This is a genomic window from Mesorhizobium sp. IMUNJ 23232 (assembly GCF_044326205.1).
Lineage (GTDB): Bacteria > Pseudomonadota > Alphaproteobacteria > Rhizobiales > Rhizobiaceae > Kumtagia.
Map to the genome: position 1 here is coordinate 1 of NZ_JBIRCY010000041.1, position 54,424 is coordinate 54,424.

The following is a 54,424-nucleotide window of genomic DNA, read 5'->3' on the forward strand; positions in this document are numbered from 1 at the left end:
CGCTCAGGCTGGATGCGCTGGCCTCAGCGCTCGACGATCTTCCCGGCCAGGCAAAACGTTTCGCCCGCTGGAAGGCGCGCAACGACGCAGGCCTTGCGCGAGACAAAGCGGCCCGCGACGCGGCGGCGGCAGGCGGCAAGCAGGGTCCGGTCCGGTTCAGGCGTTTTTCGCCGCTCCGGCGCGGGCGGCCGCCCGGCGGAAGATTGCCGCGTTTCGACCCGGATGCTCCGAAACGCAAAAACATCCGCGAGGTCGACGAGATTCTCGCCCACGCCAATGCGATGGCGTACTACGCGCTGGAGCCGCCGAGGCGGGATACGTCATGACGGCGGCCTTGCTGGATTGAAGAGCGAAGGAATTGCAGGCCGGCGCGGATTTTTTTCGCGGTCCGGCGGGGTCTGTGCTGTCAGGAAGTGGGGGCCGACCGAACGTAGTCATGATCTGCGACCTTGCTGGCCGGCAAGACCGCAATTTTCCCCAAGCGCCGGCCGTCTCGTCCTTGCAAGTCGTGTCAGCAACTGCGGATTCTGGAGACGACAAATGACACCGGTCACTGCCTATCTTGCCTCGCCGAAGGCGATGGACGACCTGCGCGACCTGAATGCCCGTTTCATCGAGAATTTCTTGACCAACGACGTGGCCTCGCACGACGCGCTGCTGCATGCCGAATTCATCGGCGTGCGAAGCGACGGCACCCGCATCGGCCGCGCTTCCTATCTGGAGCAATGGGCGACGGGTTTCGACCCGGACATCATCGTCTACTGGGACGTGCGCGATGAATTCATCACCCTCATCGGCAACGTCGCGCTCGTGCGCTCCACCAACAAGCATGTGTTCCGTCACGACGGTCGCGACGAGACCGGCATGACCACCTATACCGACACCTATCTCTACGAGGCCGGCGCCTGGAAGTGCATCCAGGCGCAGATCACGCCGATCGCCCCCGGCAAGGAGCCAGCCGACGAGACGATCGCCAGCGTCTACATCAAGGGCGTGCGCCAGTAGCGGCAGGCCCGGCGAAGGCCCGCCCGCGCCGTTCCTCGGAGATTTAGAACAACCCCTCGATCTGCCCCATCTCGTTGAGGAAAATCTTCTCCGAGGACGGCGCCTTGGGCAGGCCCGGCATGGTCATGATCTCGCCGCAGATCGCCACCACGAAGCCGGCGCCGGCCGCCAGCCGCACCTCGCGCACCGGCACGACATGGCCGGTCGGCGCGCCGCGCAGGTTCGGGTCGGTCGAGAACGAATATTGCGTCTTGGCCATGCAGACCGGCAGATTGCCGTAGCCGGCTTGCTCCCACTGGTGCAACTGGTCGCGCACCGACTTGTCGGCAATCGCCTCCGAGCCGCGATAGATACGCTTGACGATGGTGTCGATCTTGTCGAACAGCTTCATGTCGTCGCGATAGAGCGGCGCGAATTGCGAGGCGCCGCTTTCGGCAAGCTGCACCACCTTGTGCGCCAGTTCCTCGATGCCGGCCGATCCGTGCGCCCAGTGCTTGCACAGGATCGCCTCCTCGCCCATGGCCTCGACATATTCCCGCATCGCGGCGATCTCGGCTTCGGTGTCGGAATAGAAATGGTTGATGGCGACGACCGCCGGCACGCCGAACTGTTTTACGTTCTCGATGTGGCGGCCGAGATTGGCGCAGCCCTTCTTCACCGCCTCGATATTCTCCTTGCCGAGGTCTTCCTTCTTGACGCCGCCATTCATCTTCATGGCCCTCACGGTCGCCACGATGACCGCCGCGGCGGGCTTTAGCCCGGCCTTGCGGCATTTGATGTCGAAGAATTTTTCCGCGCCGAGATCGGCGCCGAAACCGGCCTCGGTGACCACGTAATCGGCAAGCTTCAGCGCCGTCGTGGTGGCGACCACCGAGTTGCAGCCATGCGCGATGTTGGCGAAGGGGCCGCCATGCACGAAGGCCGGGTTGTTCTCCAGCGTCTGCACGAGGTTCGGCTGGATGGCGTCCTTCAACAGCACAGCCATCGCGCCGTCGGCCTTGAGGTCGCGGGCATAGACCGGCGTCTTGTCGCGGCGGTAGGCGACGATGATGTCGCCAAGGCGCTTTTCCAGGTCTTTCAAATCGTTGGCGAGGCAGAGGATCGCCATGACTTCCGAGGCCACGGTGATGTCGAAACCCGCCTCGCGCGGAAATCCGTTGGCGACGCCGCCCAGCGAGCAGATGATCTCGCGCAGCGCGCGGTCGTTCATGTCCATGACGCGGCGCCACACGACGCGGCGGATGTCGATGCCCTGCTCGTTGCCCCAGTAGATGTGGTTGTCGATGAGCGCCGAGAGAAGATTATGCGCTGTGGTAATGGCATGGAAGTCGCCGGTGAAGTGGAGGTTCATGTCCTCCATCGGCACGACCTGCGCGTAGCCGCCGCCGGCAGCACCGCCCTTGACGCCAAAATTCGGGCCGAGCGATGCCTCGCGGATACAGGTGATGGCGCGTTTGCCGATGCGGTTCAGGCCGTCGCCGAGGCCGACGGTCGTGGTCGTCTTGCCCTCGCCGGCGGGCGTCGGGTTGATGGCGGTGACCAGGATCAGCTTGCCGTCCTTGCCGCCGCGCTTGGAGGCGATGAACTCGGCCGAAATCTTCGCCTTGTCGTGGCCGTAGGGCAGGAGGTGCTCGGTCGGAATGCCGATCTTGGCGCCGATTTCCATGATCGGCTTTTTCCTGGCGGCGCGCGCGATCTCAATGTCGGATTTGAACTCGGCCATAAGACTCCCCGGAATTCGGTTCAGATGATTTTCGCGGCGGACAGTCCGCGTCTCTCCGGCGCGCATAGAAGCCCGACCGCAGGATTTCGCGCCGTCTCAAAACAGCCGCCCGATGCACGGATTGCGACAGGACGAGCAGAGCGAAGCAAGAGCTTGCTTATCTCTTCAGCAGTTTGTCGTATTCGCCATGGCTGCCGATCCAGAACCAGATCACATCCTCTCCATCGGCAACGCCAAGCGCACGGTAGTGAAGGCCAACACGCACGGCCCAGTAAGGACCAACTCGCTTGAAATGCAGCGACGGGTGTCGAGGATCGCGTTTCAGCAGTTTGAAATTACGATCGGCAAGCGATCTGACATGAGATGGCAGTAGGTCATACGCGGTCCAGAATTCTGGTTCCGCGTAATGGATCAAAGCAGTCGCGTCCGTTTTGAGCGATGAGCCGCCAATGCCTTTTCACCCAGCACATCGAGCCGCCCGGAAAGGGCATCGGCCTCGATCTGTGCATCCCAATTCGCGGCATCGAATTCGGCAAACCACTCCCGGAACCGCGCCAGTTCGTCGGCGTCGAGACCTTCCACATCCTTCTCGATCTTCTCAAGTTTTGTCATGGGGCGGGTTCCCAATCGCGACCTTCACTGCGCCAGCACATTGCTGATCTCCACCATGTTGGAACGCACGCGCAGCACATAAAATCCCATCGTCGTCAGGTGCGTGGCGAAAATGCCGGTCTCGCTGCTGTTGGCGACCAGCCAGGGCTGGATTTTCAGCGCGGCGACGAACTGTGCGTCCATGGTCTGCCAGAGATTCGTCAGGTTGCGCTGCTTGATGACGTCCTCGAAGTCGGCTTCGGCAGCCTTCATCAGCCCGTAATAGGCATAGAGCTGGCCGTAGGCGAACCAGAAGCGGTCGTCGGCGCGCGGATCGAAGAAGCCGTAATTGTAATTCTCGGCCCGGTCCTTCAACAGGGCGGAGGTCGAGCCGATGTCGCTGGCGATGCGGTCGAGATAGATCTTCAGATTGTCGGCGCGTGCGTCGAACACCGTCTGGCACTTCTCCAGTCTGTCGTTGAAGGAACGCAGCTTGGCGATGGCATCGCGATAGTAGCTCGGCGTTGGCGTCTTCGGGCCGAAGGGCTGCAGGCCGAAATACCAGGTCTCCTCGTCGAACTGCATGTTGCCGCGGGCGTCCTGCAGGTCGGCGTCGATCTGCGATGTCGTGCGCACCCGGCCCAGATTGTCGGCGAGTTCGGTGGTGGTGCGGCGGACGGCCTGGTTGATGCCACGCTGGAACGACGCCTTGTTGTCCATGAACGGCGTATGGTCCCAGTCGATGCCGAACAGGCCGAGCTTGTAGAGGATCATCGACGAGATCCAGGCATTGTCGTTGACGTTGAACTGGATCAGGTCGGCGCTGACGTCGGCAATGGCCGAGCGCCCGCAGGTCCGTGCGGTATCGGTGCCGGAAGCCGCGTTCACTTGTTCGCCGGCCGAGATGTTGCGCTTTTCGAACGTATAGGCGTCGACATAGTTCGGGTTGAAGCCGTTCCACACCTGCGTGACGTAGATGAAGCGGCCGTAGAGCGCGATCAGCACGACGATCGCCGCGCCGAAGACCAGCTTCAGGATCCAGCCGCTGCGCATATACCAGCGGCCGAACCACATGAACGGCCACAGGATGATGCCGATGACGAAGCCGATGGCCTTGCCGATCATCTGGAAGATCCAGGTGAAGAAATTCACGATCGGATCGAGCATCCCGTCTTCACTCCCTCAAGGACTGCCGGGTTCGCCTGTTGCCGAGCCACTCCGGGATCAGTCCGTCAGTCCGTAGAGGCGCGTGCGCAACCCCACCTTGTCTTTCAGATATGAGGTTTTCAGCGTGTTCACAACATAGGCGCGGAAGCTTTCGCCCCAGCCCTCGTAGTCGCGATAAAAACCCTGCTTGTTGAAGACGTATCGGGCGACGAAGTCCCAAGGCACGAAATCCGAGATCAGCCGGTTGGTGAGCCAGGCATCCGGATGATCGGGCTTTGCCCGCACCACGAGGAAGCGGTGTTTCGGGAACACGTCATCGATTCTCAACTGCCCGAGCTGGGCGATTTCACGCTTGGCGGCATTGAGGAAAGGGAAAGTGCCTTCGCGGCCGATCAGCTCGGCATGGCCGTGGATCCAGGCCTGCAGCCAGACCTTGTCGGCCTTCGAGAAATCCGTGTCGGGATCCGTCTGGTGGATCAGCGAGGCGATCAACATCTCGGCGCGGTGTTCGAGATAGCCGGAGGTTTCTATCCACGAAGCACGCGGCAATTCAATGCGGCCGGTCGATGCGAGGAACGAAAAAACCTTGTCGGCGTCGCCGGTGGAGAGATAGCTCACCTGCCATGGCCGCGAGCGGCGGAAACCGGGGGCCGACGGGTCGCTGATCACCGTCGTCATGTCGGGATCGACGAAGATGTAGATGCCGCCGAAATGGCTGGTCCAGAAGGCGTTGTGTCGGAAGATCACCTGGTCGGGGACCAGTGCGTTCTCGCGGATGTCGCCGCAGACCTTCGCCAGCTCGACCATGCGGTTCAGCATCGAATCGTCGCGCCAGGCGTCGGGCTCCTGCTTCAGCCGGTCCACCAGTTTTCCGAGCTCGGCCGCCTTGCCGAGCACGTCCTCGGCCGACAAGACACGGAATTCCACCTGGTTGATGGAGAGCAGGTCCTCGATGTCCTCGACCTTGGCGACCGAATCCTCGATCTCGCCGTAGATCACGTCCTTGATGGTCAGCGCGTTGATGGCGCGCTGGTTTTTGGTCATGAATTCGTAGATGAGTTGCGAGGTGTTGGAGAAGGCCGTGTGCACCACCGGCAGGTCGACCTGCGCCGGGGTCAGGATGATGAAGCGGCGGTTGACCTCGTTGGGGTCGAGGTAGAGCGGGTCGCCGAGTTCATCGGCCACCTGGGGTGAAAAACCGGTGCGGTCGATCTCGAAGGAGGTGCGTTTAGTGGCCGGCAGGCCAAAAGCCTTCAGCGCCTTGTTGTAGCGCTCGACTAGATGCGGCTCTTCGACCGGCAGCAGGCGGCCGTAGATCAGTTCGTTGTCGCGGAGCAGGTCCATGGTGATCAACTAAGGGACACGGCCAAGGCCACACCAGCCCGCTGCGTTGCGCGTGCAAGTGCGTCGTCCAACGTGGCCAAGGGCAGCGCGAGGCGCTGCGCAAGCTCAAGATAGAGTGCGTCATAGATCGTCAACCGATAGAGATCGGCGAGTTCGATCGCAGCACCCATTCTCTCTACCCCTTCAAGGTCCCTGACGAGATTGAGCATCGAAAAACTCTGACTGGCTGCGGATCGCGCACGCTCGTCGATCCTGCCTTTCCGTACCGCCATCGTTAGGCCGTTCGCGAATTCAGCGGGAAAGTGGAATGGGATGTGGCCGCCGTCGTTGACCACACGGTCCAACACGGCGTCCGCCGCAGGCGACCATTCGTCCGGCAGTGTCCAAGCCATGGCCATGGAATTGTCGATGACGAAGCTCAATAGCGACGCCCCGCGTTGACCAGATCCTTGAGGCTTTCCGGCCCGGTGCGCGCCTGGGCGCGTATTGCGCGCAGCACCGCGGCCGCCTCCCGCGCCTTGCCTATGTCACGTCCCTTGGCAGGCACCAGCCGCGCCACCGGCTTCCCATTGCGCGTGATCTCTATCTCTTCGCCCGCCTGCACCAGATCGATGAGCGCACTCAGCCTGTTTTTCGCTTCAAACGTTCCAACCTGCCGCATCTGACTCTCCCGACTAAGCTAGCTTAGCTAGATATAGCGGATGGCGACCGTGTCTTCAATCATCAAACATTCCACAGCCCCTTCGCCTTCAATTCCTCCATCTCCTTCACCGCCCGCTCGCGCAACCTCGCGTCGCGGATCAGTTTGCTCACCGCCGCATCATCCGACTTATCTGAGTATCGGAATTCTGAATCGGCGTAGCGGTTGATCTCCTGCATGACCATATCCATCGAGAACGGCCCGCGCAGTTCCTCGATCATCGCCTTCTTCTCATCGTAGCCCTTGTGCATGAAGACTTCCGGCTTCTCGAACCAGTCGTCGGGCAGCTCGATGTCCATCGCCCGCATTTTTATCGCGTCGGTAACATTCTTGATGGCGCGGCCGGTGAAGCGGGGCTCGGCTTCCTTGATCATGTGCAGGTATTCGCCGACATCGGCCAAGGTCTTAGGCTCGCCGTTCTCTTTCATGAAATGCTCGAAGACCTTCATCAGCCCGTCTTCCTGCGGTTTTGCGTGCTCCTCATAGGCTTCGGTCACGGCGCGCTGGATTTCCTGGGCGGCGTAGAGCTGGTGGTCGCCCAGCGGGATCTTATGGTTCTTGCCGGCGAGCAGGACAAAGATGTCGATGTAGTCGTCCTTCGTCTGCGGCCCGTCCACCAGCCAGCGGGCGCCGGCGCGCTGGCGCAGCGCGTCGTCGACGTTTTCCGGATAGTTGGAGAACATGCCGAAGGAGCAATTGCCGCGCACCACAGTGCCGGCGCCGGCGAAGGCGTCCATCAGCACGCCAGTGATCTCCTGCTGGCCGGCCGATGCGCGGTCGTCGGAGCGTTTGGCCGCCACCTGGTCGATGTCGTCGATGGTGCCGAAGCCGATGGCGCGGGTGTCGAGCACGTTGGTGATGAACTGCCGGCAGTTCTGGCCGGACTTGCCCTGGTAGGAGGAGATCTGGTCGACGCCGAAATTCTCGTAGTGGAAGGGGTAACCCGCCACCTGCGCGTAGCCGTTGACCAGGCCGGCGATCATCTGGATCAGCGTCGTCTTGCCGGTGCCCGGCGCGCCGTCGCCGATGAAGGTGAACAGGAAGCCGCCGAGCTCGACGAACGGGTTCAGCTCGCGGTCGAAATCATAGGCCATCAGCATTTTTGCCAGCTTCACCGACTGGTATTTGGCGATATGGTTGCCGACGACCTCTTCCGGCTTCTTGAAGGTCATCACCAGCGGTTTTGTCTTGCGGCCCGGCGCGACATCGAAACCGTCGAGCGTGAAATCGTCGGAATCGATGCGGATATGCGCATCCTCGAAGGCGCCGAGCGCGCCGTCGAAGCGGCCCTTTCGCGACAACAACCCGTCGATGGTGACGCGGGCGAAGGCTTTTGCGCGCGTGGCGAGGTCGGCCTCGTCCTTGACGCCGGCAACAGCCTGGTCGAGGCCCGCGACCAGCGACTTCAACGCATCCTGCGGCGTGTCGAAGACGAAATGCGGCTCGGCCACGTCGTTCGGGGCTTCGCCGTCGCTGTCGATGAGTTGCCAGAGATAGGAGGCGAAGGAGAATGCGGAGACGTAAGCGCCCGCCGACAGAAGTTTTTTGAACTGCGCCGCATCGTCGCCTTCCAGCGGCGCACGGGCATTCCTCGCCTGAAGCGACTCAAGGTCGGTGCTCTTGGCGAAGACATCGGAGATTGCCAATGCTACAGCCAGTCCGCGCCGGGCGCGGAACAGCAGCGTGTGCTGGCCGATCGACATGAGCTGGTCGTCCGGGCGGATGGCGGCGACCGTCTTTGCCAGCTCGACCTCGCGCGTGCGGCGCACCAAGCCGGTCGACACTGTCGAGACGAAGCGGCGGCCTGTGCCGGCGAGCGCCGTGCCCGACTGGCCGGTAGAATCTTCCAGCACGACGACGCGCGTGATCATCGACTGCGCAATGGCGCGGTGCTTTTCGATATCGGCTTCGGCGATCGTGGTCAGGCCGGCGTCCATCAAACTCTCCCCTCGACGGGCCGGCACTTGGTCGGCGCGGCCACGGCCTCAAACATCCGAGATCACCTGTCCCTTCGACAGGATATGCACCTTGTAGCCCGTGAAAATCTTCTGCGTTTCGCCGGCGGCGTAGAGCGCCTGGTAGGCCTCGTGCGGTACCAGCGCATGCTTTTCGTAGGACGATACTCCTTGGCGCGCGGCCTCCAGATCGTCGGTCTCGATGTGGAATTCCTGCGTCGTCTTCTCGCTCGACCACAGGCCCTTGCGGCCCGGTTTCTCCGCCTTGGAAAACACTTCCTGCAAAGTCCAGGTCAGCAGCCAGGCGTTTTCCGGCCGGCGCACCTTGGACAGCACCTCCGCCACCACCGAATTGTTCTCGGTGATGCCGGCCGAGTAGAAGGGGCCGAGCACCACGCGGCGAAGCTGTTTCGGGTGCAGCGTCTCGAAATCCTTGTCGAGATTGGTGGCAATCGTCACCGGCGACAGGGTGTAGGACGAATTCTTCTCGGTGAAATCGTCGAAGCGATGCGCCAGTTCGGGATTGAGCAAACCATCGACGGGCAGGGGAATTTCGACTTTTTCGTTCAGCTTGCCGTTTTCGGCGACCAGTTGCTGGACCATTGCCGGCGATGAATCCTCGATCGTCGCCATGTAGATCAGCGGCAGGTTGGCGCTGCCGTCGAACGACGCCCAGTGCACGAGATAATACGGCCGGAAGGTTTTGGGGTTGACCGCTACCTTCACGGTCTGCGCCAGGTTGAACGGGCTGAACACCGCGCCCGCGCCGACATCCTGCAGATAGAGCCGCTCGGCCAGCGAGCGCTGAAGGGCTTCGGGAAATTCCTTGTGGCGCAGGATGAAGTCGGCCATCTCGTTGCGCAGTTCGCCTGCTTCGGGAATGGCGGCCAGCCGCTTATCGGCGGTGCGGCGGTCGTTCTCCAGTTCCAGCAGGTTCTGGAACACCGGAAAGCCGCTCTCGGCGCGCGAGATGCGGAATTTTTCCATGAAACCCAGCCGGTTCTTCCAGCAGGCAAAGGAAATCTCCAGCCGGGCGATATAGTCAGCGACCACCTTGGCGACGATGCCGTGCCGATAGAGCGGCGAGGAATCGTCGCGCATGAAGATGCCAAGCCCATCCAGCGCGGCGGAGATGGCGCTGAAATAGCGGATGGCGGGGTCGTCGGCGGAGGTGGTCATGGCGCCTTATCCACCCCCTTGCGGGGGCCCGAAGGGCGGGCGAGACCCGTGGCTCGCCCCGGCAAGTCGATCCGCGAAGCGGATCGGGGGGGGGGTATTTCAGACAGCGGAATTTTCAAACCCCTCTCGCCAATCTCGCTGCGCTCGCATGGCTCGCCGACCCTCCCCACAAGGGGGAGGGGTAAGACCTTCACGACTGCACATAGTCCGAGGCGTTGTGCTTCCTCAGCACCTCCTCGAAACGCCGGGCAAAGGCGTCGTCGGCGAGCTTCTTGCGGCGCTGGATGTCGGCGGTAGCCACCATGTTCTTCTCGTGCATTTCGAGCAGGTCGCCGATGTGTTTTTGCGCCGCGGCGCCGATGCCAGCCATGGTCTCTTCCGCCGTGTTGTCGACCTGGCTGCCCAGCGTGTTGATCTTGTGCGCCACTTCCTGCTGCGCGGCGGTCTTCAGAGAATCCTCCAGCGCCTTGTAGAGGACGATGCGCTGCTCGGTGTCGATCGTCAGCTTGTTGATCAGCGTGTTCTGCGCGGCGATCTGGTTGTTGAGCGAATCGACGAAGGTCTGGAACATCGAGGTGTAGCGCTCCAGCGTCTGGCTCTCGGCCAGCAGTTCCTGCTCCTTGGCCTGCTTCTCGTTGTATTCGGTGGCGAGTTTCGAGCGCTCGCCTTCGAGTTCGGTACGCTCCTTCTGGGTGGTGGAAGCGGCGATCCTGTTCTCGATGTCGAGCAGCAGCGGGTTCAGTTCCTCGATGCGCTTCTGCACGGCTTCGAGGTTGGTCATGGTGCCCTTGCGCCGCTCGATCACCGCGCCGAGGCTGGTCTCGGAGGTCTTGTAGCGCTCGGCTAGGACCTGCTTCTGGGCTTTCAATATGCCGACGATGGTGTCGGATTTCGACAGCAGTTCCTGGAGATTGCCGGCGAGCGACATGTTGCGGACGCGGTCGGTGCGCATGCGCTGCTTCGATTCGTCGGAGAAGATGCCGACAAAACTTTCCCAACCGGTGAAGCTTTTCATGTTCTCGAATTCGCTGCCGAACGCGTTGGTGGCGTCCTCCAGGCCGATGATCAGGTCGGCGATGTTGCTCTCCATCACCTTCTGCTGGTTGATCACGTCCTGGATGCGGGCGTTTTCGATGTCGAACTCGGCGGCGCCGATCTTCTGGTCGGTCGTGGCGATCTTGTCGAGCACGGTGCCCGACTGCTCGATCTTGGAGCGCATCTCCTGGACGACCTTCTGGGTCTTCGCAATCTCGGCATCGAAATTCTGCAAGGTCGCCATTCCAAATCTCCCGCTAACGGCCTCAGGTTGCAGCGAATATATGTGGGGCATACGGCGAATGAAAGACGCTTCCGCCGAGCGTTTTTCTTCGTCGAAATCCGGTGCCGGCAGTTTCACGCGGCGGTGGGCGGCGCGAATTGTCGCCTTTGGACAATCGCTTGGCGTGCATTGCGCCGTCGGGCGGCTTGAAACGGCGGAAGAATGGTGTTTGGCTTGTGAAACCGGGTGGAAGAAAAATCGTAACTCCGCCTAGCCGACAGAATCACAATGGGAGAAATTTCATGTCGCGTATCAAATCATTCGCCGCCGGCCTCGGTCTGGCGGCATTTCTTTCCGCGGGCACGGCATTCGCCGGCGATGCGGAGAGCTGCAAGAAGGTCCGCCTTTCCGACGTCGGCTGGACGGATATCCAGGCGACCACGGGCGTCGCGTCCGTGCTGCTGACGGCGCTCGGCTATGAGCCGGAAGTCATCCAGCTTTCCGTGCCGGTCACCTACGCCTCGTTGAAGAACAACGACCTCGACGTTTTTCTCGGCAACTGGATGCCGTCAATGACCGCCGACATCAAGGACTACACCGCCGAAGGCTCGGTCGAGACGATCGGCGTGAACCTCGAGGGCGCCGGCTACGGCATCGTCGTGCCGTCCTACGTCGCCGCGGGTGGCGTCAACACGCTGACCGACCTTGGCAAGTTCAAGGACAAGTTCGGCGCCAAGATCTACGGCATCGAGGCCGGCAATGACGGCAACCGCATCATCCTCGACATGATCTCCAAGCCGGAGAACAATCTCGAAGGTTTCGAACTGGTCGAATCCTCGGAAGCCGGCATGCTCACCCAGGCCGAGCAGTCGATCAAGGGCAATGAATGGATCGCCTTCCTCGGCTGGACGCCGCATCCGGTGATGGGCGCCATGAACCTCACCTATCTCGACGGCATGGGTGATTCCGGCTTCGGCGCCGCCACCGTCAGCACCAATGTGCGCAAGGGTTATGTTGCCGAATGCCCGAATGTCGGAAAATTCATCGGCAATCTGAAGTTCAACCTCGACATGGAAGGCGTGATGATGGACGCCATCCTGAAGGGCAGCGATGCAAACTCGGCCGCCACGGAGTGGCTGAAGGCGAATTCGGATGCGGCCACGCCGTGGCTCGCCGGCGTCACCACCTTCGACGGCGGCGATGCGGCGGCGGCCGTGCAGAAGGCGCTTGGCGGCTGACCGGTTGCTCGTGGCGATAAACGAATGATCAAAGGGCAGCCGCCGCAAGGGGGCTGCCCTTTTTAGACGGCTATGACATGATCGGCTGCGGTCGCGGGGCGGGAGGCCGAGAACAAGAGGGGGTGAAATGGATCCGATCTCGAAATTGCTGGCGGCCTACAAGATCCCGATCGGCGCCTGGGGCAAGGCGTTCTTCACCTTCCTGACCGACCATTTCAACGCATTCTTTCGCGGCCTGTCCGGCGGCCTGAACTTTCTGCTCGACGGCATCGTCGACGGTCTGCTTCTCCTGCCCCCTGTGCTGCTGGCGGTTCTGATCGCGGCACTCGCCTGGTATCTGCAACGCTCGCGCAATCTCGCCATCGGCGTACTGCTCGGGCTGCTGTTCATCATCAACCAGGGACTTTGGAAACAGACCGTCGAGACGCTGGTGCTCGTCGCCGCCGCTGCCGCCGCCTCAATGGCGATCGGCGTGCCGCTGGGCATCTGGGCGGCGCACAAGCCAAAAGTCTATCGCATCATGCTGCCTATCCTCGACCTGATGCAGACGCTGCCGACCTTCGTCTACCTGATTCCGGTGCTCACCCTGTTCGGACTCGGCAACGCGCCCGGCCTGATCGTTACCATCATCTTCGTCATCCCGACAGCGGTGCGGCTCACCCATCTCGGCATGACCAGCATACCAAAGGCGATCGTGGAAGCTGGTGAATCGTTTGGAGCGACGAAGCAGCAACTGTTATGGAAGGTCGAATTGCCGGCGGCGCTGCCGACGATCATGGCGGGGCTGACGCAATGTATCATGCTGTCGCTGTCGATGGTGGTGTTCGCGGCCCTCATCGGCGCCGGCGGGCTGGGCACCGAGATCAACCGGGCGCTGGGTTCGCGCAAGATCGACCTCGGGCTTGAGGCCGGCCTAGCGATCGTGGTGCTCGCCATCGTGCTCGACCGGATGACGCGCATCGGCGTGGGAGGCAAGAAATGAACGTCGCCGTCGATTTCAAGAACGTCGACATCGTCTTCGGCTCCGACACCGCCGGCTCGCTGGCGCTGATCGACAAGGGCGCGACGCGTGCCGAAATCCTGGAGCAGACCGGCAATGTGCTGGGCTGCGCCGGGGCCAACCTCACCGTCAACGAGGGCGAGATTTCCGTCCTCATGGGCCTGTCGGGCTCGGGAAAGTCGACGCTGCTGCGCGCCGTCAACGGGCTCAACATCGTCTCGCGCGGCCAGGTGCTGGTCAAGGAAGGCGAGCGGCAGGTCGACGTCGTCTCCTGCGACGGGGCAACACTCAGGCGCCTGCGCCAGCACCAGGTGGCGATGGTGTTCCAGCAGTTCGGCCTGCTGCCGTGGCGGACGGTGGAAGAAAATGTCGGCTTCGGGCTGGAGCTTTCCGGCGTGCCCGAGGCCGATCGCAAGGCGCGGGTCAGGAAGCAGCTCGAACTGGTGCATCTCGACCAGTGGGCGAAGAAATACGCGCATGAGCTTTCCGGCGGCATGCAGCAGCGTGTCGGATTGGCGCGCGCCTTCGCCACCGAGGCGCCGATCCTGCTCATGGACGAACCGTTCTCCGCCCTCGACCCGCTTATCCGCACGAAGCTCCAGGACGAGCTATTGCAGCTTCAAAAGACACTGAAGAAGACCATCATCTTCGTCAGCCACGACCTCGAGGAGGCGCTGAAGATCGGCAATACGATCACCATCATGGAGGGCGGGCGCATCGTCCAGTCTGGCGCGCCGGAAGACATCGTGTTGAAACCCGCCAACGCCTATGTGCGTGATTTCATTGCCAATGTGAACCCGCTGTCGGTGCTGACCGCGTGGAACGTCATGCGCGACCGGCGTGACCTCGAACCTGCCGGCGAGGGCTGGACCTGGCTCGACCGCCGCCGCACCACGCGTTTCAAGGTCGACGGCGACGGGTTGGTGGCTGCCGCCGAGCGCGAGGGTAAGCCCGTCGAATGGGTGTCTTGCGCCGATGTCGAGCAGCACCCGGAAGACGGCACGCAAGTGTTCTGGGCCACCCCCGGCACATCGCTGAAGACCGTCATGCTCGCCATGCACCGCTCGCAAACCGCGCCGGTGGCGCTGTTCGACGAGCAGTCGCGCTTCGTCGGCGCGATCGGCATCAGGGATGTGCTGAGCGCAGTGTTGCGGAGGTAATGTTTGGGCCTGCGTGACTGGACAAAGGCGTTCCGCAGACCGACGCCGGAAGTCCCGCGTCCTGAAGGTTATTACGCCTATACCAAGCAATTTGACGTAGCCGTCACCGCGGATCGGTTGGACGAAGTCAAAGGGCCGCTCAGTCCCGCTCGCAAAGCAGAGTACGATGAGGCGTGCAAGGTTGCGTGGGACGGTACTCTCGCGTGGAGGACGAGTATAGACATCATGGCGCTTGAAGCGTCAGGGCGCATCCAGCAGGCAAAAACCCGTGCTGAACTCGAAAATACCGTAGTTACGATTTTGATCGACCACTCAGGCTCAATGCGCGGTCAGAAAGTTTTGCTCAGCATCGTTGCCGTTCAGGTGGTGACCGACTTGCTTGCTCGGCTCGGTATCAAACTTGAGATCCTCGGCTTTACAACGATGTCCTGGCACGGCGGATTGTCGCGCAAGCTGTGGAAGAATTCTGGCAAGCCAGAAAAGCCAGGGCGTTTGTGTGATCTTCTGCATATCATCTACGAGTCGTTTGACGACCCGCCCCATACCGCGCATCGACTTCTGTTGAATATGCTGCGTTCGGATTTGCTCCGAGAAAATGTCGATGGCGAAGCGATCGAGTGGGCCTGTGGTCGGCTGATGGAGCGGACGGAATCCGACAGGATCATGATCATGTTGTCCGACGGCGCGCCGGTGGATGACTCGACGCTTGCGGTCAACGACGCAAACTTCCTGTTCGATCACTTGAAGCAGGTCGTGGAGGAGACCTCACGAAAAGTCCGTTTCGCGCAACTTTCCATAGGGCAGGGAACCTCGGCACTCTTCGAACGGCAGCGTTCAATCCTGACACCGGTGGATTTGGGAAGCTCGCTGGTGAGCCTGATCGAGGAAACAATTTTGGAGGGGCCGACGCAGAACTCGGCGGAAAAGCCGTGATGCCGGACTTCCTTTCCGCTGGCCCTGCCGACGCTTCAACTACGCTTCTCCTTGCCCACGGCGCCGGAGCGCCGATGGATTCGGCCTGGATGAACGCAATTGCCGAAAAGCTGGCCGAACAACAGGTCAGGACCGTCCGCTTCGAGTTCGGCTACATGGCGGCTCGGAGAGAGGGACAGCGAAAGCCGCCGCCGCGCGGCGAGACGCTGATGCCGGAATATGTTGCCGCTGTCGAGGGGCTGGGCGCGAAGGGAAAACTGTTCATCGGCGGCAAGTCGCTTGGCGGGCGCGTGGCAAGCATGGTTGCCGAAGGGCTGTTTCACGATGGAAAAATCGCCGGACTGGTATGCCTGGGCTATCCGTTCCATCCGCCGGGACAGTCGGATAAACTGCGCACCAAACATCTGGAATCCCTGGATGTTACGGCCCTGATCTGCCAGGGGACACGCGATCCGTTCGGCACCAGGGAAGAGGTCACCAAATACGGCCTCTCCCGGTCGATCGAGATGTTCTGGCTGGAGGATGGCGACCACGACTTCAAGCCGCGAAAACCCTATTCGCTGGACGGCCATCTCAGCCATGCCGCTGAAAAGATTGGCAAATGGGCGACCGAAACCTGACGGGGACCACCGGGTAATAGCCGGCATTTTTGCATAGCTTGTCTATGCCCGTTGTGCTGGTGGATGGACCGCGCGCACCGATTGTGGCAGGGTGGGAGAGTGGACATCGGAACTTCAACCGATGATGGACAGCCTTCCCGGATGATGACAAATCCTGCTTTTTTGGATGGAATTCCGGTGCGAATTCAAACGGTTGACAAGACTCGCACGGTCGATGCGGCCGGTCGGAGTGCTATCCCTGTAGGCGAGATCTACCCGCCGCTTATGGTCGGCGACGACAAGGTCATCACGCGGCCAAGGACGATCACAAAACCCAAGGTCGAGCGGCCGAAGCTGCACAAGGTCATCCTGATCAACGACGATTTCACGCCGCGCGAGTTTGTCGTGACGGTACTCAAAGGTGAATTCAGGCTGTCCGAGGACCAGGCCTATCGGGTGATGATCACGGCGCACCGGCGGGGCGTCTGCGTGGTTGCCGTGTTTCCGAAGGATGTCGCGGAGACCAAGGCGACGCGGGCGACGGATGCAGGAAAAGCAAAGGGTTATCCGCTGATGTTCACGACCGAGCCGGAGGAGTGACGAGCGGTCGGCAAAGCCGATCGGTCGACAACGATTTGTCGATCGAAGCGACGAACGGTGACATGCCGGTTCGCCCATCGAGCGAATTGAAAGGTCCAGTGGACCTTTCAAAGGCATGGAACGCCCGAAGGGCGGGGAGCGATAGCGAAGGGCGGCGGCTACTCTTTCGCTCCTCCGCTGATGATGTTCGACGTCAACCCGTTGCGATAATCCTCGCGGACGGGCGAAAAAGCGTCCAGGATTCGGCAGTCGGTGAGCGCGCGGCCGGAGTGGCGGGCATTTGAGGGGATAGCCGCGACCTGTCCCCGCGAGAGCCGCTCGGTGCTGCTGCCGACGGTCAGTTGGAACTCGCCGTCCAGCATGTGCACGACCTGCTCGTGGACATGGCTGTGCTCCGGCAGGAGCGCGCCGGCGGAGATCTCCCACAGCACAAAACTCATTGAATCCGAATGCATAACCTTGCCGACGAAGCCGGGAATGGGCCTCTGCGCGGCGATCTTGTCCCAGTCCTTCATAGCGATGCCCTCGGTGTCCGGCGTTTCGCGGCACCATAGTAGAGTCGGTGGCCGGGATGCAAAGACAGTCCAACGTTGGACGGCAAAGTAGGTCGGAGCACTGCCGCGATGATCCCAACCGGCAAGCTACGCTTGCCGACCTCCCCTCAACGGGAGGCAGAGTCAGCGCCCCTCCCGGTACCACATGCTGCCCAGCGCCAAGAGCAGGACGGCCAAGCCGAAGAAGCCGCCGAAGGTCGGCAGGCGCGAGACGGATTTCAGCACGCTATCGTTGGTGGTGCGCAGGCCGATCCAGTCGCGGCCGCCGGCGTTGGCGGCGCCGCGCACCGGGACGATCGAGGGCAGCGTCATTCCGGCGCTGCTGATTAGCCGGCGGACGCTGCCGCCCGTGGCCTCGGCCGCCGGGCGCAGGATGTTCTCGGTCGACACGGTGTCGGAGAATTCCGGGGCATTGACCGGGCCGATATGGGCGAGTGCGGAAAGGTTGCCGTTGCCGATCTGGTAGAGACCGATCTCGCTGGTCTCGACACTGCCTAGGAACAGGCCTGGCTCCGATTGCGTGAGGGGCACGCTCAGCGCCTTGCCGGACGGCGTGATCACCTGCGCCGGGCCGGGGTCGTCACTCATGGTCTGGCGTCTGACGTCGAGCACCATGCCACGGCCGTCGGCGGTCAGGCGCTCCTCTTCCAGTTCCGGTTCCTTCATCAACCAATGGGCGATGCGGCGGTAGAGCGCGACATGCGGGCCGCCTCCCTCGAAGCCGCGCGCCCACAGCCAGCCCTGGTCGGAGAGGAACATGCCGACGCGGCCTTCGCCCTTACGGTTGAGCAGCAGCAGCGGACGGTCGTCAGGCCCCTTCATGACCACTTCGCCCTCGGGCTGCTCGACGCCGATCATGCGGAACCAGCGGCTCCAGTGCGGCGGCTCGAAATCGGAACCTTCGAGGCCACGCGTCACCGGGTGGCGTTTGCCGGTCTCGGTGAGGCGCGGGTAAAACCCTTCCTCGACCACGTCACCGGTCGGCAGCGCCGGCAGCGCCGACATCAGCGGCGTGCGGGCGATGGAGGCGTCGCCGGCATATTCCGGCCCGGCGGCGATCAGCAGCGCGCCGCCTTTTTCCACATATTCGGCGATGTAGTCGTAATAGAGGATCGGCAGCACGTCGCGGTGCTGGTAGCGGTCGAAGATGATCAGGTCGAAATCGTTTATTTTCTCCACAAAGAGTTCTCTTGTGGGGAAGGCGATCAGCGACAGTTCGTTGATCGGCGTGCCGTCCTGTTTTTCCGGCGGGCGCAGGATGGTGAAATGCACGAGATCGACCGAGGCATCGGACTTCAGCAAATTGCGCCAGGTGCGCTCGCCGGCATGCGGCTCGCCCGAGACCAGCAGAACGCGCAGGTTCTCGCGGATGCCGTCGAGCAGTGCGATGGCGCGGTTGTTGGCGCTGGTGATCTCGCCGGGAACCGGGTCTATCGCCAGTTCGACGATGTTGCGGCCGGCGGTCGGTATCGTCACCTGTAGCTGCATTTCCTGGCCGATCACGGCGCGCTCGACCGATATCTGCTGGCCGTTGACGGAGACGCGGACATTGACCATGCCGCGCTCGCCGCCATTGGCGATGACCCGGTAGGTCATGTCCATCGGCTTGCCGACGATACCGAAGCGCGGCGCGTTCTCGAAACGTATGCGGCGGTCAATCTCGTCGGCATTGCCGGTGATCAGCGCGTGCAGCGGCGCGCTGCCGGCCGTCGTGGCCGGCACGTCGTGGACCTGGCCGTCGGTGATCATCACGGCGCCGGCGATGCGCGAGGGTGGTACATCACGGAAAGCGCTCTCCAGCGCGCCGAACAGGCGGGTCGAAGTGCGGTCGTCGGCGGCGCTGGCCTTGCCGGCCTCGATAACGCGCACGTCGAACTGGCGGAAGCGGGCCAGCCGTTCCTGCAGGCCGGCCAGCGCCTGGTCGGTTTCGGCGGTGCGGTCCCCGATGTCCTGACTCTGGCTGCGGTCCACGATCAGGGCGACGACGCTCTTCAGCGGCTCGCGTTCCTCGTTGAGGAAGACCGGATTGAACAGTGCGGCGGCCAAGGCGGCAAGGGCCGCCAGGCGGAACAGCGCGCCGCGCTGGCGGAACCACAGGCCGGCCAGCGCCAGCAGCGCGACCGGGATGAGGATGGCCGTCAGCCAGGGCCAGGAGAGCAGGGGTTCGAAGGCGACCGACCAGTTCATGGGGTGGCCTTCCTTCGGCTGGAGTTACGCTCCTTCGCACCCCCCACTGTCCTGCCGGACATCTCCCCCGCAAGGGGGCAGATTGGCAGCTTCGCGCTCGCCGCCCATCCTGCACCGTTGGCGATTGGCGAAACCAAAGCGGGCGGCGCAATCTCCCCCCTTGAGGGGGAGATGTCCGGCAGGACAGAGGGGGGTGTGACGGAGTGCAGAGCGAAATGCATCACTGCCCCAGCCGCTCCAGCAGGTCGGGCACGTGGACCTGGTCGGACTTGTAGTTGCCGGTCAGCATATACATGACGATGTTGACGCCGGCGCGCAGCGCGTAGACGCGCTGCATCGGGTCCGAGGGGACGGTCGGCAGCATAGGGTCGCCGTTCTCGTCCATCGCCCAGGCGCCGGCGAAGTCGTTGGAGGTGATCATGATCGGGGTGACGCCGTCGCCGGTGCGCACCGGCCGGTTGTCGGTGTTGCTGGCCTCCAGAGAGGCTTCCACCCAGAGCGGGCTGCCGCTGTAGCGGCCGGGGAAGTCCTGAAGGATGTAGAAGGATTTGGTCAGTACGTGGTCTTCCGGCACGGGCTCCAGCGGCGGCACGTTGAGACTGCCCAGAATGTCGCGCAGGCGCTGGGTGGCCGGGCTCGTCGAGGCGTCGAGTGTCACCGCATACTGGTCGCGCGTGTCGAACAGCACCGTGCCGCCTTCCTTCATGTATTCGTCGATGCGGGCGATCGCCGCCTGCGACGGCATCGGCGCGCCGGGGTCCACCGGCCAGTAGATGATGGGGTAGAAAGCGAGTTCATCGCGGTCGAGGTTGACGCCCACCGGTTCGCCTGGCTCCAGCGCCGTCTTGTCCCTCAGGAATTGTCCAAGTCCATGCAGGCCGGCGCGGCTGATCGCGTCGACGCTCGAATTGCCTGTGATGACAAAAGCCAGCCGGGTGGTGGCGATCGCCTCGATGGCCTCGGCGTCGCCAGGTTTCGAATCGTTGGCGAGGACGGGCGAGGGCGCAGACATCAGGGCGGAGAAGGCGACCAGCGCAAGGGCCATCGTCACCGCGCGCCCGGCCGCGTTGACCGGGCGGCGGCGCCACCGCTGGAAGACGCCGCCGAGCCACAGCACGATCAGGCTGTCGATGGCCAGGAACGCCAGGGCGGCGATCATCAGCGGTCCTTTCAGGTCGCGCGATTCATCCAGCGCATAACGCTCGTTTACCACAGGTACGGTCATTTCCGGGCGAACAATCGGCGCGAAGGCCGCATCGGCCGGCAGCAGGTTGTGGGCGAGCACGCCTTCCTCGCTGCCGTAGAGGCCGGGAGGGTTGTCGATGGTCACCGGCACAGGTCCTTTGCCGGTCTGCAGTGAGCGGGCATCGGGGTCGGGCGGCACGATCTGGCCGTCGGCGGCGATCATGCGGTAGGGCGCCAGCGAGGCGGCGGCCTGGTTCTCGGCGGCGGCGCCCACGCCCTGGTTGCGCGAAAGCTGCACGATGCGGCGCAGCATCTCGACGAAGGTTCCCGAGATCGGCAGGTTCGACCATGTCGCCAGCGGCGTGATGTGGAACAGCACGACCATGCCCTTGCCGCGCCGGTCGGCGGTCACCAGCGGCGTGCCGTCGGCAAGCGTGGCCCAGGTGCGGTCGACAAGGTCGGGCGTCGGCTCCGCCAGGATCTGCCGGGTGACGGTGACCTCGGCCGGCGGCGGCAGGTCGGAAAAGGGACCGTTGGCGGGGAATTCAGTGACCGCCTGCGGCTCCGTCCACGACAGCGAGCCGCCGAGCAGGCGCTCGCCGAGGCGCAGCTTCACCGGCAGCAAGTCCTCGTCGTTTCCAGACGACAGCATGCGCGAACTGGCGAAACGCAACAGCGTCCCGCCATTGTCCATCCATTCGATGAGCGGCGCGCGCACGGTCTCGGGGATGGTGCCGACGTCGCCCATGACGATGACCGCCGGCTTCTGCTCCAGCAGTTGCGGAATGGCCTCGGTCAGGTCAGGGCTCGCTGGCTCGATCAGGTCGGCATAGGGTTCCAGCGCGCGGCGGATGTAATAGAGCGGCGAGAGCAACTGCCGCGTCTCGTCCGCCGGGGTCTGCGACAGCAGGCCGACACGCCGGCGCTTGTCGGTCTCGTCCAGCACGCGCACGGCCGCGGCATTGCCCTGGCCGTCCAGCGCGATCGAGGCAAAATCGTTGCGCAGTTCGAACGGCACGACGATCTCGCCGGTCGCAGTCGTCTCGCCGGGGCGGAAGGTGACGGCGGCATCGCCGATGCGACGGCCCTTCTCGTCGAAGGCGCCGGCCGTCATGAGGCGCGGCACGGGGCCGGCCGGCGCGCGGACGGCTGATATGACGAAACGGTCGACGACGTTGTTGGCGGCCGAGAGCCCGACCATGTCGAGGCTGTCGGGCGCGGCCCAGACGACATTGGCGGGGTTTTGGGCGAGCAGCGTATCGAAGGCGGCCTGGTCCTGGGCCTGCGCCAGCCCGTCGGTCAGGAAGGCGAGCGTCGCGCCGGGCAGCGGCTTCAGTGCGTTGGCGACGGCGACGAAGACGTTGGCGCGGTCCGGCGGAATGGGGCGCGGCTTGACGGCGTTCAACCTGTCGCGCGCCTCGCCGGCGCTGTAGGGGCCAATCGCCTCGTTGGGTTTCTCGGCGGTGAAGGCAAGGATGATCGGTATCTCGTTGCGTTCGGCGTCGGCGATCAGCCGGCGGGCGGTTGCGACGCGCATGCCCCAGCCGGCGGCGCTGGCCCAGCCATTGTCGATGACCAACGCCAGCGCGGAGCCACCAGTGGGAACGCGTTCGCGCGGATTCCATATCGGCTCGGCCAGCGCCATGATCACGAAGCCGGCGAGCAACAGGCGCAGCAGCGTCAGCCACCAAGGACTCCGGTGCGGCGTGTCCTCGCGTTTCAGCACCTGCGCGAGGATGCGCAGCGGCGGGAACACTTCCGTCTGCGGGCGCGGCGGGGTGAGGCGCAGCAGCCACCAGATCACGGGAAGGGCAAGCAGCCCCCACAAGACGGCGGGGAAGCCGAAGGAGAGGGGAAGCCAGCTCATGGGCGGCCACCCGCGGCATATCCGCCTTCGTCCGACATCGCCATGTGAATGCGCACGAGCGCCTCGGAGGCGAGGCGGTCGGTGTGGTTGACGGTAAAGCTCCAGCCCAGGCGGCGGCACCAGGCGCCAAGCTCCTGGCGGCGGGCGAGGTAGAGGCGGCGGTAGTCGTCGCCGAGCAGTTCGGCGCGGCCGGCGGTCAGTTTTTCGCCCGTCTCGGGATCGGTGAACTCGGTGCGGCCGGCATAGGGAAAAGTTTCTTCCGCCGGATCGGCGACCTCGATCAGATGCGCGCGCACGCCGTGGCGGGCGAGCACGTCCAGCCATTCGCGGATCTCGTCGACCGGGTCGAGGAAATCACCGGCGATGACGATGTCGGAAAAGCGGCGGATCATCGAGAGGTCCGGCCGGGCGCTGAGCGCGGGCGCATGGCTGAGCAGCGTCGCGACACGCTCGGCGCCGTTGCGCGAAGTGATCGGATCGGTGAGGCCCGGCCAGGCGATGCGTTCGCCGCTGCGTGAGAGCAACTCTGCCAGTGCCAGGATGAGCACCAGCGCGCGCGATTCCTTCGAAACGCCGGCGGCCGAGGATTTGTAGAGCATCGACGGCGACGGGTCGGCCCACAGCCAGACAGTGTGGGCCGCCTCCCATTCGAGATCGCGGACATAGGTGTGGTCGTCGCGAGCCGAGCGGCGCCAGTCGATGCGGGCCATGGCCTCGCCTTCGACATAAGGCCGGAACTGCCAGAAATTCTCGCCTATGCCCTGCTTGCGGCGGCCATGCCAGCCGCCGATCACGGTGTTAACGACGCGGCGCGCCTCGACCAGCAGGTCGGGAACGAGCGATGCACGAAGCCTAGCGCGGGCAAGCGCGTCGCGGGGGGCGACCTGTGAAGACGCCTCGCCGATGCGCGCCATCAGAGCCCTTTCACCAGCCGCGCCACTGCGTCGCGCACCGTCATGCCTTCGGCACGCGCGGCGAAGGTGAGCGCCATGCGATGCTGCAGCACCGGCTCGGCCAGCGCCTTGACGTCGTCGACGGAGGGGGCGAGCCGGCCTTCGTAAAGCGCGCGGGCACGGGCGCAGAGCGTGAGCGCCTGGCTGGCGCGGGGGCCGGGGCCCCAGGCCACGTGCTTGTCGGTCTCGGCGTTGCCCTGGCCGGGGCGGGCAGAACGGACGAGCTTCAGGATCGTCTCGACGACGCTTTCCGGGACCGGCATGCGGCGCACCAGAAGCTGGATCTGCTTCAGCCGCTCGGGCGTCAGCACGTTCGTGGCCTTCGCCTCGTCGATGCCGGTGGTTTCCAGCAGGATGCGGCGCTCGGCCTCCAGTTCGGGATAGAGGATGTCGATCTGCATCAGGAAGCGGTCGAGCTGGGCTTCCGGCAGCGGATAGGTGCCTTCCTGTTCCAGCGGGTTCTGCGTGGCGAGCACATGGAAAGGGGCGGGCAGGTCGTGGCGGGCGCCGGCGACGGTGACGTGATATTCCTGCATGGATTGCAGCAGCGCCGACTGGGTGCGCGGCGAGGCGCGGTTGATCTCGTCGGCCATTAGCAATTGCCCAAAGATCGGGCCGGAGATGAAGCGGAAGGAGCGCTTTCCATGGTCGTCCTGCTCCATCACCTCGGAGCCGAGGATGTCGGATGGCATCAGGTCGGGGGTGAACTGGATGCGGCGGGCGTCGAGGCCGAGCACCACACCCAGCGTCTCCACCAGTTTTGTCTTGGCAAGGCCCGGCACGCCGACGAGCAACGCATGACCGCCAGCCAGCAGCGCGACGAGCGCGCGTTCCACCACGCTTTCCTGGCCGAATATGACGCGCCCGACACCGTCCCTTACCCTGGAAATGTCGGCCAGAGCCGTTTCGGCTTCGGCGACCATTTCTTTCTCGCTGAGGGCAAGGTCCTTGATGATGGCGCTCATTCGGCCTCTATCCTTTCCCGGGAATACCGGTACGCGGCTGACGACTCGGGGTGTAGTGGAAACCCCAACATGCCAACTTAAATCAGCCCACCCGGCTGACAAGCGAGACAACAGTGACTATTTCGTGACCATGCACAGGGAACTGGACGATACGCCGCAGGGCCTCGGCAAGGCGGGCGACACGGCAGGATTGTCGGCGCTGATTTCGCGCGCGACCAGGGCAGGCAAGGGTTTGCCGCCGGTCGAGCGCTGGAACCCGCCCTTCTGCGGCGACCTCGACATGGAGATCCGCGCTGACGGAACCTGGTTCTATCTGGGCACGCCGATCGGCCGCATGCCTCTTGTGCAACTGTTCTCGACGGTGCTGCGCAAGGACGAGGACGGGAAGACCTATCTGGTCACGCCGGTGGAGAGGGTCGGCATCCGGGTGGTGGATGCGCCGTTCGTGGCGGTGGAGATGAACGTGTCGGGGCAGGGGAGTGAGCGGGTGGTCACCTTCCGCACCAATGTCGGCGACGTCGTCGAGGCCGGACCAAGCCATCCGCTGCGCTTTGTCGACGAGGACGAGACGGGCGGGCTGAAACCCTATGTTCTGGTGCGTGGCCGGCTGGAAGCGCTGGTGGCGCGGCCGGTGATGTACGAATTGGTCGAGTTCGGCGAGGAGATCGAGATTTCCGGCGTGCCGATGTTCGCGGTGCGCTCGCAGGGCGAAATCTATCCGATCATGCCGGCGGAAAAATTGAGGCGGCTCAGTGCCTGACCTGCTGCGCTCGACCGGATCCGTGCTTTATTCCACGGATGATTTCCGCCGCCGCGCGGCGCGCGAGGAGAATTTCCTGGCGCATCCGGAGGAGGACGGCGACCACCGCTTCAATCCGGGCCATCCGCGCCTCCACCACGCAAAAGGGCTGCGTTCGGCCGCAGTGTTGATCCCGGTCATAGACCATGGCGACCAGGCGACCGTGCTGCTCACCAAGCGCGCCGAGACCTTGCGCAATCATACGGGGCAAGTGGCCTTTCCCGGCGGGCGGATCGATCCGGAAGACAAGTCGCCGGAGCACGCCGCGCTGCGCGAGGCGGAGGAGGAGATCGGGCTTGCCGCCCGCCAGGTCGAGGTGCTCGGGCGCATGCCCGACTATGTGTCCGGCAGCGGCTACCGGATCGCGCCGGTGCTGTCGATCGTCAGGCCGGGCTTCGAACTGACGATCAACGAGGACGAGGTAGACGCTGCCTTCGAGGTGCCGCTGTCCTTCCTGATGGACCCCAAGAACCATACGCGCGACAGCCGCTTCTGGGGCGACCGGGAATGGTTCTACTACGACATGCCCTATGGTGGCCGGCGCATCTGGGGCGTTACCGCCGGCATCATCCGCACGCTCTACGAGAGGCTTTACGCGTAATGGTGGCGTATCGGAGGGGGCGCGGATGAGTGACAGAGTCACGCTCGCAGGGCGTGCTGCCTGGCTTGCCGACAAGAACCTGCAGCGTATCCTCGCGGTCCTGTCCGAAGGCGGCGAGGAGGCGCGTGTCGCCGGCGGGGCGGTGCGCAACACGCTGCTCGGCGAACCGGTGGCCGACATCGACATCGCCACCACGACGCTGCCCGAGGAGACCGTCCGGCGCGGCGAAGCGGCGGGTTTCAAGGCGGTGCCGACCGGGGCCGAGCACGGCACGATCACCCTGGTCGTCGCCAGCCATCCCTATGAAGTGACGACGCTCAGGGCAGACATCGAGACCGACGGGAGGCGGGCGAAGGTGCGGTTCGGCCGCGACTGGCAGGCGGACGCTGCGCGCCGCGACTTCACCATCAACGGGCTCTATGCGCAGGCCGACGGTACGGTGGTTGATCTGGTCGGCGGCGTTGCCGACATCGAAAGCCGCACCATCCGTTTCATCGGCGACGCGGAAGGGCGCATCCGAGAGGATTTCTTGCGTATCCTGCGCTTTTTCCGCTTCTTCGCCTGGTACGGCAGGGGCCGGCCCGACGCGGACGGACTGAAGGCCTGCGCGCGGCTGAAGGATGGGCTGGACGGGCTTTCGGCCGAACGTGTGTGGAGCGAATTGCGAAGACTGCTTTCGGCGCCCGACCCGTCGCGCGCGATGCTCTGGATGCGGCAGGCCGGCGTGCTGACAAAAATCCTGCCGGAAAGCGAAAAATGGGGCATCGACGCCATTCACGCGCTGGTCGGTACGGAGCGTGATCTCGGCTGGTCGGCGGACCCGATGCTCAGGCTGGAGGCGATCGTGCCGCCCGATGTAGCGCGCATGGCGGCGCTGGCGGAAAGGCTCAAACTGTCGAAAGCGGAGGCGGCACGCCTCGCCGACTGGGCGGCGGCCACGCCGCCGGCTGCGTCGGCGAGCGACCTGGCGCTCCGGCAGGCTCTGTATCGTGGCTCGCAGGGCGGAATCCGCGACCGGCTGAGCCTGTCGCTGGTATCGGCGCGGGCACGCGCCGTCTCGGACACCGAGGCGTTGCTGGAGGCCGGGGCTTATGGACGGCTGCTCAAGCTTGCACAAAAATGGGAGAAGCCGGCGTTTCCGCTCAAGGGAGCCGACCTGACAGCGATGGGCATGACACCCGGTCCCGAGATCGGAAAGCTGATGCGCAAGCTCGAAGATGCATGGATCGAGTCCGGGTTTTCGCTCGCGCGCGACGCACTCATCGAGCGCGCCGCGGAATCGCAGAAAAACGACGTCTAGGCGGCGTCGCGGACTTTTTCGATGCGCGAGCGGATCGCCTCGATCATGGTTTCGCGAATGATCGTCTCACCGTGCGTCTCGCGCATATGCTCGACGGCGCGGCGCATGACCTCCGCCTCATCCTGGTGACGGGTGTGCCAGTCGCATCCCGGAACCAGCGAACCGCAATGAAATTCCTTCATCGTTTTCTCCTTCCTGGCATTTCGATGATGCGGACCATAACACAGGTCCCGCCGATTGGTTGCCCGAAACGAATGAAAGGCGGGATGGCCAGTCCCGCCTTTCTGCTTTCGAGCGTGCCCGAAGCTTATTTCGCGATGGTGACGCTCTGCGCCATCTTGTGCTTGCCCTGCATGTCCCAGGCGATGTTGACCTTCTCGCCGGCCTTGAGGCCCGGGTTCTTGAAGGTCTTCGGCAGCGAATAGACAGAGCCGTCGGCCAGCGTCAGCGTGGCGGCCTTGGCGTTGTAGGACTTCACCGTGCCGTTGGCCTGCTGGCCGGCGGCGAAGGCAAGCGGAGCGAAGGCGAGGGATGCGGCAACGGCCGCCGGGATGAGGTACATGCGCATGGCAGGCACTCCTTCAGAATTGACGGCACTCAAATAGCGGCCGTCGCAATGTTGGGCCGTCCGGTCGCGTCGGGTCGCGGTCTTCTCGAATGAAGCCGCCGGCGTTTCCCGGCCCGCCGAGAGAAATAGTCCACTAACTCCGGTCGACTATTAGACTAAAAATAAAGTCCTGTTCGGAGCAGATGCCACAATCGGTGGTGGATTGTGATGACTATGGCGCGATTGCGGCTTCACTTCATCAAATCGAATTGAACAAGACAGTACAGTTGTATTCAATCCGTCGCTTTTCTCAAACGTTATCTTGAGTCGTATTTTTGTGCTGCATGCCTTGGCGGGCGGCTGGCGGCCTTGGCGCAGGCGAGACAGCAGCCTCAGCCAATCCCTTGCGGCTTCCATCGCGTGGCCCCCTATTTGTTCAGCGAGACGGCGTCGGAGGCGGCCAGCCATTCGGCGACGACCCTCACGTCCTCATCGCCGAGCAGGTGGCCGGCCTTGACGATTTTTGCTTCGACCCGGGCACCGCGGTCACGCAGGATGGTGTCGAGCGTCGGGCCAAAAGGGGCGTAGATCTCGTCGGCCGCGCCAACCACCGTGAGGAAGCGCGACTTGCCGAGATCGACCTGCGGGACGGCTTCCAGGACGGGCATCGGCCGCAGCAGCACGGCGCGTTCGACCAGGCCCGGATGCAGCAAGGCGAGCGCGCCGAGCAGGTTGGCGCCGTTGGAATAACCGATGAAGACGGTGCGGGCGAGGTCGAGTTTTTTGGCCCTGGCGGCGTCCTGCAGCAAGGCGGCGAAGGCTTCGGCCTCGGTGCGGATATCCTTCTGGTCGAAGGAGGTCGGCGTGATGCGCTCGTACCAGCGGCTGGTGCCCTCCTGGGTGACGCGGCCGGCGACGCCCATCAGCGCCGCATGCGGCGCGACCCGGGCGGCCAGCGGCATCAGGGTCGTCTCGTCCCCGCCAGAACCATGCAGCAGCACCAGCGTCTCGTCAGACGCGTCATCCGGGCGCTTGTAGGCAACCTTGAACTGTTTCGCATGCTGGATGAGGGCTGCAGCGGCTTCGGGGAGCTTCGACTTGCGGGGCGCGGCGGCCAGTTTCTTTGCCATGTCGTCCTCGGTGCTGGCGGCCGCGCATGAAGCCGATTTTTCCTGCGCCACCGTATCGGGCAGGGCGGAAAGCTCCAATGCCTGATCGGGTTCGAGGACGCAGGCGCCTTCAGCCCCTGCGGGCAGCGCCAGCGCGACGAGCGAGAAAAGAGAGGCGCAGCAAAGCGCGCGGAAACAAGCCATGGGCGAAACCCTGTCAGCGAAAGGTTAAGGCAAATTTTACCGGCTGCCGGTCGGCGCCAGGCGAAGGCCGGCCGTGGATGGGCGCAAGAATGTTACGGACAGAACGTCCGCCGCGCTGTGTCGTCGGTGACGAAATCCACGCCGTCCGCTTCGCCTCGGCGAATTCCCGGACAGTTCATCAGAGGCTGCGTCCCAAGCCGGACTGCCCACCCTCTCCCTCAACCAACGAAGCAGGCTTCTGACGGCCCGCATCCGAATGGCGGCGCCTCTATAGCGGGGTTTTCGGAGAAGTCATCAGCACAGAAGCAACAGCCGGGCCGATTCGGACATGCTCGCGCGATTGTGATCGGCCGCTCTCACGGCCACTTCACCTCGGGCGGCATGCTGGAGAGGATCGCGGCGACGTTGCCGCCGGTGTTCAGGCCGAAGATGGTGCCGCGGTCGTAGAGCAGGTTGAACTCGACGTAGCGGCCGCGGCGGATGAGTTGTTCCTCCCGGTCGGCGGGGGTCCATGCGTCAAGGAAGTTGGCGCGGACGAGACGCGGATAGATGTCGAGGAAGGCGAGGCCGACCGTTTGCGCGAAGGCCAGGCCGGCGTCCCAGCCGCCCTGTTCCGGCGCCGGCTGCAGCCAGTCGAAGAAGATGCCGCCGGTGCCGCGCGGCTCGTTGCGGTGCTTCAGGAAGAAATACTCGTCGCACCAGGCTTTCAGCTTTCCGTAATCCGCGATTGCCGCATGCTCCTCGCAGGCGGCGCGCATCGCCGCGTGGAACGCTTTCGTGTCGGCATCGTCCTGGGTGCGGCGGCGGTCGAGCACCGGCGTGAGATCGGCGCCGCCGCCGAACCACCAGCGCGAGGTGGCGACCATGCGGGTGTTCATGTGGACGGCCGGCACGTTGGGGTTTTTCGGATGGGCGATCAGCGAGATGCCGCTCGCCCAGAAGCGCGGGTCCTCGGCGCCGCCAGGCATCTGTTTTCGGAACTCCGGCGAGAACTCGCCATGCACGGTCGAGGTGTGGACGCCGACCTTCTCGAAGACGCGGCCATGCATCATCGACATGACGCCTCCGCCGCCGGCGCCTTGTTCGCGTTGCCAGGGCGTGCGCTCGAAGCGCCCGGCGGTGTGGTCGGCGAGCGGGCCGGAAAGCTCATCCTCTATCGATTCAAAGGCGGCGCAGATGCGGTCGCGCAACTCCTCGAACCAGTTTTTCGCGCGTGCCTTGCGCGCTTCGATGTCAGGGGGCAGGCTGGGGGTGAGTTCGGGACGTTCCATGCGGCAATCCATGCGCGGTCGAAACGAAAATCCGCAATGCCGCATTTCGCCGCGCGCTGAGGAGGCGATGGCCGCGTCATAAAAGACTCGTAATTTTGCCGGCGATCCCTAATCTCTTGGCTGTGAGCGTCAAGCCGCATGAGGTTTGCCGATGCCCGCGCCGATGAGACCACCGCTCGATGGCCTGAAGAGGCAGCTCGACCGTGCCCGCGCGGAAAACCGGCGGCCGGGCGACGGTTTCATCCGCGAGACCTTCGTGCTGCCGCGCGGCGATGCAAGGCTGAAGGCGCAGGAATGGTTCGACCGCTGGCCGAAGCAGGCCTACTGGACGAGCATCGAAAGCTGGTTCGAGCGGCCGAACGACGTGATCGAGTTCACCATCCGGAGGCTGCCGGCTGCGGATTGAGATTTCGGGCGCGGCGCGCAATCAGCGTTAGGAGCGCTTCGCGACCAACTTCGCCACAGCGCTATAGAGGTAGGCATATTTTTCGGCGATCGAGTCCGTGAGCCAGAGCGCCGGTGCGTACTGGCGCCCAGGCATCGCCAGCCTTCTCTCGATCTTCTGGCGCAAAACCGCGAATTTGACGTTCTCAGGCTTGAGTTCAGTGGCTCTTCGCGCCGATTCCAGCGCCTGTGAAAGGTCTCCCCGCGAAAGGTGGATCATGCCCATCTCGAAATACGAGGGTGCGTGGGCCGGACGGATGGCGATAATGCCTTCGTGAATTTGAATAGCGCGGTCCTTGTCGCCGGCGTTGGTAAGATACTGGGCCAGCAGGAACCGGTAGTCGGGAAAGTTTGGAGCGAGTTCAAGGGCGCGCTCTAGGAATGGCAGGGCCTGCGCATAGTTCTTCAGTCGCATCAGGGCGCTTGCCGTGAGATAGAACGAGTGGTCGGCCCTCTGGTAGAGCGAGGCTGCGGTGTGGCCGGCCTCGACGGCCTTTTCCAGGCGGTGGGCGGTAAAGTGACGATGCTGGTCGTAGAACACCTGGGGGAAGCCGGGACTGTCGAGGGCGGCGCCATAGGCGCGTGTGGTCGGCGGCGGACGGTTGTCGATAAACCTCGCCAGCATCGGCACGAACCGGCCGCGATTGTGCAGGTGGCTTGCCAGGCCGTGACCCACGCCGAACATGGATTTCGGATGGAAATTGCGCTGGCGCTCGATCCTGTCCAGGCAATAGATGTCGACGGGATCCCGTTCGCCCGCCAGCGCGAAGATCGGCAACCGGGCCTCTGCGATGACGCTGTTGAGGTCGGGATGGGCGACGAACGGTTTGTCCTGCATCATCCTGATGCTGCGGCCGGCTTCGAGGTGGAGGACGGTTTCGGCATTGAATGCCAGCACGCGTGCGCCAAGCTTGGCGCCGTGAAGGATGGCGCCGAACGCGCCCATGCTCTGGCCGACCGCGTAGAATTCCTTCACGCCGAGCTTTTGAGCCCATAGGCGGATGGTCTCGACAGTGTCATCGACACTGTCGCCCAAACCTGGCACGCCCTGCTGATACCAATGATTGCGGCCGTTGTTGATGAAGAGGCGGTGCGTGTCGATGCCGTTGCCGATCTGCCAGTAGTTGAACCGGCCGCCGCCCATCTTCGTCCCGCTGAAATACAGGACAAGCTTGGCGGAGCCCTCCGAGATCTGGAAGTTGAAGGAGGGGCCGCTCAGGGCTGTCGGGTAGTTCATCGATCAGGTTATCCGCATCGGCCGGTCATTGTCCAAGAAGTGCCCGGTGACCCGCTCGGTCCCGCTATCATGACCGCCGTGCCACCGTCCCCTTCAAGGTACGGAATAGGTTCGAGACCCTGGTCGCAAGCGGTTCGGGAGCCAGATCAGCCTCACGGCGGGAACTCGCGGGCAGCCCGGCAATTTTCTTTTCGATGCGTTCGGAGAAGGTCACGAAGCCTGGTGTGCCGGGCTGAAGCTCGAGGGCCCGGCGTGAGGCCTTGCGTGCCGCGAAGTAGTCGCCACGCTGGAAATGGATGCCGGCGATTTGGTTGAATGCGGGCGCGAAATCCGGCACTAGGGCGATGATCTCCTCATGGAGTACCATCGCCCGGTCCGGGTCTCCCAGTCTCGCTATGCATCGGGCCATCAGGAATCGGTAGCTGATATTGTCGGGCGTGATCGCCAGAGCGCTTTCAAGCAGAGGGCGGGCTTGCGCAGGCTGCCTTAATTCCACCAGCGCCTTCGCGGTCAGATAGAGGGCATGATCGGAGCGCGGGCAGAGGGACGATGCCTTTCTACCCGCCTCCAGGGCCTCGGCCCGCCTGCCGGCCCTTGTGTGCCGCCGAAGGTCGTAGAACGCCTCGGCGAAACCGGGACAGGCCAGGACATTTCCTTCTTCGGCCAGGCGCTCGATCGGGCGGCCAGAAACAAAAGCCTGCATCATGGGAATCAGCCTGCCGCTCGCATGCAAGTCGTTGGCCAGGTGATGTCCCCGGCCTGCGAGCGTTCGCGCATGGTAGGCCGGCAGGTGCAGCAGCCTGCTCATGCAGTAGATGTCGACCGGGTCCTGCTCGCCGGCGAAGGCAAAGATCGGCTTCTGGGCGGTGGCCACCACGTCGTGAAGGTCGGGATACAGAATTCTGGCGCCACCGTTGAGCAATCTCTCGCTGCGGCTGGCTTCGAGGCCAAGAATGGTTTCGGCGCCGAATGCCAGCACGCTTGCGCCGAGCTTCGCGCCATAAAGGATCGCGCCATGGGCGCCCATGCTCTGACCGATTGCATAGATATCCACGACGCCGAGCGCTGCAGCCCGCTGGCGGATGTTGGCGACGGTTTCGTCGACGCTCGCTCCAAGCCCTTCGACACCATCTTGATACCAGTGCTTGCGGCTATCGCTGAGGAACAGGCAGTGCGTTCCGAGCGACTTGCCTACCCGCCAGTACTGGAACTTGCCGTCGCGCGCGCCGACGCCGCTGAAGAACAGCACCAGCTTCTTCGAACCCCTCGATTTCTGGAGGTTGAAGCTGGGGCCGCTTGAAGCAGTGGGATAGGGCATCGGTAAGACAGTCACGTCCGATGGAGGTGGTTCAAGGCGAGTCCGATTACTATTTCATATCCTCGACCACAAGCCGTCGCGCCCCCGCGCCTTCCTTGGCAAGACGGTCGTCCGGGTTGCGCAGCTTGCAGTGTTCGATCGACAGGCAGCCGCAGCCGATGCAGTCGTCAAGCCCGTCGCGCAGGGCCTCCAACTGGCGGATGCGGCGATCGAGCTTGTCTCGCCAAGTTCTTGAAAGCAGAGTCCAATCGCGCGCGGTCGGCGTGCGTCCCTCGGGTAATGATTCAAGGGCCGCGCCAATCTCGGCCAACGAGATGCCGACTTCCTGGCCGATGCGGATGACCGCGACGCGGCGCAGCACGTCGCCGCCATAGCGGCGCTGGTTGCCGGCCGTGCGGTGGCTGCGGATCAGGCCCTTCGCCTCATAGAAATGCAGGGCCGACACCGCGATGCCGGCGCGCTCCGCGACCTGCCCGACGGTGAGTTCGCGTGGCATGGATTGTCCCTTGACCTCAATGTTAGTTGAGGTTTTATCAAGAAGTCCGTTCGGTGGCAAACCGGAGGATGGATTATGGTGGTGACTCGGCGACGAGCAAACAGAAGTGCCAAGTGGCCGGCGGGTGATGTCGGGGACAGTTTGCTTTGTTTCCGCAGAAAGGCCCAAGCGCCTCAAGGCTGGCGCGGGCGAAAAGATGTAAATCGTTCCCCGCACCTACCCCACCTGCCGCATCGCCTCGCCGGCGGCCATGGCGGTGGCAAGCGCCAGGTTGAGGCTGCGGCCGCCGCCCGGCATCGGAATCAGAAGCCTCGCGTCGGCGGCTTCATGAACGTGGTCGGGAACTCCGGCCGATTCGCGGCCGAACAGCAGGATGTCAGACGGCGCGAAGGAGAAGCCGGTGTAGGGCAGGGCGGCTTTTGTCGAGAACAGCACCAACCGGCGCCGCTCCGCCCGCCGCCACGCATCGAAGGCGGGAAAATCGAGATGGCGGGTGAGCGCGGCCATTTCGAGATAGTCCATGCCGGCGCGTTTCAGCGCGCGATCGGAAAGGTCGAAGCCGGCCGGCTCGATGATGTCGACGGCGAAACCAAGACAGGCGGCGAGGCGCAGGATCGTGCCGGTGTTGCCGGCAATGTCGGGCTGGTAGAGCGCGATGCGGAGCGAGGCCAAAGGATCGCCAGGGATGTCAGTTGCAGAAGCGCCACAGCCCCGGCGCAAGCAGACAAGCCTGAACTTTGGGGGTGGCTTTCCCTGCGGAATGCGATTATACGAGCGCCATTGTCAACTCGAACCAGCGGAGGCGGATATGGAATTCATGATGACCGTAGACATTCACCGCCCCATCCGACGGGCTTTCGCCTGACGGCGGAATCGGTTCGACGCTTTAGACATATTTTCCAAAAGCTGATCGCGATCTCCGCCGAAGACCATTCCTGGTTCTCGAAGGATTTTTGCGATGTTTTCCAAACCTGAACGCGGGTCGCGTGGCCCGCACATACTGCTCATACGCGACTCCGAAGACCCTATCCGGCTGAACCAAGCACGGCTGGCCGCCTGGGCGCTGGCGCTCGGACAGGAGCCGGGCTCCGAATACCGGCCTTCCCGCCGGCCGCATCGGGGCCAGTTGCCGGATGTCGATTTCTCCCGCGCCGAGCCGGCACCGCGCCGGCCCGGCCTGATCGCGCGGCTGTTCCGGCTGTTTGCCCGGCGGCCGCGGACGGAGGCCGCGCCGACCGAAGGCACGGCCGAGTCAGGAGCCGACGATGGGGCACTCGGCGAAGCCGAGCGAAAGCCCTATCTTAAGCTCGCCACCGGGGATTCGGACGCGACGAAGCGCGATACGGCAATTCACGCGAACCGGAGCCGCGCCGCCTGAGGGTGGCGCGGCCTCCACACCCGATTTTGAAAGAGCATGCGCATGTTCGCCTGGTTTGAGAGAAGGCTCGATCCGTTTCCGGTGGCCGAACCGACGGAGCCGCCGAAGACGCTGATCGCCTTCTGCCTGCATTACAGCAAGGGCGCCTGGCCCTACATCATCGTCTCGACGGTGCTGTCTGCGATCCTCGCCATCATCGAAGTTTGGCTGTTCGGTTTCCTGGGCAACATCGTCGACTGGCTGTCCAACGCCAACCGCGAGACGTTCCTGCAAACTGAGGGCTGGAAGCTGGCCGGCATGGCCTGCGTCGTGCTCATTGTCTCGCCGGCGCTCGACCTGATCCGGCAGTTGCTGACCCAGCAGACGGTGATGGGCAACTATCCCATGCGCATCCGCTGGCAGGTGCACCGCTACCTGCTGAAGCAGTCGATGACCTTCTACCAGGACGAGTTTGCAGGACGCATCGCTACAAAGCTGATGCAGACGGCGCTCGCCGTGCGCGACTGCATCATAAAACTGTTCGAGGTGCTGAACTATGTCAGCATCTACTTCGTCAGCGTGCTGGTGCTGGTGGGTTCGGCCGACTGGCGGCTGACGCTGCCGATGTTGGTCTGGCTGGTCGGCTATATCTTTCTGCTGCGCTATTTCATTCCCCGCCTCGGCAAGGTCGGTCAGGAACAGGCCGACGCGCGCTCCACTATGACCGGCCGCATCGCCGACAGCTATTCCAACATCCAGACGGTGAAACTGTTTTCGCATGCCCGTCGCGAGGCGAGTTATGCGCGCGACGCGATGAGCGGGTTCATCGACACTGTCTATCGCTCGATGCGGCTGGTGACCGTGCTGTTCGTGCTGCTCGGAATCCTGAACGCGGCGCTCCTGGTAGCGGTGAGCGCGCTGTCCATCTGGCTGTGGGTGGGCGGCATGGTCTCGATTGGCGCGGTGGCCGTGGTCATCGGCCTGGTGCTGCGCATGTGGGGCATGTCGCATTGGGTGATGTGGGAGATGTCCGGCCTGTTCGAGAACATCGGCACGGTGCAGGACGGCATCGGTTCGATCTCGCTGCCGCGCCTTGTCGAGGACAAACCCGGCGCGAAGGACATCGCCGTTACCAAGGGCGACATCGTCTTCGACCGCGTCGGTTTCCACTACGGCAAGGGCAAGGGCGTCATCGAAAACCTGTCGATCCACGTGCGGCCCGGCGAGAAGGTCGGCATCGTCGGCCGCTCCGGTGCCGGCAAGTCGACGCTGGTCAACCTTTTGCTGCGCTTCTACGACCTCGAGAGCGGCCGCATCCTGGTCGACGGCCAGGATATTTCCGCGGTGACGCAGGACACGCTGCGCGCGCAGATCGGCATGGTGACGCAGGACACCTCGCTGCTGCACCGCTCGGTGCGCGAGAACATCCTTTATGGCCGTCCCGACGCCGGCGAGGCGATGATGCTGGAAGCGGCGCGCCGAGCCGAGGCACTGGACTTCATCGCCGCACTCGCCGACCCGAAGGGCCGAAAAGGCTTCGACGCGCATGTCGGCGAGCGGGGCGTGAAACTGTCGGGCGGTCAGAGGCAGCGCGTGGCGATCGCCCGCGTCATGCTCAAGGACGCGCCGATCCTCATCCTCGACGAGGCGACCTCGGCGCTGGATTCGGAGGTCGAGGCGGCGATCCAGGAAAACCTCTACCGGCTGATGGAAGGCAAGACCGTGATCGCCATCGCCCACCGTCTATCGACGATTGCGGCCATGGACCGGCTGATCGTCATGGACAAGGGCGTGGTGATCGAGGACGGCACGCATGATGAGCTTTTGGCCCGCGACGGACTCTACGCGCAACTGTGGCGGCGGCAGTCGGGTGGGTTCTTGCCGGATGATGAGGCGGGAGAGGTGGAAAGGGCGGCGGCCGAGTGATCTCGCCCCTGTAAGGAAGAACGAGGCCAAGACAAAGCCGAGCCGATGCCTGACGGACGCATAAGGCCGCTTGCGCGATGAGAGAAACATGTTCGACCGCATCTTCACATGGTTCGAAAGCCGGTATTCGCCGGTGGCGCTTGCCGACGACCGGCAGCCGCCGATGGGCCTTTGGAACTTCTATTTCTATTTCATAAGGCAGTTCCGCGCCGGCTTCGCCTTGCGCATGACGTTCGTCGCGCTTGGCGCGATCGTCGATGCGATGCTGCCGATCTTCGTCGGCATGATCGTCGGACTGCTGGCCAGTTCCAATCCGAGGGATTTTTTTGCCGAGCATGGAACGATGCTGGCGGTGATGGCCTTCGTCGTGCTGCTGCGGCCTCTCACGCTGCTGCTGGACGCGCTGGTCCGCAATCACATGATCGTGGCGAACTTCATCAACCTCATCCGCTGGCAGAGCCACTGGCACGTTGCCCGGCAGGACTGGCCTTTCTTCCAGAGCGATTTTGCCGGGCGCATCGGCACGAAGGTGATGCAGGGCGGCGATTCCATCGAGATCAGCGTCAACCTGACCATCGACACCGTCTGGTACGCCCTGGTGTTCCTCGTGGTCGCCGTTACCGTGCTGGCGCAGTTCGACGCGACCCTGGTCGCCGTCATCGCGGTCTGGCTGGCGCTTTACGCCTTGCTGCTCAGATACTGCCTGCCGCTGATCACCGAGCGCTCGACGCATCTGTCGGAAGAATGGTCCATCGTCAGCGGCCGGATCGTCGACAGCTACACCAACATCCTGACCCTGAAGACGTTCTCGACCGGCGAGCACGAGGACAGGTATGTCTCCCAGGCGATCGTTGCGCACAGCAAGGTGTTCTATCGGCTGCTGCGTGTGTTTACCGGCATGTGGTTTGCCCTGTTCGCCTTGAATGCCGCTCTGCTGATCGTCATAAGCTGGCTGGCCCTGCACGGCTGGAGCGCAGGCGAAATGAGTGCCGCCGCCGTGGCGACGGCCATTCCGTTTGCCCTGCAGATCGCCGGCATTTCCTACAGGATCCTGGACGCAGGCGGAAACATCTTCCGGCAGATCGGTACGGCGGCCAATTCCATGACGACGATCGCGCGTCCGATCACCATGACGGACAGGCCGGGCGCGCCGGCTCTCCAGGTCGGCGCCGGGGGCATCGAGTTCGACCGCGTGAATTTTAATTACTGGCGTACGGACGGCAAAGGCGGGGTCATCGACAATCTGTCGCTCAAGATAGCGCCGGGAGAGCGGGTCGGGCTCGTCGGCCGCTCGGGCGCCGGCAAGTCGACTTTGGTGAACCTTCTGCTGCGCCTCTTCGACGTTCAGGGAGGCCGGGTACTGATCGACGGGCAGGACATCCGCACCGTGTCGCAGGAAAGCGTGCGGGCGGCGATCGGTTTCGTCAGCCAGGACACGTCGTTGTTGCACCGTTCGGTGCGGGAGAACCTGAAATATGGTCGCCATTCCGCCGCCGACGCGGAGATGATGCGGGCCGCCGACGCTGCCCGTATCACGGATGTGGTCGAGGGTCTCGTCGACCAGCACGGCCGCACCGGCTTCGACGCGCATGTCGGCGAGCGCGGCGTGAAACTGTCCGGCGGCCAGCGGCAGCGGATCGCCATTGCCCGCGTCATGCTGAAGGACGCGCCGATCCTCATCCTCGACGAGGCGACCTCGGCGCTGGATTCGGAGGTCGAGGCGGCGATCCAGGAGAACCTCTACCGGCTGATGGAAGGCAAGACCGTGATCGCCATCGCCCACCGGCTGTCGACGATCGCGGCGATGGACCGGCTGATCGTCATGGACAAGGGCGTGGTGGTCGAGGACGGCAGCCACGACGAACTCCTGACGCGCAACGGCCTCTATGCACAACTGTGGCGGCGGCAGTCGGGTGGGTTTTTGCCGGACGACGTGGCTGGCGAGGCGGATGCGACCAGGGCGAAAGCGGCGGCGGAGTGAGGGCAGCGCTCGCCGTGAATCCGCTACGCCGCATCCCTGACCGTGACGAAAACCTGCTTGCCGAACAGCTTGAGGGCAGCTTCGAGAGTGGCAAGCTTGGTCGGGTGGTCCGGATCAAGAATTCGGCGCGCCTCGGTGTCCGCCTTGCCGAGCCTTCTGGCGAATTCCGATTTGGAAATGCCCGACGCCCGGAAGGCTTCGACCACGGCAAGTTTCAGCGCCGTTTCTGGAGCGACCGCTACCACCTCCAGGTTTTGGCCGGAAACGCTTGGACGCGGCAGCGGGCGGCCCATCGCCAAAACGCCACGAAGCGCCAGCCCAAGCGCCTCGATCGCGTTGGCGCGCGCCTCGGCCATGCTGTCGCCGCCGGTTATCGCTTCCGGGACATCCGGGAAAGTGACCAGGAAGCCTCCATCCGGATCTTCCTTGAAGCGTGCTGCGAAAGCGAAATCAAACATTGGGTCTACCCTTCCATCACTGCCGGCACTGCCTCGGTCCGTTGTCAGCATTCATTCGATCCCGAGTTGTTTCTTGATTGTCCGCACCCTCAGATTGGAGAGTTCGCCCGATTGAATGGTCGTTATCCTGTCCCCAAAGCGAACCCGATAGTGCGAGCCTTTCCCTCTCTCTGTGAAAACCTCGAAGATTTGGTTCTGCTTCCTGGCAAGGGCACGCAACTCTCGGATCAAAGCCTCGCGCGTCATTTTTCCGCCTACCCGCCAGACGAGAATGTTGCACATTTTTGTGTGAAATACGAGTCGCGCGGACACAGAGGTTCGGCATGAGTGAGACCGGCTTTCGTGAAAAACTCTGGCAGCGCGTCGAGAACTCGATTGACGCCTTTCAGGATACCGATCGCGAGGTGCTGCCGAAGGATGGGTGGCGATTCATCCTGTATTTCGCCAACCAGGCGCGCTGGCCGTTTGCGCTGCTCCTGGTCACGGGTTTCCTCGTCGGCGCGGTGGATGCCGCGCTCTATTGGGCGGTCGGCTGGCTGATCGACCTGCTCGACCATGCCAATCCGGCGACGTTGTTTGCCGATCACTGGCCGGCGCTGGCGGGGTTGTTGGCGCTGCTGCTCGTCGTGCGCACGGCAGTGATGATCGCCTCGGCGGTTGTCGAGCAGCAGGTGGTGGTGCCGGGCTTCTTCTCCATGGTGCGCTGGCAGGCGTTCCGGCGTGTCATCGAGCAGCCCTACGATTTTTACCAGAACGATTTCGCCGGCCGCATCGCGACGAAGATCATGCAGGGCGGCGAGGCCGTCGGCGACTTCATCGTCAACGTGCTGCAGACCATGTGGTCGTTTCTGACCTTTGTCGTACTGGCGATCACCATTCTCGTCTCGCTCGATCCGCTGATGGGGCTTATGGTGGCGCTATGGTTCGTCGGTTATGGCGGCATCGTCTGGTTCCTGCTGCCGGAAATGCGCAGCGCCGGAAGGGCGACGGCGGACGAACGTTCGATCTTTAACGGCCGCATGGTCGACGCCTTTACCAACATCATGGCGGTGAAGCTTTTCGACAGCGGGCGGCGCGAGCATGCCTATATGCGCGACGGGCTGGAGCGCTTTCTGCTGGCGGTGAAGCGCCTGACCAGGGCGGTGACAACGGTCCGCTCGTCGGTGGCGCTGCTCAACGGCATCATGATGAGCGCTATCGCGGCGTTGTGCATGCTGAGTTTTTCGCGGGGCGAGATTTCGACCGGCGCGGTGGCGGCAGCGATGGGGCTGGTGTTCCGCCTGAACCAGATGTCGGGCTGGATGATGTTCAATATCAACGGCCTCATCCGCAACTATGCGACCGTGCAGGACGCGACTCGCACGATCTCCGTCGAGCCAGCGATCCGCGACGCGACTGACGCCGCCGTTCTGCCGCGCGCAAAGGGCGATATCCGCTTCGAGAACGTCTCCTTCCACTATGGCAAGGGCGCCGGGATTATCGAGAACCTCAATTTGCACATCAAGCCTGGCGAGCGCGTCGCGCTGGTCGGGCCTTCCGGCGCCGGCAAGACGACGATCGTCAACCTGGCGCTGCGCCTGTTCGACGTGGAGAAGGGCAGGGTGCTTATCGACGGACAGGACGTGCGTGACGTCACCCAGGCATCGCTGCGCGCCCAGTTCGGCGTGGTCAGCCAGGAAGCGATGCTGATGCACCGCTCGATCCACGACAATATCGGCTATGCGAAATCCGGCGCCAGCCAGGCCGAGATCGAGGACGCGGCTAGGCGATCGGCGGCGCATGAGTTCATCGCCGGCGTCGCTGATCCGCGCGGGCGAAAAGGCTATGAAGCGCATGTGGGCGAGCGCGGCGTGAAGCTGTCCGGCGGCCAGCGGCAGCGCATCGCCATTGCCCGCATGATGCTGAAGGACGCGCCGATCCTCATCCTCGACGAGGCGACCTCGGCGCTGGATTCGGAGGTCGAAGCGGCGATCCAGGACAATCTCTACCGGCTGATGGAAGGCAAGACGGTGATCGCCATCGCTCACCGGCTGTCGACCATCGCGGCGCTCGACCGGCTGATCGTGCTCGACCATGGCCGGATCGTGGAAGAGGGCACGCATGAGGCGCTGATCGCCCGGGGCGGGCTCTACGCGCAGCTCTGGAAGCGGCAGTCGGGCGGCTTTTTGCCAGACCGGCTGGCGGCGGAGTAGGCCGGCCAAATCCACGCAACGGCGTCGGCGGGCGCTGGTTTTCTGTGCGCCGGATGCCCATTTACCCACATGCAAATTTCATGGAGCGAAGCCATGCTGGCCCGCACACCACGCTATCAGATCAAGCGCCTCGACCCAGGTCATGAGGCTTTCGCCGCGTTGGTGGAGGAAAGCCGGAAAGAGGGATTCTGGATGCTTGTCACCCTCGCCAACAATTGGGAGGACGGCCGCAACCGGTTCTCCAAGCGCGGCGAGGCGCTGTTCGGGGCCTGGCTGGATAATGAGCTTGCGGGAGTCTGCGGGCTCAACGTCGATCCCTATGTCGCGGGTCGTCGTGAGGGCCGCGTGCGGCATCTCTATGTCGGTGCCGCGCATCGTATGAACGGCGTTGGACGGCAGCTTGTCTGGAGCGCCATCGACAAGGCGCAAAAACATTTTCCCGTGCTCAATACACGCTCGCCCGAGACGGCGTTCGGATTTTACGAAGCGCTCGGCTTCGAACGCCTGGACGGCGATGACGTAGCGACGCACAGGATGCGGCTGGCGCGGTCCATCGCGATGGCGCGCGCCAGGGAGTAGTTCGGGCAATGTCGCTCAAACTTCCCGGCAGTAGCGACCTTGCGACGCGCGGCAGGACCGGCCTCGATGTACTCGACTACGAGATCGTCGCCGAGATGGCGACGTCGCTCGGAACGGCGGGCCGCAAGGTCGAGGCGATCATGGCGCGGCTTCACGCGCACCAAGGTGATGCCGACGAGCGCGTCGCCTTGGTGCGGATTGCGGCCGAAGCGGTCTATGCGTATTTCGTGCAGCGCGAGCTTTGCGGGCTGAAACGCCATGACGACGTTATCCGTGAATATCGTATCCCGCGAGAGGTGCTGGTGCGGCTAGGGGCGAAGTAGGCCGATCTGCACGGCTCCCGAGACGTGATGCGCCACGACGCGGAAACCTCTCGCAGAAAAATGCCTGCCGAAAGTCGAATCTATTCAAGCCATTCGGTGACAAAGCTGCCGTTCTGGTGGATGTCGATGGTTTCCAGCGGGCCGGGACCGCGATTCTCGAATTTGTGTGGTGTGCCGGCTGGTGCCACCAGGATCGCACCTTCCTTGGCTTCGATCTTTTCCGCCCCGACCGTGAACAGAGCGGTTCCGCGCCTGATGACGAAGACTTCAGGGTAGGGATGCTTGTGCAGCCTCGGCCCGCCGCCGGGTCCGTCGATGCGGTTGGCGATGACGCAGATGCCGGCGTCGTGCGCCGCCCCCTCCCATTCGCCGTGAAAGCCGGCGAGATCGGTGAGCCAATCCTCGGCCCTGGTGACGATGCTCATGTCGCGACCTCCCAGGGATTGAAGAGCTTGACGCCGGTCGACGCGAAGTCCCTCGTGTTGCGTGTGATGACAGTCAGGTTGTGTACGAGGGCGGTGGCGGCGATGTAGGCATCGCGGTCCGGTTTGGGATCGGGCACATGCAAGGCTGCACATTTGAGGGCAACCACGGTGTCGATTGCGACGATTCGGTCCTGAAAGCGGGGCAGCACACGCTCGTCGATCCAGCTTCGCAGCATCGTGCCTTTGAGCTTGTCGCGTCTCAGCGCCTGCAAGGCGCCCATTTCGAGTTCAAGGATCGAAATCACCGAACACCAGAGCGTCTCTTCGGCCTGCGCGCTCACCCAGGTAAGCACTGGCAATGCCGCCCGCTCGGGTCTGCGCATCTCCGAGATGACATTTGTGTCCAGCAGGAAGGTCATTCAAAATCGGGAACTTTGAGCGAGAATCCGCCCATCCTCGGCGGCTCCCAATCGAAGTCGGCTTCTGGGCGAGGGTCGGCAAGAGCCTCCGCAAGGTTCCTGAACTCCTTTTTTGGAGGTGCTTCGGCTTTCTCCAGGCGGTCGAACTCTTCCTTCGTCAGCAGCACATGCGTAGGTTCTCCACGTGTTGTAATGAAGACAGGGCCTTTCGCCGCCGCCCGCTTGGCTTTCGCAGTGTCCTGATTGAATTCACGGCTAGACATTAGCGTCGGCATTCTTGAGGGTGCATTCATTGCTCGCTTCCAGCGTGGTGTAGCAACAATGCTACATTTGTTCCCGGGCGTCAAATTCCGGGCTTTCGGCCCGTGCCCGCGACAATCTGCCGTCCCGCCTTCGCCCGTCTGGACAAGCGGTGGCTTCACGCATAAACCAACCCCGAATGCCGGAGGATTTCGCCAGCCCGTTTCGCTACGCGAGGAGGGGCCGGCCATGAGCGGGACCAGGCTCGCCGCCGGCAAGGGGTAAGGCGAAAGGATGCCAGTTCCGTGAGCGCTAACGAAACCATCGATCCCTCACGCCGTGATTTTCTCTATATTGCAACCGGCATGGCGGGTGTCGTCGGCGTCGGCGCAGTAGCGTGGCCGTTCATCGACCAGATGCGGCCGGATGCCTCCACGCTTGCGCTTTCCAGCGTCGAGGTCGACGTTTCCTCGCTGACGCCGGGCATGTCGCTGACCGTCAAGTGGCGCGGCAAGCCAGTGTTCATCCGCAACCGCACGCCGGAAGAGATCGAATCTTCGCAGAAGGTTCCGCTCGACGAACTCAAGGATCCGCTGGCGCGCAACGCCAACCTGGCTTCCGATGCCCAGGCGACCGACATCGACCGGTCGGCCGGCGCCGGCAAGGAAAACTGGCTGGTGATGGTCGGCGTCTGCACCCATCTCGGCTGCATCCCGCTCGGCCAGCAAGGTGAGTATGGCGGCTGGTTCTGCCCGTGCCACGGCTCGGTCTACGATACTTCCGGACGTATCCGGAAGGGCCCGGCGCCCGAGAACATGGCCGTGCCGGTCTTCTCGTTCATTTCCGATACCAAGATCCGCGTCGGCTGACGGTCCAGGGGAAAACATCATGAGCGGTGGACACTCGACCTATACGCCGAAGACCGGCATCGAAAAGTGGATCGATTCGCGCATGCCGCTGCCGCGGCTGGTGTACGATTCCTTCGTGGCCTATCCGGTGCCGCGCAACCTGAACTACGCCTGGACCTTCGGCGGCATCCTTTCGATCATGCTGGTGGCGCAGATGCTCACCGGCATCGTGCTGGCAATGCACTACGCCAACGACGCAACGCTCGCCTTTGTTTCGGTCGAGAAGATCATGCGGGACGTGAATTCCGGCTGGCTGCTGCGCTACCTGCATTCCAACGGCGCGTCGTTCTTCTTCATCGCCGTCTATCTCCACATCGCACGCGGCCTCTATTACGGCTCCTACAAACAGCCGCGCGAGCTGCTGTGGATTCTTGGCTGCATCATCTACCTGCTGATGATGGCGACCGGCTTCATGGGCTACGTGCTTCCCTGGGGCCAGATGTCGTTCTGGGGCGCCACCGTCATCACCGGCTTCTTCACCGCCATTCCGCTGGTCGGCGACTGGATCCAGCAACTGCTGCTCGGTGGCTTCGCCGTCGACAACCCGACGCTGAACCGTTTCTTCGCGCTGCATTACCTGCTGCCGTTCATGATCGCCGGCGTCGTCGTGCTGCATGTCTGGGCGCTGCACGTTGTCGGCCAGACCAACCCGACGGGCATCGAAGTCAAGTCGAAGACCGACACCGTGGCATTCACGCCCTACGCGACCATCAAGGACGGGTTCGCAATGATCGTGTTCCTCGCCGTGTTCGCCTATTTCGTCTTCTACATCCCGAACTATCTCGGTCATCCCGATAATTACATCGAAGCCAACCCGCTGAAGACGCCTGCCCATATCGTGCCCGAATGGTACTATCTGCCGTTCTACGCGATCCTGCGCGCCATCACCTTCAACATCGGGCCGATCAACTCCAAGCTGGGCGGCGTGCTCGCCATGTTCGGCGCAATCGCGGTGCTGTTCGTCGTGCCATGGCTTGACACTTCCAAGGTGCGCTCGGCGGTCTACCGGCCCTGGTACAAGCTGTTCTTCTGGCTGTTCGTCGCCAACGCCATCTTCCTCGGCTGGCTCGGCTCGCGGCCGGCCGAAGGCGGCGGACTGCTGACGCTTCTCATAGGTGAGTTCAGAGGTAATTACGTTGGCTACGCTCAGCTCTCAACGCTCTACTACTTCGCCTTCTTCATCGTCATCATGCCGGTGCTCGGCCTGATCGAGACACCGCGCCGCATGCCGAACTCGATCACCGAGGCGGTGCTGGCGAAGAACAAGGGTGGGTCCGGGCATCCGGCGGGCGCAACTGCTGCGCCGGACACCAAGGGCTGAGCCAGAGAATCGCGAGAGGGATTTTTATGAAAACGATTCTCAAGGGCTTTGCCGCGCTCTCCTTCGCGATAGCCTGCTCGCTCGGCGCGGCCCATGCGCAGGAGGAAGGCCACAACGAGGCCGAGCCGACGCATTTCCCGATCCACAAGCCGGAGCAGATGGACTGGTCGTTTGCCGGCCCGTTCGGCAAGTACGACAAGGCGCAGTTGCAGCGTGGCTTCAAGGTCTACAAGGAAGTCTGCTCGGCCTGCCATTCGCTGAATCTGGTGGCGTTCCGCACGCTGGAGGAGCTCGGCTATTCGGAAGCGCAGGTGAAGGCGCTCGCCGCCGAATACACGATCCAGGACGGGCCTAACGACGCCGGCGACATGTTCGAGCGGCCGGGCATCCCGTCCGATTACTTCCCTTCGCCGTTCCCGAACGAGCAGGCTGCGGCTGCCGCCAATGGCGGCGCGGCTCCGCCTGATATGTCGCTGCTCGCCAAGGCGCGCGGCGTCGAGCGCGGCTTCCCGCAGTTCATCTTCGACATCTTCACGCAATATGCCCAGGGTGGCCCGGACTATATCCATGCGCTGATCACCGGCTACGGTCATGAGCCGCCGGCCGGCATGACCATCCCGGAAGGCACGCACTACAATCCGTTTTTCATCGCCGGAAAATCCCTGGCGATGGCGCAGCCGATCACCGACGGGCAGGTCACCTATGACGACGGCGCGCCGCAGACGATCGACCAGTATTCGCGCGACGTCGCATCGTTCCTGATGTGGGCGGCGGAGCCGCATCTGGCCGCGCGCAAGCAGACCGGCTTCAGCGTGCTCGCCTTCCTGGTTCTGTTCGGCGTGCTGATGTATCTCACCAAGAAGAGGGTGTGGGCCTCGGTTCCGCACTGAACGTCAACGCGAAGAATCATGAAACCCGGCCAAGCTTTTGTTTGGCCGGGTTTTTCGTGCGCTTCAGGTCGAGGTATCACGTTGGCCGTGAAGGACTTTGAAAAACGCCGGCGAACAGCGAGCCTGACATGTTGATGCGCCTCAGGGATTGCCACAATTTCCACGATTTCCGCCGCATGGCGAAGCAGCGTCTGCCGGGTCCGATCTTCAACTACATCGACGGCGCCGCCGACGACGAGGTCACCTATCGCCGCAACACGGAAAGTTTCGAACATTGCGACCTCGTGCCGAACGTGCTGCGCGGCGTCGCCGAGGTCGACATGTCGGTGACCGTGATGGGCCAGAAGCTGGCGATGCCGGTCTATTGCTCGCCGACCGCTTTGCAGCGGCTCTTCCACCACCAGGGTGAGCGCGCCGTCGCCGGGGCGGCGGCCAAATACGGCACGATGTTCGGCGTCTCCTCGCTCGGCACGGTCAGCCTTGAGGAGGTGCGCCGGATCAGCGGCGGCCCGCAAGTCTACCAGTTCTATTTCCACAAGGACCGTGGCCTGAACCGGGCGATGATGCAGCGCGCCAAGCAGGCGGGGGTCGAGGTGATGATGCTGACCGTCGACAGCATAACCGGCGGAAACCGCGAGCGCGACAAGCGCACCGGCTTCGCCATCCCTTTCAAACTCAACCTCGCCGGCGTGCTGCAATTCGCCGTCAAGCCGGCCTGGGCGCTGAACTATCTCAGCCATGAAAGCTTCAAGCTGCCGCAACTCGACGAGCATGTCGACATGGGCGGCGGCACCATGTCGATCAGCCGCTATTTCACCGAAATGCTCGACCCGTCGATGACCTGGGACGATGTCGCCGAGATGGTGCGCCTGTGGTCGGGACAGTTCTGCCTCAAGGGCATCATGTCGGTCGAGGACGCCAGGAGGGCGGTCGATATCGGCTGCACGGGCATCGTGCTGTCCAACCATGGCGGACGGCAGCTCGACGGATCGCGCGCCGGCTTCGACCAACTGGCCGAGATCGTCGACGCCGTCGGAGACCGGATCGACGTGATCGTGGATGGCGGTGTGCAGCGCGGCAGCCATGTGCTGAAGGCGCTGTCGCTGGGCGCCAAGGCGGTCGGCGTCGGCCGCTACTACCTCTTTCCGCTCGCCGCCGCCGGGCAGCCGGGCGTGGAGCGTGCGCTGGATCTCATGCACATTGAGATCGAGCGTGGCATGAAGCTGATGGGCGCGAAATCCGTCGGCGCGCTTTCGCGCGCCAATCTGCGTTTCCGGTAAGCTCGGCGCTATTTCCTTTTTTGCGCCGGCGGGCCACAAAAGCCGGGCATGGAGTGCAGATCATGAAACCTTCCCTCGAAGACGCGCTCATCGCCTCGATCCGCACGATCCCCGACTATCCGAAGCCGGGCATCCTGTTCCGCGACATCACCACGCTGCTCGGCAATGCGCGCGCTTTCCGCCGCGCCATCGACGAACTGGTGCATCCCTATGCCGGGACCAAGATCGAAAAGATCGCCGGCATCGAGGCGCGCGGCTTCATCCTCGGCGGCGCCATCGCCCACCAGCTTTCAGCCGGCTTCGTGCCGATCCGCAAGAAAGGAAAACTGCCGCACGAGACGGTGCGCGTCGCCTACAGCCTGGAATACGGCATCGACGAGATGGAGATGCACAAGGACGGCGTGGCGGCGGGCGAGAAAGTGATTTTGGTCGACGACCTGATCGCCACCGGTGGCACGGCCGAGGCGGCGGTGAAACTGCTCCGCCAGATCGGCGCCGACATCGTCGCGGCGTGTTTCGTCATTGACCTGCCCGACCTCGGCGGGCGGGCGAAGCTGGAGGCGCTCGGCGTGCCGGTCAGGACGCTGATTGCGTTCGAAGGGCATTGAGGGTGCTGGTTGGGTGCGTCTTTCGAGGCTCGCCCGCCGAACTTCGTGCCAAGTTCTGCGCGCTCGATGAGGGCTCATACCTCGGGATGGGAGCTGGAACCGTCAGGCTGCCAATCATCTCATCCCGTACTGTCAGATAACTCCCGGCTCGCCCGGACATTCGCGAGTGGCGATGTAAGCCACGTCGATCCTCGTCCCGAGATACGAGCCCGTACGGAATCGGAAAAGATCACATAGCCGCGGATCACCATTCAGGTTTGTCCGACGGCATCATTGGCAAAGTGACGCAACCAGACTTTTGTTCGAGATTTGTTGCGTGCCTCGTAGTCCCGGACTGCCTGCCCGAGATCGCCAAAAACCGGTGTTTCCTTGTCAGCGGCGATCTCGGCCAGCCGCATCGTGTACCACGCGGTGATTCCTCGCTCAGGGGCATCGGAGAATCTGGGAAAGAACGGCTCAGGTTTCCGGTCTGCTTTCCAGAGGTCGGCAAGTGAAGGCTCAAGGACGAGCGCGCGCGCAAGACCGACAATGTCAACCGCACCGCTTGCCACTGCGTCCTCGGCTTGCGCGCGCGTCTTGAAACCGCCTGTCAGCATAAGGGGCTTGGTCGTTACCGCGCGGGCGCGCTTTGCAAACTCGAGGAAGTATGGCCCGCGTCCCGTTCCGTCGGAGGCGGACTTTGCTCCGGGGAAATAGGTCCCGCCGCTGATGTCGATCAGGTCAACCGAAGACCGGTCAAGCGCTGCCGCCACCTCGAGCGCGTCTTCGTTGTCGAACCCGCCCTCGAGCTGGTCCGAGGAATTGAGTTTCACGGCGATGGGGAAATCTGGCCCGACGGCTATGCGAGTGGCTTCAATAACCTCCAGCAGAGGACGCATACGGTTGGCGATTGCCCCTCCGTATTGGTCGCTCCGCCTGTTGAACAATGGCGAAAGGAACTGGCTAAGCAAATATCCGTGCGCCGCGTGAATCTGTACACCGCCGAAGCCGGCCTGCTGGGCGAACGAAGCGGTCCTGGCAAACTGCGAGGGCAATTGACGAATTTCGTCCAAGGTCATTTCCAGGCAGCGTAACCCGGGCAGATCGAGGGCACTCGGGCCTTTGGGGATACTGGTCGGCGCGTATGCAAGTGCACCAGCATGACCGAGTTGCAGCCAGAGTGTGGTGCCGTTTTCGCCGCCATGTCGGGCAAGTTGCCGGAAGTGGTGAAGGTCGGAAGCTTCGTCAAGGACCAGATTGCCGGGATTCTCGGCGTAGCCGGCGGTCAGTTGCACCTCACCGATTATGGATACGGCCGTCCCGCCTGCGGCCCAGCGCTGATACAGCCTGATCTGTTCCGCTGTCGGATGGCCGGTTCCGTCACCCAGGCAATCCGACATTGCCGACTTCGCGACCCGATTCTTCAGGGTCAAACCGCAAGGCAGTTGCAGCGGTTCGAACAGAGTCGCACGGTGTTGCATTAGCAATTCCACGACCAGGGTTCCGGCTTGCATTTTTGTCCGAAAACGCGCGGCACCGCAACACGACGAGGCCGCATTCCTCGCTCGGATACCAGACCCCGGCGGCTTTCGCCGCAAACCTCACCGCAACCGGCTACAGCGCTGCGCTATTTAACGGCTCCGCGCCTCCGCCGGTTGCTCTCTCCGCGCCATTCGGCGTAGCACAAACCGGCAAGGCTCTAATCGATGTTGGATGAAACTTCAGCGGCAGGTCAGCCCAGACCAAAGGACGTTGAAACAGAATACTACGATTTTTGTTTCAAACCTCTGCGAAAAGGCCGTTTCGAACTTCGTTCACTGTTGACGCGACAGCTAGTCTTCAACCGTTCCCACGTTCATAGGCGTCAAATAGATCGGTTACGAGAACACCATTGATCCGAAACCCGGCCAAATCTGCGTCTTCGATGTTTGAGTGCGCCAGCGTGACGCCGCTGATGGTCAATCTCGATAGGTTTGCATTCGTGATGGCGGCTCCGGACATATTTACGTTGTTGAAGCGCGCATCCGCAAGGTTGACATCGTCAAAATCCGCTTTGCTCAAATTGGTGTCGATGAATTTCGCCTTGGTCAAAACCGCGTGAAACCGCGCGTCTTCGAGGTTTACGCCATCGAAATTAGCGCCCGAAATATCGGCCCGCTTGTAGTGAACCCCACGCATTTGGGGCCCGTCAAACGGATTGCCTTCCGCAGATTCACTCACTGCAATCTCCTTCCGACAATTGATCTGTATCCAAGAGTGCCGGATAGCGACATCAAATGCCACTGTTCCGGGAATAGAATTGGCAATTCTGTTCCCGGTGACGATCCGTCGATCCGGCTCTACTCCACCTTCACCAGCACCGCGCTGTCGAACTCGATCACCTTGTCGCCGGTCGAGTCAAACCCTTCCGAACGCAGCGACACCAGCCGCCACCCGGGCCGGCTGGCCATCGGGCGGTGGCCGAGGATCTTGCGGGTGTAGGACACGGTCTCTCCGGCATAGACCGGTTTCAGCCATTTCAAATTGCTGAAGCCGGGGGAGGGGCCGAATTCCGGCTCCGGGCCTTCGCCTTGCCAGGGGCGGCCATCATTGATCGGCGTGGCGAGATTGCACTTCATCCAGGCGGCCGCGGTCTGCCAGCCCGATGCGCAGAGGCGGCCGAAGACGCTGCTTTCCGCCTTGGCCTCGTCGACATGAAAGGGTTGCGGGTCGTATTTGACTGCGAAGGCTTTTATGGCCTCCGGCGAAAAGCTGTAGGCGCCGATCGACACCGTCACGCCGACCTGAAGGTATTCGTCGAGGGTCATCCGGCGGCCCGCCGCAGGAACATGCCGGTGTTTTGCATATCGAACACGGTCTCGCCGTTCTGGTTGAAGAGTTCGAAGCGGAAGGTGACGAAACCAAGCGCAGGGCGGGACTGCGACAGGCGCCGCGCCGTGACGGTGCTGCGGCCGGTGAGCGTGTCGCCTGCAAGCACCGGCTTTCGCCATTTGACATGGTCGACGCCGGGCGCGCCCTGCGACGTGGAGTCGAGCAGGTAGGCGTCGCAGATCATGCGCATGAAGATGGCGCAGGTGTGCCAGCCTGATGCCGAGAGCCCGCCCAGGATGCTCGCCTTGCCGGCTTCCTCGTCGAGATGCATCGGTTGCGGGTCGAACTCGCTGGCGAATTCGATGATCTCTTCCGCCGTCACCAGCTTGCTGCCCAGCGGGATAGAGGCGCCCACCTCGAAATCCTCATAGGCCCAACGCTTGTCCGTCATGCGGCGCCCTCTCGCGAACTGCGTGGCCGCCCTAGCAGACGGACGCGGCGCTGACCAGTGTCACAGCCAGCCGCGCCGCTTGAACCACCAGAAGGGCAGCACCGCCGCCAGCACCATGATACCGACGGCCAGCGGATAGCCATATTCCCATTTCAGTTCGGGCATGATGTCAAAATTCATGCCGTAAACCGAGGCAACCAGCGTCGGCGGCAGGAACACGACGGCGGCCACCGAGACGATCTTGATGATGGCGTTCTGCTCGATGTTGATCATGCCAAGTGTCGCGTCGAGCAGGAAGATGATCTTCTGCGACAAGGATTCTGCATGCGCCGTCAACGAGAGGATATCGCGCGACAGCGTTTTTACGCGCGCGCGCAGTTCCTTCTCATGAGGATCGGCAATGGTCACGTTGCCGAGGAAGCCGGCGACGCGTTGCAGGCTGACCAGGCTGTCCTGGATGTTGGAGATGAAAAGTTCCTCGCGGCCGATCTGGCGCAGGATGATCTGGAAGCCGAGGTCGCGCATCGACGCCTTCTTCTCGGTCGGATGGAAGATGCGGTGGGAAATGTCGATGACGTCGCTGCTGGCGCGCTCCAGCAGGTCGGCGAGCCGGTCGACGATGGCCTCCAGCAGGGCAATCAGGATCGACTGGCCGTCCATGCAGTTCAGGTCGGCATTCTCGGCACGCATCGGAAACGTCTTGAAGGCGCGTGGCTCGTGATAGCGCACGGTGATCAGCTTGCCTTTCGCCAGCACGAATGTCACCGGCCCCATGACATGGCTTTCGCCATCGGCATGGGCGGGCAGCGTCGCGGTCATGAAATAGGCGCCGTTCTCGGAATAGAGGCGCGACGAGATCTCGATCTCCTCCATCTCCTCGCGCGTCGGAACGTCGACGCCGATCCATTTCTCGATCGCCGCCTCTTCCTCCTTGGTGGGGCCTACAAGGTCGGCCCACACCACCTTCTCGTGCATGTCGAACAGGTCCGGCACCTGGCGCAGCCGGTCCTTGTCCATGACGAAGGCTCTGATCATCGCCGGATTCCCTGATTTGAGCCGAGAGGATGCGCGACGCCGGCCCCGCCGGGTGCAGGGGCCGGATAGACCCGCGGACGCACGCCGTCAAGCCGGTCGGCATGCGTCCGGTCGCCCCAACTTCGACGGTTTACCTCCAGCGGTCCGATCGGCGGACGAACGGCTGCGGTCCGACCGAAAGTACGATTGCACAAAGATCAGGCATCGCAAAAGATGAGGCTGCTTCGAGGGCACCGAATACCGAGTCGACCTGCAACCTGGCGCTGCCACATTGCCGTCGACTTCAAAAACTTCGGGAGGAAGCAATGCCACTACTGACTGCACTTGCAATAAGCATTGGTGTGCTGGGTGGGATCGCCACCTGGCTGTATGTAGGGCCGCTGGGGATGGCGGGCCTGCAGATATGGGCAGGGTTTGTCGCCTGGGCCGCCTATTATCATTCCGGCGGCACACAGGCAGCGCTCAAGACCAACATTCCGGCGCACATATTCGGCGCCGTTGTCGCGTGGGTCGTGCTGATACTGCTGGGTTCGCTGGCGCCTTCCCTAGGCGTCCCTATCGCCGCCGGCATACTGGTCGGCATCGGCGCCGCGATCCTGGTTATCGGCGCGAACGTGCCTGCATTGGGAAGCATACCGTCCTCCGTCTACGGCTTCGCCTGCGTCGCCGGCTATACACTGCTTGCCGGAAAGCTCGGCACGCTGCTGACGGTCTCGGTGGTCGACAACGCGCTGATCAACATCGTCGTGTCGATGGTGATCGGGGCGCTGTTCGGCTTTGTCTCCGAGAAGCTCGGCGGCGCGCTCGCCGGCTCGTCGCACAAGGCGGCGGCCTGACGAAGATATTTTCCGCGCCGGCGGCATATCGCCGGCGCGGGAGCCAATATCGACCGCTTGAACGATAGGAATGTCGTCGCCCGGCGACGTCCTATTGCCGTTCGGCTTGCGCCGCAGAGAGTACGGCCGCGACGTTGTTGCGGTGGACGTCTTCGTAAGGAGCAAAGTAGCGGATCCAGCCGGCGTCCAACTGTGGTGCGACGAATTCCTTGAGCGTGAGTTCACGCAGGGACGGCTCGTCCACGGCGCGCTGCAGCGCGCGAATGTAATCCTCGGTCGCCGCGATCAGCGTCTTGGCGTAGCCGCCGCCGGTGATGATGTCCGGATCGCCGTGGTTCGGCAGGATGGAGGCCGGATCGAGCGCCGACAGTTTCACCAGATCTTCGAGATGCCGGTCAAAGTTTTCGGGCTCGCCGACATAGGTAACGGTGTCCTCCAGCGTATCGCCCGCGAGCAATAGCCGCCGCTCCGGCAGCCACAGAACGGTCGCGTCGTCGCTGTGGACGTTCAACTCGATCAACTCAATCGCGCGATTGCCGATCTTCAGCGACAGGTGATCGTCGAACAATTTTGTCGGCAGAATCAGCGGATCGATGGCCGGTGGGCCTTCGAGTGTGCCTGCCTCGATGGCAGCCTTGCGGCTGGCGAGATGCGCGGCCGTGCGCCGATTGGCAATGATCTCGCAATCGGCGAAGGCGGCCGTTCCGGCGACGTGGTCGAGATGCCAGTGGCTGAGCACAACGGTGAATTTCGAAACGCCCAGCGCTTCCAGCGTGTTGCGGACGAACCGCGCATGGTCGACCGAGACATGCGTGTCGTAGACCAGCGCTTCATCACCCTCGACGATCGCATAGCTGGCGATGCCGAGCGATAGGGCGCCGTCATCGACCCAGTTCAGCCCCGCGGCGAAGCGGTA

At 63.2% G+C, this 54,424-nt stretch carries 57 protein-coding genes and 2 pseudogenes (1 of these 59 cut by a window edge); 27 read left to right on the plus strand and 32 right to left on the minus strand.

Annotated features, from left to right (window positions below; all coding sequences use genetic code 11):
• Positions 1-326, plus strand: a pseudogene (locus ACH196_RS25440) (hypothetical protein); the annotation flags it as partial.
• Positions 327-540: 214 nt separating this feature from the next.
• Positions 541-1,005, plus strand: a complete 465-nt coding sequence (locus ACH196_RS25445; protein ID WP_396649723.1) for a nuclear transport factor 2 family protein — start codon at positions 541-543, stop codon at positions 1,003-1,005.
• 43 nt (positions 1,006-1,048) lie between these two features.
• Here ACH196_RS25445 and ACH196_RS25450 read toward each other — a convergent pair whose 3' ends face one another.
• A complete protein-coding gene (locus tag ACH196_RS25450; RefSeq protein ID WP_396649724.1) occupies positions 1,049-2,728 on the minus strand; it encodes a formate--tetrahydrofolate ligase in 1,680 nt (559 codons plus the stop codon).
• A gap of 121 nt (positions 2,729-2,849) precedes the next feature.
• Between ACH196_RS25450 and ACH196_RS25455 the strand changes: the two genes are divergently transcribed.
• Positions 2,850-3,101, plus strand: coding sequence for a hypothetical protein (locus tag ACH196_RS25455; RefSeq protein ID WP_396649725.1), 252 nt, complete (start codon positions 2,850-2,852; stop codon positions 3,099-3,101).
• A 38-nt stretch (positions 3,102-3,139) separates the two neighbouring features.
• Here ACH196_RS25455 and ACH196_RS25460 read toward each other — a convergent pair whose 3' ends face one another.
• From ACH196_RS25460 to ACH196_RS25495, 8 genes are all read right to left on the minus strand, one after another.
• Positions 3,140-3,340 carry a hypothetical protein gene (locus ACH196_RS25460; protein WP_396649726.1) on the minus strand — a complete coding sequence of 67 codons (201 nt, stop codon included), beginning with the start codon at positions 3,338-3,340 and terminating at the stop codon, positions 3,140-3,142.
• A 24-nt stretch (positions 3,341-3,364) separates the two neighbouring features.
• Positions 3,365-4,486: a DUF2333 family protein gene (locus ACH196_RS25465; RefSeq protein WP_396649727.1), complete on the minus strand. Its 1,122-nt coding sequence runs from the start codon at positions 4,484-4,486 to the stop codon at positions 3,365-3,367.
• Positions 4,487-4,543: 57 nt separating this feature from the next.
• Complete coding sequence (locus ACH196_RS25470; RefSeq protein ID WP_396649728.1) at positions 4,544-5,830, minus strand: DUF6638 family protein; 1,287 nt, start codon at positions 5,828-5,830, stop codon at positions 4,544-4,546.
• 5 nt (positions 5,831-5,835) lie between these two features.
• Positions 5,836-6,252, minus strand: coding sequence for a type II toxin-antitoxin system VapC family toxin (locus ACH196_RS25475; RefSeq protein WP_396649729.1), 417 nt, complete (start codon positions 6,250-6,252; stop codon positions 5,836-5,838).
• The gene (locus ACH196_RS25480) at positions 6,249-6,491 is read right to left on the minus strand and encodes a type II toxin-antitoxin system Phd/YefM family antitoxin (protein WP_396649730.1); all 243 of its coding nucleotides are present in this window, start codon (positions 6,489-6,491) and stop codon (positions 6,249-6,251) included. The genes ACH196_RS25475 and ACH196_RS25480 overlap by 4 nt, the downstream gene beginning before the upstream one ends.
• A 62-nt stretch (positions 6,492-6,553) precedes the next feature.
• Positions 6,554-8,467: an AAA family ATPase gene (locus ACH196_RS25485; protein WP_396649731.1), complete on the minus strand. Its 1,914-nt coding sequence runs from the start codon at positions 8,465-8,467 to the stop codon at positions 6,554-6,556.
• Between the two features lie 48 nt (positions 8,468-8,515).
• Entirely contained in the window at positions 8,516-9,664 is a 1,149-nt protein-coding gene (locus ACH196_RS25490; protein ID WP_396649732.1) for a hypothetical protein, read from the minus strand.
• 190 nt (positions 9,665-9,854) lie between these two features.
• Positions 9,855-10,943, minus strand: coding sequence for a hypothetical protein (locus tag ACH196_RS25495; protein WP_396649733.1), 1,089 nt, complete (start codon positions 10,941-10,943; stop codon positions 9,855-9,857).
• 58 nt (positions 10,944-11,001) lie between these two features.
• Between ACH196_RS25495 and ACH196_RS25500 the strand changes: the two genes are divergently transcribed.
• The 7 genes from ACH196_RS25500 to clpS all read left to right on the plus strand — a co-directional run bounded on the left by ACH196_RS25500 (position 11,002) and on the right by clpS (position 16,452).
• Positions 11,002-11,196, plus strand: coding sequence for a hypothetical protein (locus tag ACH196_RS25500; RefSeq protein ID WP_396649734.1), 195 nt, complete (start codon positions 11,002-11,004; stop codon positions 11,194-11,196).
• Positions 11,197-11,224: 28 nt separating this feature from the next.
• On the plus strand, positions 11,225-12,160 hold the full coding sequence (gene choX, locus ACH196_RS25505) for a choline ABC transporter substrate-binding protein (protein WP_396649735.1): 936 nt from the start codon (positions 11,225-11,227) through the stop codon (positions 12,158-12,160).
• A gap of 127 nt (positions 12,161-12,287) precedes the next feature.
• Positions 12,288-13,142, plus strand: a complete 855-nt coding sequence (choW, locus tag ACH196_RS25510) for a choline ABC transporter permease subunit (RefSeq protein WP_396649736.1) — start codon at positions 12,288-12,290, stop codon at positions 13,140-13,142.
• Entirely contained in the window at positions 13,139-14,320 is a 1,182-nt protein-coding gene (gene choV / locus ACH196_RS25515; RefSeq protein WP_396649737.1) for a choline ABC transporter ATP-binding protein, read from the plus strand. The genes choW and choV overlap by 4 nt, the downstream gene beginning before the upstream one ends.
• Before the next feature lie 3 nt (positions 14,321-14,323).
• Positions 14,324-15,253, plus strand: a complete 930-nt coding sequence (locus ACH196_RS25520; RefSeq protein ID WP_396649738.1) for a cobalamin biosynthesis protein CobT — start codon at positions 14,324-14,326, stop codon at positions 15,251-15,253.
• A complete protein-coding gene (locus ACH196_RS25525) occupies positions 15,250-15,873 on the plus strand; it encodes an alpha/beta family hydrolase (RefSeq protein WP_396649739.1) in 624 nt (207 codons plus the stop codon). Before ACH196_RS25520 ends, ACH196_RS25525 begins: the two co-directional genes overlap by 4 nt.
• 264 nt (positions 15,874-16,137) lie before the next feature.
• Complete coding sequence (clpS, locus tag ACH196_RS25530; protein WP_396649794.1) at positions 16,138-16,452, plus strand: ATP-dependent Clp protease adapter ClpS; 315 nt, start codon at positions 16,138-16,140, stop codon at positions 16,450-16,452.
• 158 nt (positions 16,453-16,610) lie between these two features.
• Here clpS and ACH196_RS25535 read toward each other — a convergent pair whose 3' ends face one another.
• From ACH196_RS25535 to ACH196_RS25555, 5 genes are all read right to left on the minus strand, one after another.
• Entirely contained in the window at positions 16,611-16,967 is a 357-nt protein-coding gene (locus tag ACH196_RS25535) for a cupin domain-containing protein (RefSeq protein WP_396649740.1), read from the minus strand.
• A gap of 162 nt (positions 16,968-17,129) precedes the next feature.
• Complete coding sequence (locus ACH196_RS25540) at positions 17,130-19,193, minus strand: glutamine amidotransferase (protein WP_396649741.1); 2,064 nt, start codon at positions 19,191-19,193, stop codon at positions 17,130-17,132.
• A 220-nt stretch (positions 19,194-19,413) separates the two neighbouring features.
• A complete protein-coding gene (locus tag ACH196_RS25545) occupies positions 19,414-22,245 on the minus strand; it encodes a DUF4159 domain-containing protein (protein WP_396649742.1) in 2,832 nt (943 codons plus the stop codon).
• Positions 22,242-23,159 (minus strand): DUF58 domain-containing protein, encoded by a 918-nt coding sequence (locus tag ACH196_RS25550; protein ID WP_396649743.1) that lies wholly within the window; start codon positions 23,157-23,159, stop codon positions 22,242-22,244. The genes ACH196_RS25545 and ACH196_RS25550 overlap by 4 nt, the downstream gene beginning before the upstream one ends.
• A complete protein-coding gene (locus tag ACH196_RS25555; RefSeq protein ID WP_396649744.1) occupies positions 23,159-24,163 on the minus strand; it encodes an AAA family ATPase in 1,005 nt (334 codons plus the stop codon). Before ACH196_RS25555 ends, ACH196_RS25550 begins: the two co-directional genes overlap by 1 nt.
• Positions 24,164-24,293: 130 nt before the next feature.
• Between ACH196_RS25555 and ACH196_RS25560 the strand changes: the two genes are divergently transcribed.
• Genes ACH196_RS25560 through ACH196_RS25570 form a run of 3 tightly spaced genes read left to right on the plus strand, consistent with a single transcriptional unit; the run spans position 24,294 to position 26,863 of the window.
• Positions 24,294-24,923, plus strand: a complete 630-nt coding sequence (locus ACH196_RS25560) for a DUF1285 domain-containing protein (protein WP_396649795.1) — start codon at positions 24,294-24,296, stop codon at positions 24,921-24,923.
• The gene (locus ACH196_RS25565) at positions 24,916-25,563 is read left to right on the plus strand and encodes a CoA pyrophosphatase (RefSeq protein ID WP_396649745.1); all 648 of its coding nucleotides are present in this window, start codon (positions 24,916-24,918) and stop codon (positions 25,561-25,563) included. Before ACH196_RS25560 ends, ACH196_RS25565 begins: the two co-directional genes overlap by 8 nt.
• A 25-nt stretch (positions 25,564-25,588) precedes the next feature.
• Positions 25,589-26,863, plus strand: coding sequence for a CCA tRNA nucleotidyltransferase (locus ACH196_RS25570; protein WP_396649746.1), 1,275 nt, complete (start codon positions 25,589-25,591; stop codon positions 26,861-26,863).
• Here ACH196_RS25570 and ACH196_RS25575 read toward each other — a convergent pair.
• The 4 genes from ACH196_RS25575 to hemF all read right to left on the minus strand — a co-directional run bounded on the left by ACH196_RS25575 (position 26,860) and on the right by hemF (position 29,994).
• Positions 26,860-27,045 carry a DUF1059 domain-containing protein gene (locus ACH196_RS25575; protein ID WP_349003378.1) on the minus strand — a complete coding sequence of 62 codons (186 nt, stop codon included), beginning with the start codon at positions 27,043-27,045 and terminating at the stop codon, positions 26,860-26,862. The two genes, ACH196_RS25570 and ACH196_RS25575, sit on opposite strands and share 4 nt — an antisense overlap.
• 125 nt (positions 27,046-27,170) lie before the next feature.
• Complete coding sequence (locus ACH196_RS25580; RefSeq protein WP_396649747.1) at positions 27,171-27,431, minus strand: DUF1344 domain-containing protein; 261 nt, start codon at positions 27,429-27,431, stop codon at positions 27,171-27,173.
• Positions 27,432-27,838: 407 nt separating this feature from the next.
• On the minus strand, positions 27,839-28,723 hold the full coding sequence (locus ACH196_RS25585; protein WP_396649748.1) for an alpha/beta hydrolase: 885 nt from the start codon (positions 28,721-28,723) through the stop codon (positions 27,839-27,841).
• A 356-nt stretch (positions 28,724-29,079) separates the two neighbouring features.
• Positions 29,080-29,994: an oxygen-dependent coproporphyrinogen oxidase gene (gene hemF / locus ACH196_RS25590; RefSeq protein WP_396649749.1), complete on the minus strand. Its 915-nt coding sequence runs from the start codon at positions 29,992-29,994 to the stop codon at positions 29,080-29,082.
• Positions 29,995-30,145: 151 nt separating this feature from the next.
• Between hemF and ACH196_RS25595 the strand changes: the two genes are divergently transcribed.
• Complete coding sequence (locus ACH196_RS25595; protein WP_396649750.1) at positions 30,146-30,400, plus strand: hypothetical protein; 255 nt, start codon at positions 30,146-30,148, stop codon at positions 30,398-30,400.
• A 27-nt stretch (positions 30,401-30,427) separates the two neighbouring features.
• Here ACH196_RS25595 and ACH196_RS25600 read toward each other — a convergent pair whose 3' ends face one another.
• The 4 genes from ACH196_RS25600 to ACH196_RS25615 all read right to left on the minus strand — a co-directional run bounded on the left by ACH196_RS25600 (position 30,428) and on the right by ACH196_RS25615 (position 34,161).
• Entirely contained in the window at positions 30,428-31,675 is a 1,248-nt protein-coding gene (locus ACH196_RS25600; RefSeq protein ID WP_396649751.1) for a tetratricopeptide repeat protein, read from the minus strand.
• A 67-nt stretch (positions 31,676-31,742) separates the two neighbouring features.
• The gene (locus ACH196_RS25605) at positions 31,743-32,924 is read right to left on the minus strand and encodes a tetratricopeptide repeat protein (protein WP_396649752.1); all 1,182 of its coding nucleotides are present in this window, start codon (positions 32,922-32,924) and stop codon (positions 31,743-31,745) included.
• A 118-nt stretch (positions 32,925-33,042) separates the two neighbouring features.
• Positions 33,043-33,489: a redox-sensitive transcriptional activator SoxR gene (gene soxR / locus ACH196_RS25610; protein WP_396649753.1), complete on the minus strand. Its 447-nt coding sequence runs from the start codon at positions 33,487-33,489 to the stop codon at positions 33,043-33,045.
• Positions 33,490-33,705: 216 nt separating this feature from the next.
• The gene (locus ACH196_RS25615; protein ID WP_396649754.1) at positions 33,706-34,161 is read right to left on the minus strand and encodes a tRNA (cytidine(34)-2'-O)-methyltransferase; all 456 of its coding nucleotides are present in this window, start codon (positions 34,159-34,161) and stop codon (positions 33,706-33,708) included.
• A gap of 286 nt (positions 34,162-34,447) precedes the next feature.
• Between ACH196_RS25615 and ACH196_RS25620 the strand changes: the two genes are divergently transcribed.
• The 3 genes from ACH196_RS25620 to ACH196_RS25630 all read left to right on the plus strand — a co-directional run bounded on the left by ACH196_RS25620 (position 34,448) and on the right by ACH196_RS25630 (position 38,753).
• Entirely contained in the window at positions 34,448-34,867 is a 420-nt protein-coding gene (locus tag ACH196_RS25620; protein WP_396649755.1) for a hypothetical protein, read from the plus strand.
• 36 nt (positions 34,868-34,903) lie between these two features.
• Positions 34,904-36,772 carry an ABC transporter ATP-binding protein gene (locus ACH196_RS25625; protein ID WP_396649756.1) on the plus strand — a complete coding sequence of 623 codons (1,869 nt, stop codon included), beginning with the start codon at positions 34,904-34,906 and terminating at the stop codon, positions 36,770-36,772.
• 88 nt (positions 36,773-36,860) lie between these two features.
• Entirely contained in the window at positions 36,861-38,753 is a 1,893-nt protein-coding gene (locus ACH196_RS25630) for an ABC transporter ATP-binding protein (RefSeq protein ID WP_396649757.1), read from the plus strand.
• A 23-nt stretch (positions 38,754-38,776) separates the two neighbouring features.
• Here ACH196_RS25630 and ACH196_RS25635 read toward each other — a convergent pair whose 3' ends face one another.
• Complete coding sequence (locus tag ACH196_RS25635; protein ID WP_396649758.1) at positions 38,777-39,211, minus strand: type II toxin-antitoxin system HicB family antitoxin; 435 nt, start codon at positions 39,209-39,211, stop codon at positions 38,777-38,779.
• A gap of 323 nt (positions 39,212-39,534) precedes the next feature.
• Between ACH196_RS25635 and ACH196_RS25640 the strand changes: the two genes are divergently transcribed.
• The 3 genes from ACH196_RS25640 to ACH196_RS25650 all read left to right on the plus strand — a co-directional run bounded on the left by ACH196_RS25640 (position 39,535) and on the right by ACH196_RS25650 (position 42,305).
• The gene (locus ACH196_RS25640) at positions 39,535-41,403 is read left to right on the plus strand and encodes an ABC transporter ATP-binding protein (RefSeq protein ID WP_396649759.1); all 1,869 of its coding nucleotides are present in this window, start codon (positions 39,535-39,537) and stop codon (positions 41,401-41,403) included.
• Positions 41,404-41,496: 93 nt separating this feature from the next.
• Positions 41,497-41,982, plus strand: a complete 486-nt coding sequence (locus ACH196_RS25645; RefSeq protein ID WP_396649760.1) for a GNAT family N-acetyltransferase — start codon at positions 41,497-41,499, stop codon at positions 41,980-41,982.
• An 8-nt stretch (positions 41,983-41,990) separates the two neighbouring features.
• Positions 41,991-42,305, plus strand: a complete 315-nt coding sequence (locus tag ACH196_RS25650) for a DUF6665 family protein (protein WP_396649761.1) — start codon at positions 41,991-41,993, stop codon at positions 42,303-42,305.
• Between the two features lie 80 nt (positions 42,306-42,385).
• Here ACH196_RS25650 and ACH196_RS25655 read toward each other — a convergent pair whose 3' ends face one another.
• From ACH196_RS25655 to ACH196_RS25665, 3 genes are read right to left on the minus strand one after another with little or no spacing between them, the layout of a single operon-like run.
• Positions 42,386-42,730, minus strand: a complete 345-nt coding sequence (locus ACH196_RS25655) for a cupin domain-containing protein (protein WP_396649762.1) — start codon at positions 42,728-42,730, stop codon at positions 42,386-42,388.
• Positions 42,727-43,149 (minus strand): type II toxin-antitoxin system VapC family toxin, encoded by a 423-nt coding sequence (locus ACH196_RS25660; RefSeq protein WP_396649763.1) that lies wholly within the window; start codon positions 43,147-43,149, stop codon positions 42,727-42,729. The genes ACH196_RS25655 and ACH196_RS25660 overlap by 4 nt, the downstream gene beginning before the upstream one ends.
• Positions 43,146-43,442 (minus strand): type II toxin-antitoxin system prevent-host-death family antitoxin, encoded by a 297-nt coding sequence (locus tag ACH196_RS25665; protein ID WP_396649764.1) that lies wholly within the window; start codon positions 43,440-43,442, stop codon positions 43,146-43,148. Before ACH196_RS25665 ends, ACH196_RS25660 begins: the two co-directional genes overlap by 4 nt.
• Positions 43,443-43,694: 252 nt before the next feature.
• On the opposite strand from ACH196_RS25665, the gene petA reads away from it, so the two are divergent.
• The 5 genes from petA (at position 43,695) to ACH196_RS25690 (ending at position 48,396) form a co-directional block, all read left to right on the plus strand.
• The gene (petA, locus tag ACH196_RS25670) at positions 43,695-44,258 is read left to right on the plus strand and encodes a ubiquinol-cytochrome c reductase iron-sulfur subunit (RefSeq protein ID WP_396649765.1); all 564 of its coding nucleotides are present in this window, start codon (positions 43,695-43,697) and stop codon (positions 44,256-44,258) included.
• A gap of 19 nt (positions 44,259-44,277) precedes the next feature.
• Positions 44,278-45,618, plus strand: a complete 1,341-nt coding sequence (locus tag ACH196_RS25675; protein ID WP_396649766.1) for a cytochrome bc complex cytochrome b subunit — start codon at positions 44,278-44,280, stop codon at positions 45,616-45,618.
• A 26-nt stretch (positions 45,619-45,644) separates the two neighbouring features.
• Positions 45,645-46,508, plus strand: a complete 864-nt coding sequence (locus ACH196_RS25680) for a cytochrome c1 (RefSeq protein ID WP_396649767.1) — start codon at positions 45,645-45,647, stop codon at positions 46,506-46,508.
• A gap of 134 nt (positions 46,509-46,642) precedes the next feature.
• The gene (locus tag ACH196_RS25685) at positions 46,643-47,788 is read left to right on the plus strand and encodes an alpha-hydroxy acid oxidase (protein ID WP_396649796.1); all 1,146 of its coding nucleotides are present in this window, start codon (positions 46,643-46,645) and stop codon (positions 47,786-47,788) included.
• A gap of 62 nt (positions 47,789-47,850) precedes the next feature.
• Positions 47,851-48,396 carry an adenine phosphoribosyltransferase gene (locus ACH196_RS25690; protein ID WP_396649768.1) on the plus strand — a complete coding sequence of 182 codons (546 nt, stop codon included), beginning with the start codon at positions 47,851-47,853 and terminating at the stop codon, positions 48,394-48,396.
• A 251-nt stretch (positions 48,397-48,647) separates the two neighbouring features.
• Here the strand turns inward: ACH196_RS25690 and ACH196_RS25695 are convergent, their stop codons facing one another.
• Positions 48,648-49,889, minus strand: coding sequence for an NADH:flavin oxidoreductase/NADH oxidase family protein (locus tag ACH196_RS25695; protein WP_396649769.1), 1,242 nt, complete (start codon positions 49,887-49,889; stop codon positions 48,648-48,650).
• Between the two features lie 26 nt (positions 49,890-49,915).
• Here ACH196_RS25695 and ACH196_RS25700 point away from each other — a divergent pair.
• Positions 49,916-50,092 (plus strand): annotated as a pseudogene (locus ACH196_RS25700) (IS3 family transposase); the annotation flags it as partial.
• 122 nt (positions 50,093-50,214) lie between these two features.
• Here the strand turns inward: ACH196_RS25700 and ACH196_RS25705 are convergent.
• The 4 genes from ACH196_RS25705 to corA all read right to left on the minus strand — a co-directional run bounded on the left by ACH196_RS25705 (position 50,215) and on the right by corA (position 52,672).
• Complete coding sequence (locus ACH196_RS25705; protein WP_396649770.1) at positions 50,215-50,595, minus strand: pentapeptide repeat-containing protein; 381 nt, start codon at positions 50,593-50,595, stop codon at positions 50,215-50,217.
• A 119-nt stretch (positions 50,596-50,714) separates the two neighbouring features.
• Positions 50,715-51,182, minus strand: a complete 468-nt coding sequence (locus tag ACH196_RS25710) for a MaoC family dehydratase (protein ID WP_396649771.1) — start codon at positions 51,180-51,182, stop codon at positions 50,715-50,717.
• Complete coding sequence (locus ACH196_RS25715; RefSeq protein WP_396649772.1) at positions 51,179-51,637, minus strand: MaoC family dehydratase; 459 nt, start codon at positions 51,635-51,637, stop codon at positions 51,179-51,181. The genes ACH196_RS25710 and ACH196_RS25715 overlap by 4 nt, the downstream gene beginning before the upstream one ends.
• Before the next feature lie 60 nt (positions 51,638-51,697).
• The gene (gene corA / locus ACH196_RS25720; protein WP_396649773.1) at positions 51,698-52,672 is read right to left on the minus strand and encodes a magnesium/cobalt transporter CorA; all 975 of its coding nucleotides are present in this window, start codon (positions 52,670-52,672) and stop codon (positions 51,698-51,700) included.
• Between the two features lie 305 nt (positions 52,673-52,977).
• Between corA and ACH196_RS25725 the strand changes: the two genes are divergently transcribed.
• A complete protein-coding gene (locus tag ACH196_RS25725) occupies positions 52,978-53,508 on the plus strand; it encodes a DUF1097 domain-containing protein (protein WP_396649774.1) in 531 nt (176 codons plus the stop codon).
• 91 nt (positions 53,509-53,599) lie between these two features.
• On the opposite strand, the gene ACH196_RS25730 is transcribed toward ACH196_RS25725, so the two are convergent.
• Positions 53,600-54,424, minus strand: the 3' portion of a protein-coding gene (locus tag ACH196_RS25730; protein WP_396649775.1) for an MBL fold metallo-hydrolase. Its footprint extends 72 nt past the window's final position; only the last 825 of its 897 coding nucleotides appear in the window; its start codon lies beyond the right edge, outside the window; it ends in the stop codon at positions 53,600-53,602.

Coding starts and splice junctions, on each gene's coding strand:
- ACH196_RS25445 (WP_396649723.1), top strand. CDS start 541: ATGACACCGGTCACTGCCTATCTTGCCTCGCCGAAGGCGATGGACGAC.
- ACH196_RS25450 (WP_396649724.1), bottom strand. CDS start 2,728: ATGGCCGAGTTCAAATCCGACATTGAGATCGCGCGCGCCGCCAGGAAA.
- ACH196_RS25460 (WP_396649726.1), bottom strand. CDS start 3,340: ATGACAAAACTTGAGAAGATCGAGAAGGATGTGGAAGGTCTCGACGCC.
- ACH196_RS25465 (WP_396649727.1), bottom strand. CDS start 4,486: ATGCTCGATCCGATCGTGAATTTCTTCACCTGGATCTTCCAGATGATC.
- ACH196_RS25470 (WP_396649728.1), bottom strand. CDS start 5,830: ATGGACCTGCTCCGCGACAACGAACTGATCTACGGCCGCCTGCTGCCG.
- ACH196_RS25480 (WP_396649730.1), bottom strand. CDS start 6,491: ATGCGGCAGGTTGGAACGTTTGAAGCGAAAAACAGGCTGAGTGCGCTC.
- ACH196_RS25485 (WP_396649731.1), bottom strand. CDS start 8,467: ATGGACGCCGGCCTGACCACGATCGCCGAAGCCGATATCGAAAAGCAC.
- ACH196_RS25490 (WP_396649732.1), bottom strand. CDS start 9,664: ATGACCACCTCCGCCGACGACCCCGCCATCCGCTATTTCAGCGCCATC.
- ACH196_RS25495 (WP_396649733.1), bottom strand. CDS start 10,943: ATGGCGACCTTGCAGAATTTCGATGCCGAGATTGCGAAGACCCAGAAG.
- ACH196_RS25500 (WP_396649734.1), top strand. CDS start 11,002: ATGAAAGACGCTTCCGCCGAGCGTTTTTCTTCGTCGAAATCCGGTGCC.
- choX (WP_396649735.1), top strand. CDS start 11,225: ATGTCGCGTATCAAATCATTCGCCGCCGGCCTCGGTCTGGCGGCATTT.
- choW (WP_396649736.1), top strand. CDS start 12,288: ATGGATCCGATCTCGAAATTGCTGGCGGCCTACAAGATCCCGATCGGC.
- choV (WP_396649737.1), top strand. CDS start 13,139: ATGAACGTCGCCGTCGATTTCAAGAACGTCGACATCGTCTTCGGCTCC.
- clpS (WP_396649794.1), top strand. CDS start 16,138: ATGGTCGGCGACGACAAGGTCATCACGCGGCCAAGGACGATCACAAAA.
- ACH196_RS25535 (WP_396649740.1), bottom strand. CDS start 16,967: ATGAAGGACTGGGACAAGATCGCCGCGCAGAGGCCCATTCCCGGCTTC.
- ACH196_RS25540 (WP_396649741.1), bottom strand. CDS start 19,193: ATGAACTGGTCGGTCGCCTTCGAACCCCTGCTCTCCTGGCCCTGGCTG.
- ACH196_RS25545 (WP_396649742.1), bottom strand. CDS start 22,245: ATGAGCTGGCTTCCCCTCTCCTTCGGCTTCCCCGCCGTCTTGTGGGGG.
- ACH196_RS25550 (WP_396649743.1), bottom strand. CDS start 23,159: ATGGCGCGCATCGGCGAGGCGTCTTCACAGGTCGCCCCCCGCGACGCG.
- ACH196_RS25555 (WP_396649744.1), bottom strand. CDS start 24,163: ATGAGCGCCATCATCAAGGACCTTGCCCTCAGCGAGAAAGAAATGGTC.
- ACH196_RS25560 (WP_396649795.1), top strand. CDS start 24,294: ATGCACAGGGAACTGGACGATACGCCGCAGGGCCTCGGCAAGGCGGGC.
- ACH196_RS25570 (WP_396649746.1), top strand. CDS start 25,589: ATGAGTGACAGAGTCACGCTCGCAGGGCGTGCTGCCTGGCTTGCCGAC.
- ACH196_RS25575 (WP_349003378.1), bottom strand. CDS start 27,045: ATGAAGGAATTTCATTGCGGTTCGCTGGTTCCGGGATGCGACTGGCAC.
- ACH196_RS25580 (WP_396649747.1), bottom strand. CDS start 27,431: ATGCGCATGTACCTCATCCCGGCGGCCGTTGCCGCATCCCTCGCCTTC.
- ACH196_RS25585 (WP_396649748.1), bottom strand. CDS start 28,723: ATGGCTTGTTTCCGCGCGCTTTGCTGCGCCTCTCTTTTCTCGCTCGTC.
- hemF (WP_396649749.1), bottom strand. CDS start 29,994: ATGGAACGTCCCGAACTCACCCCCAGCCTGCCCCCTGACATCGAAGCG.
- ACH196_RS25595 (WP_396649750.1), top strand. CDS start 30,146: ATGCCCGCGCCGATGAGACCACCGCTCGATGGCCTGAAGAGGCAGCTC.
- ACH196_RS25600 (WP_396649751.1), bottom strand. CDS start 31,675: ATGAACTACCCGACAGCCCTGAGCGGCCCCTCCTTCAACTTCCAGATC.
- soxR (WP_396649753.1), bottom strand. CDS start 33,489: ATGCCACGCGAACTCACCGTCGGGCAGGTCGCGGAGCGCGCCGGCATC.
- ACH196_RS25620 (WP_396649755.1), top strand. CDS start 34,448: ATGTTTTCCAAACCTGAACGCGGGTCGCGTGGCCCGCACATACTGCTC.
- ACH196_RS25625 (WP_396649756.1), top strand. CDS start 34,904: ATGCGCATGTTCGCCTGGTTTGAGAGAAGGCTCGATCCGTTTCCGGTG.
- ACH196_RS25630 (WP_396649757.1), top strand. CDS start 36,861: ATGTTCGACCGCATCTTCACATGGTTCGAAAGCCGGTATTCGCCGGTG.
- ACH196_RS25635 (WP_396649758.1), bottom strand. CDS start 39,211: ATGTTTGATTTCGCTTTCGCAGCACGCTTCAAGGAAGATCCGGATGGA.
- ACH196_RS25640 (WP_396649759.1), top strand. CDS start 39,535: ATGAGTGAGACCGGCTTTCGTGAAAAACTCTGGCAGCGCGTCGAGAAC.
- ACH196_RS25645 (WP_396649760.1), top strand. CDS start 41,497: ATGCTGGCCCGCACACCACGCTATCAGATCAAGCGCCTCGACCCAGGT.
- ACH196_RS25650 (WP_396649761.1), top strand. CDS start 41,991: ATGTCGCTCAAACTTCCCGGCAGTAGCGACCTTGCGACGCGCGGCAGG.
- ACH196_RS25655 (WP_396649762.1), bottom strand. CDS start 42,730: ATGAGCATCGTCACCAGGGCCGAGGATTGGCTCACCGATCTCGCCGGC.
- ACH196_RS25660 (WP_396649763.1), bottom strand. CDS start 43,149: ATGACCTTCCTGCTGGACACAAATGTCATCTCGGAGATGCGCAGACCC.
- ACH196_RS25665 (WP_396649764.1), bottom strand. CDS start 43,442: ATGAATGCACCCTCAAGAATGCCGACGCTAATGTCTAGCCGTGAATTC.
- ACH196_RS25675 (WP_396649766.1), top strand. CDS start 44,278: ATGAGCGGTGGACACTCGACCTATACGCCGAAGACCGGCATCGAAAAG.
- ACH196_RS25680 (WP_396649767.1), top strand. CDS start 45,645: ATGAAAACGATTCTCAAGGGCTTTGCCGCGCTCTCCTTCGCGATAGCC.
- ACH196_RS25685 (WP_396649796.1), top strand. CDS start 46,643: ATGCGCCTCAGGGATTGCCACAATTTCCACGATTTCCGCCGCATGGCG.
- ACH196_RS25690 (WP_396649768.1), top strand. CDS start 47,851: ATGAAACCTTCCCTCGAAGACGCGCTCATCGCCTCGATCCGCACGATC.
- ACH196_RS25695 (WP_396649769.1), bottom strand. CDS start 49,889: ATGCAAGCCGGAACCCTGGTCGTGGAATTGCTAATGCAACACCGTGCG.
- ACH196_RS25710 (WP_396649771.1), bottom strand. CDS start 51,182: ATGACCCTCGACGAATACCTTCAGGTCGGCGTGACGGTGTCGATCGGC.
- ACH196_RS25715 (WP_396649772.1), bottom strand. CDS start 51,637: ATGACGGACAAGCGTTGGGCCTATGAGGATTTCGAGGTGGGCGCCTCT.
- corA (WP_396649773.1), bottom strand. CDS start 52,672: ATGATCAGAGCCTTCGTCATGGACAAGGACCGGCTGCGCCAGGTGCCG.
- ACH196_RS25725 (WP_396649774.1), top strand. CDS start 52,978: ATGCCACTACTGACTGCACTTGCAATAAGCATTGGTGTGCTGGGTGGG.